Below are 57,671 nucleotides of genomic sequence, written 5' to 3'. Positions count from 1 at the left end.
GACTTCGTCGCCGCCTGGACGAAAGTGATGAATCTGGATCGCTTCGACCTGCTTTAAGAATCAAGCCCGGGAAAGGAAATCTCTCTTTCCCGGGTTTTTTCTTTAATAGCAATGTGATAAGGCCGCTTTACCACTGCGCTATATTCTAAAAATCATCCTGTTAAAGGGAATGACTTATGCTGATTAACCTACAAAATCACGTTAACGCAACCACACAGAATAAAAATAAAACGTGCCAAAAGCGTGATGCAACAACCAGAGTGCTGTGCTCAAACAGTCAGGCACATATCCAGGTAATGAACCTCAAAAAATGGGGCTTTCACTTCAGGCTATTGCGGCTATTACTGGCTTCTCGGAAAAAGAGATCATTCATTTTCGCTAAAATACCTGATGGCATTGTGTGAAAATATCTCTCTCGTTGTCGATTATTTACTGACTGACATTTCGAACGCTAACACAATAATAGCGTTTTACACCGTTGACACTTTACTCCTGTAAAGGATGATGTGCGCACTGTTATTCAAACAACAGCTTAGATAATGGGCAGCAGATATACCAAGAAAAAGCCTCTGCTTATACAATAAAAAAGGCGAGACACGCTTTCTGTCTCGCCTTTTTAATCACGGTTAATCAAAGAGTAAATGCCTTATTGATTAACTGCTTCGTGCCTCTTTCTGCACGGCATTGGGCTTACGATGCGCCAATGGATAAAGCATGCTGGTAATCACTAAACCGATAATCCACGAAATATTGGCGCCGGGAACCAACTTCGCATAAGGACCGGAGAAAAAGGCATTCTCTACAAAAGGCACCTGCACAATAATCCCGCAGAAATAAACTACCAATGCTTGCGTATTCACTAAGCCGTAGCGTCCACCATCAGCACGAAAAATAGACGGAATATGATAATGCTGCTTATTAACATAATAGAAGTCGATTAGGTTAATCACGCTCCACGGGATTAATACTGAAATCAACGCCAGAATAACGTTAATAAAGAGTGCCACGAAGTTATCTGAAGCACCCAACGCCACCAGCACACCGCCAATTAACAGCGAGGCAGAAAATATCATGCGCACGGATGCGCCGGGGGACCATTTGGGGCGAAAGGTTTGCACTGCAGTTATCAGCGAAAGCACCGCGCCATATAAATTCATGGAGTTGTGGCAGATGATATTAATCAGAAACAGCACCATTAAAACTGGCCCTAACCAGCCAGTAGCATGGCGTACAGACATCATGGCATCGCTGGTTGGCGCAATATTCACCGCCATCATGCCAAACACAAACGCCAGAATAGTCCCGCCGCACGCGCCTAAGTAGGTGGCGATGAAGGGCTTCGCAATGCCAACATTGGCTGGCAGGTAACGTGAGTAATCTGAGGTATAGGGTGAAAAGCTAATCTGCCAAACCGCACCGATACAGAAGGTGCCGAACCAGCCCGCCGCACTGATACTGCCGCGTTCCCAGAAATCAGCTGGCAAGGGTTGCAACATCATCAATATCAGACCGACAATCAGCGCCGCGCCCATTACCCAGGCACCAATTTTGTTTATCTTATGAATAAAATGGTATCCCACCATGCCGATAAAGGTTGCCAAAATGGCACCAATAATTGTCGCGAGAGTAACCGGAATCGTCGGAATGACGTTATTAATCACCTTGCCAGAGAGCGATATATTTGAGATGAAAAAACCCAAATATATCACTGTCGTGAAACATATCATTAACAGCGAGCCGTAACGTCCAAACTGCGCCCGGCTTTGTACCATCTGGGGAATGCCGACTTTCGGGCCCTGAGCGGATGTCAGCGCCAGAAACAAACCGCCGAACATATGACCCGCGATAATCGCCGTTAATGCTGCAATAACATTAAGATGAAACGTTTCTGTTGCAATAGCACCACTGACAATCGCCAGGGGCGCGATGTTAGTACAAAACCAAAGCGTAAACAGGCTACGGGGTTTACCATGACGTTCCGATTCAGGTACATAATCTACTGATTTATCCTCAATAAGATTATTTTGGAGTGATTGAGTATTCACCGTATCCTCGAACTATAAAAATAAATTAGCGCGTAAAATAACAAAAAACGCACTCAAAAAAACGCGCAGTTATTCTGACAGAATTATTTGTCTTTTTTATCCTGCAAAGCCTTGTGATATTTCCGCTTAAAAAAGCACTATTACGGCTTTTACTTTTCTGCCGCTTGCGCTTAATAACAGACGTAAAATCAGCTTTATATAGAAATAATCCTTAGAAGCAGGATTGTTTAATCGGTGAATAACTGACCGCATTATTACACCGATTGGCAAGAAGGAGATTCGCCTTATATCGCCGGCACAAAATCGTCTCAGTCAGGCTAAACGTAGCCCATCATCCTCAACAGCGACTGCGCACGGTTCATCGCCTCAGCGCGATGCGTGACCCCAGTTTCTGATACAAATTACGAATATGGGTTTTGATCGTTGTCGCCGCTACCGCCAGTTCTCCGGCAATCTGATCGTTGCTATAACCTGAATAAATCAGCCCCAATACCTGCCATTCACGCTGGGTTAAGGGGCTGGTGCGAATCAATTCAGGCACGTCAGGATGATTGAGCAAACGGCTGATAAAGCTTTCATCAAAATGGGCGAATTTGTGACGATGATATTTATTAATTTCCAGCAGGATCCGACGGGCACGATGACTATCAAGCTCATTGAGGGTGTTTAGCTGAATCAGCTGACGCAGCTGCTGCGCCATCATTTCCCCTTCAATGACAAAATGGCTGATAAAACCGGTGCTGCGCGCGAGCTGGAGCGCCTCAATCAGCGTGCGCTGCGCTTCAACTTTGCGATCGGTTTGCCAATAGATCTGGTTCATCAACAGCAGGTTGCGGTTCATGTCACTCATCAGCCGCAGCGCACGTGCATTGTCATTCAGCTCTTCAAGCACCACTTCGGCCTGGTTCATATCCCCCAGCAGAATCTGCGCACGCGCAATATTGCGCCACTGTCCTTGCAAGAAATGGTTGTTGGCAAAGGCGGGCTTTGGCGTTTGCCGCATCCAGCTAGCGGCGCTTTGTTCATCGCCTGTCATCTGCCAGTAGATCACGCGTACTTTGTCAGCGTTAGCGATCCAGTCGCTGTGCCAGCTGCCGTTGTTAAGCAAATTCTCAAGTCGGTTAAGGTAGCTGCGTGCATTATCCAGATTACCGCGCGCTAAAGAGCATTGAACCAACAGGCCAAGGCATTGGATTTGCTGCTGCGGCTGATAACCGGTTAACACCTTGATGCCTTCGCGCGCGGCGTGCTCCGCCTCATCAAGCCGTCCCCACGCCCAGAGCAATTGTGCACGAATGCGCAGCAAAAATTCATGTAACGGGAACTGAGCAAGATGCTGTTCGCTCACCAGTACAAAGGCCCTTTCTTGGGTTTCATAAGCCGCTTGCAAAAATCCTTGAGCAAAGAGGATCTCGCTTTGCTGGATTAGGCTCCACAGCGCGTAATGCCAGGCTTCATCGCGGCGCGCCATCTGTTCCGTTTGGCGCATCAGCTTAAGTGAATTCACCAGATCGCCTTTGCAGTGCATCACTTCACCGTGCACAGATGTCGCCACAATGCGACTGTAGTGGCGCGTAGCCGGCAGGGTTTCAAGCGCCACTCTCGCCAGGCGCTCGGCTTCATCCGTATCGCCATCATTGATTGCGACCTGCGCGCGCAGCGCGTTAAATTCGCCGCGCAGCGCTTCATCAATTTCGCAGCTGGAGGCGTGTTCGAAGCGTGCCAGCAAACTGTTTACTTCAGAAAAACGGTGCTGGCTCTGCATCAACCAGGCTTGCAGCAGCAGCAGCTTCGGGTTCTCAAGCGTCATCTCCCACGGCAGCGCCTTGAGTGAGGTTTCAAGTAGCGCCAGTTCGCTCTGATTGAACAACGTCCAGGCGTGTTCCAATAACACGTCGCGCAGCATGCTGGCATCGCCAGAAGCCAGCGCATGATGAATCGCTTCACCGGGAAAGCCTTGCGCCATCCAGCTTTCCGCCGCCGCACGATGAATCGCAGGCAGTTCGGCAGCCAGTTCCCATTCGCAACGCTGACGCAGAAAACTGCCGAACAGCGGATGATAGCTAAACCAACTGCCGGAATCGTCCATCCGTTGCAAAAACAGCCCCTGACGCTCAATCTCTTCCAGCCGCATCTGGCCATTCTCTTCGCGTGTCACACACGCGATAAGCACATCATTCATTGAACGCAGCAAGGCGCTTTTTAACAAGAAGTTACGTGTAGGCAGATCGACATTATCCAGCACCTCTTCAACCAGATAATCGGCGAGATGGCTGGCATTAATTCCTGAAAGACGGCGCGCCGAGTGCTGCGCTGAACTCGCACCCTGGCGTGCAGATAACGCAATAAGCTGTAAAGCTGTGGCCCAGCCCGCGACGTCATCGCACAAGCGACCGCTCTCTTCGGTTTCCAGCGGTGAGGGCAACCGACAATCAAAAAACTGTTTCGCTTCCTGATGGGTAAACGCCAACTGCTGGCTGCCCAATTCAATTAACTGCTCGCGCACGCGCAGATTGGCAATGCCAAGCTGTGGCAGATTACGTGACAGCAAAATTAACGTGAGATTTTCTGGCTGATGACGCAAGAAGAAACGCATCGCGTCATGGATCGCACTGTTCGTGATGAGATGGTAATCATCGACGATCAGCCACAGCGGCTGTTGCCACTCCGCCAGCTCAATAAACAGCTGCGAAAACAACGCATTGAGATTGACATACTGCCGCTTCTGAGCAAGGGCCTCGCTGCGTGGACAGCCGCCATTGCTTGCCTGCTGTAAGGCGGCAATCAAGTAATCGGCAAAGCGTTCTGCCTGATTATCGCCCTCGTCCAGTGAATACCAGCCGAGATGCGTTTTGCCGGCTGCCCATTGTGATACAAGTGTCGTTTTACCATAGCCTGCCGGGCTGGTGACTAACACCAGACGATAATTACCGGCTGCCGTGAGTTTTTGTAGTAGGCGTTCACGTATCACGGTGCTTTCGAGGCGCACGGGCCGACTCAGTTTTGAGGGTATTAACATTGGCGTATACAACTCCAGGAAGGATTAACGCATCATTTTTTTACGCTTCGTAATTAATCCTCACACGTTCAAACATTCGGGTACTGAATGCAAGCAGACCGATTAACTGATCTTTACAAAAGTGGGGTTAATCACACTCCTGCGCCGGTTTCAGATAAGCCTTAGCTTTCTCCACCCTGCTCATCCTCCCTGCGTAATTCTGAGGAGGAGGAGGATGGGTACAAGCTGGACGGGCAAACTGGTACGCATTCTGACCTACCGCTCTGACAGGACAACCTAGCCATGACACAGCATCAATTTGATCCCTCCAGCTTCACGAATGCCCTGACACGTCAGTGGCAACGCTTTGGTTTACGCGATGCCCGCGAAATGACGCGCTCGCAATGGTGGCAAGCCCTTAGCGGCGCGCTCGCAGAGAGTGTGGCGGAACAACCTGCCGTAACAGCGCCAACGTCTGCCCCGCAGCACCACGTAAATTACCTTTCGATGGAGTTTCTGATTGGGCGTTTGACCGGCAATAATCTGCTGAACCTCGGCTGGTATAACGGGGTGAATGACGTCCTTTCCACTTTTGATGTCACGCTCAGCGATATTCTGGAACGTGAAACCGATCCCGCCTTGGGTAACGGCGGCCTGGGCCGACTTGCCGCCTGTTTCCTTGACTCAATGGCAACCGTAGGCCAACCCGCTATCGGCTATGGGCTTAACTATCAATACGGCCTGTTTCGCCAACGCTTTGTTGACGGCGCACAGCATGAATCACCCGATGACTGGCAGCGCGATCGCTACCCTTGGTTCAACCACAACGCTGCGCTGAATGTTCAGGTCGGTTTGGGTGGCAAGATCATCAAAGAAAATGGCGAATCACGCTGGCAACCTGCGTATCAACTGTTAGGTGAAGCCTGGGATCTGCCGGTTGTTGGCTATCAAAACGGTGTCACCCAGCCGCTGCGTCTTTGGCAGGCAAAACATGCTCAACCTTTTGACCTCAGCCGTTTCAACGACGGCGATTTTCTGCGGGCCGAGCAGCAAGGCATTGATGCAGAGAAACTGACCAAGGTGCTTTACCCTAATGACAATCATCAGGCCGGCAAGAAATTGCGTCTGATGCAGCAATATTTTCAGTGCGCCTGTACGTTGGTAGACATTTTGCGCCGCCACCATCAGGCAGGACGCACCATTGAAACGCTACCCGACTATGAAGTGATTCAACTCAATGACACACATCCAACTTTAGCGATTCCTGAACTGCTGCGCCTGCTGCTTGATGAACATCAACTGAGCTGGGATCAAGCCTTGAAAATCACCCAGCGCACCTTCGCCTATACCAACCATACCTTAATGCCAGAAGCGCTAGAGTGCTGGGATGTACGCATGGTGCGCAGCCTGTTGCCGCGCCACATGATGATCATCAATACGCTCAATGCGCAGTTAAAACAGCAAGTTGACGCTCAATGGCCAGGCGATGAAGCAAAATGGGCCAAGCTGGCGCTGGTACATAACAACCAGTTGCGTATGGCGAATCTTTGCGTCACCGGCGGTTTTGCGGTGAATGGCGTAGCTGCGTTGCACTCTAAACTGGTGGTGCAGGATCTCTTCCCGGAATACCACCAGCTTTGGCCACAGAAGTTTCACAACGTCACCAATGGCATTACGCCGCGTCGTTGGATCAATCAGTGCAACCCTGCGCTCTCGGCGCTTATCGACAAAACGCTGCAGAAACCGTGGATCAACGATCTTGATGCGCTGAAAGCGCTGGAGAATTACGCCGACGATGCGGCGTTCCGCGCTGAATACCGCGCGATTAAGCAGCAAAATAAAGAAGAACTGGCGCGTTGGATAGCCGCACGTACCAGCATTCATGTCGATCCCAATGCCATGTTCGATGTCCAGATCAAACGCCTGCATGAATACAAGCGCCAGCATCTGACACTGCTGCATATTATTGCGCTGTGGCAAACCATCGTCAGCGATCCGCAGGCTAACCGGGTTCCTCGCGTGGTGTTGTTTGGTGCGAAAGCGGCACCGGGCTACTATCTGGCTAAAAATATCATCTATGCCATCAATAAAGTGGCGGAGACGGTTAACAACGATCCACGCGTTGGCGACCGCCTGAAAGTGGTATTTATCCCCGATTACAACGTTTCGGTGGCTGAGCGACTGATCCCTGCCGCCGATCTTTCCGAGCAAATTTCAACGGCCGGTAAAGAAGCGTCAGGCACCGGCAATATGAAGCTGGCCTTAAACGGCGCCTTGACTATCGGTACGCTGGACGGCGCAAACGTTGAGATTGCCGAACAGGTCGGCAGCGACAATATCTTTATCTTTGGTCACACCGTAGAACAAGTCAGTGCGCTGAAGGCAGCGGGCTATGCACCGCAGACGTGGCGCAAAAAAGACAAACAGCTTGATCAGGTGCTAAAAGCGCTGGAGAACGGCACCTTCAGCAACGGCGATACCGAAGCGTTTGAGTCGCTGTTGCACAGCATCGGCCCCAAAGGCGGCGATCCTTATCTGGTACTGGCTGATTTCCGTGCGTATCTGGAGGCACAAGCCCAGGCAGAAGCGCTCTGGAGCGATCAAGATGCCTGGACGCGTGCGGCGATTCTTAACACCGCACGCTGTGGCATGTTCAGTTCCGATCGCGCTATCCGCGATTATCAGCATCGTATCTGGCAAGCATCACGCTGAGGATCGCTATGAAACCGAAAAACCATCTTGATGGCTTTGCTGAGGCCGTTATTGCGAGCGAGTTCATTAATGCACATGGCCAGCCGCAGGCGATCCCACTAGTGACCCGCCAGCGTTTGCTGGCGATGATGCAACCGCCAACAGCGCTAGCGACCTCGCTTCCCCGGTCACGATTTTCCGCGACGGTGAGCCGCTGATTCTGCACCCGATCATCGATTCAGAGGCGCAGTGGCAATTAGTGAGCGAAGCAGGCGAGCACTGGTCTGGTCGTTGTCATGGGAATCAGCCGCTCCGTTTGCCCGCGCTGTCCATGGGATATCACGAATTTACCTTGATACAAAAAGATGAGACCCGCCGCTGCCGTATTATTGTGACACCGTCACGCTGTTATGAGCCGCCCGCGCTGGTGGCTGGCAAGTCGTTGTGGGGCGCTTGCGTTCAGCTCTACACGCTGCGCTCAGATGATAACTGGGGCATAGGCGACTTTGGTGATCTGCAACGGATGTTGCAAGACTTGGCCCCGCGCGGTGGGGCCTTTATCGGCCTCAACCCAATTCACGCTCTTTTTCCGGCAGATCCTGAAAGCGCCAGCCCTTATAGCCCTTCGTCGCGACGCTGGCTCAACATGCTCTATATCGACGTGGCAGCATTGCCCGATTTCCAACACTCACCGCAAGCGCAAGCGTGGTGGTTGTCAGCGGCTACGCAGCAGGCACTCACCGCAGCGCGTGAATGTCAGGACGTCGACTATACCGCTGTGACACAGTTGAAACTGGCTGCGTTGCGTTTGGCGTGGCAGCAATTCAAACTGCGCGCGCTTAACGACGATAACGTGAAAGCCTTTGCGGCATTCATCGACGAAGGCGGTGAAAGCCTGCGGCATCAAGCCTTGTTTGATGCGTTGCACGCCAAACAACGTGCAGAAAATCCTGCAAGCGGAGACTGGCCAACCTGGCCTGAGGCGTTACAGCATCCCGACAACCCCGCGGTACGCGCTTACGCGCAACAGCACGCCGACGAGGTGCGCTTTTATCTCTGGCTACAGTGGCTGGCGGCTCAGCAATTCGCGGCGTGCTGGCAGGTTTGTCAGCAGCAGGCGATGCCGATCGGGCTTTACCGTGATTTAGCGGTTGGCGTCGCGCAAGGCGGAGCAGAAACATGGAGCGAACGTGATCTCTACTGCCTTCAGGCGAGCGTTGGCGCACCACCTGACATTCTTGGGCCGCTGGGTCAGAATTGGGGGTTACCACCGATGGATCCGCAGATCATGCGGGCACGCGCCTTTGACCCTTGGATTGCGCTGTTGCGCGCTAATATGCGCGACTGCGGAGCGTTGCGTATCGATCATGTGATGGCGCTGCTGCGATTGTGGTGGATCCCCGTAGGACAAAGCGCTGCGCATGGCGCTTACGTCAATTACCCTATCGACGATTTGCTGGCTATCCTTGCGCTGGAAAGCCAACGCCATCAATGCATGGTGATTGGTGAAGATCTCGGCACGGTGCCCGAAGCCATCGTCGAAAAGCTGCGTGAGGGTGGCGTGTACTCCTACAAGGTGCTCTATTTTGAGCAGGCGAACGCACAAAGTTTTCGTGCGCCAGCAAACTGGCCACGCCAGGCAATGGCTGTCGCCACCACACACGATCTGCCCACACTGCGCGGTTGGTGGCAAAGCGACGATTTAACCTTAGGTAATCAACTGGGGCTTTATCCCGATAAACTGATCCTGGCGGGGCTTTATCAGCAACGGCTGGCCGCTAAGCAGGCGTTATTACACAGCCTGCATCGCACCGGTAGCCTGCCAAAACGCGCCGGGCGTCAGGCGCAGCGCACCTTAATGGGTAAATCCCTGAATCGTGCTATGCAGCGTTATCTGGCTGACAGCAACAGCGCCTTGCTGGGATTGCAGCCCGAAGACTGGCTGGATATGGCCGCACCGGTCAACGTTCCCGGCACGTGTAACGAATATCCTAACTGGCGGCGCAAGCTAAGCGCATCGCTGGAACAGATATTCAGTGATCCAGAGATCACCACGTTGCTGCGCGATCTCGATGGTCGCCGACGTCAAAAATAAAACACAAAAAAACCTCACTGCTTAGCGGTGAGGTTTTTTCAATGCAGTGAAATAGGTTTTAAAAGGGTGCGCCGAAGCGCACCAGATGGAGCAAATTCAGCCTTGTCGGGGTAACTTCACCCCTTGCCTTTTACACTGCTGATAAAAACTTTGCGCGCAGAGGTTGAACCTAAACGTTCCGCCTCATCCAGCAGCTTCAGCGCTTTATCAATGTTGCCGCTGTCGACGGCCTGTTTAATACTCTGATTAAAATAACCTTCAGTATCATTCATGATCGGTTCACGCTTAGCCGCAGGTGTTGGCGCGGGCGCAGCGGTATACGCCGCAGGCGCGACCGCTGGCGAGTTGCCGACCGTTACCGGTCCCGGACCCGATGAGCCAAACAGCGGCCCAACCAAAATGGATGAACCTGCACTGGTTTTCACTTTGAGCTTGAGCGTCCCTTCGCGGCTATGGTGAGCAATCGGATCGGGAATATCAGGCACCGCATTTCCCGTTCCTTTCGCGTAGGCTTTAGCGGGATCGATCATCGTAGTGGTTTGGGTTAGATCTTTTTCGGTAGTGAAAACCAGCAAATAGATTTTTTGCTGACCCAGCGCAGGCGTCAGCTTCATCACGCCTTCCAGTCGATCGGCGGACATGACGCCCGGCTGCTGATAGGTAAAGAAGCGGCTGGGAAACCACGCAGCGGGCCGCATGTTCTCATCCAGTACCAACACGTTAGGCGCAAAGACCTGATTCTTCTCTACTTCACTTGTCAACGTCAGGGTCAGTTCGCCGATATTGGCGGGCAGGCTGTATGCCACAACCGGGCCGGCCAACTCCGCGTCATTCAAGCGCTGGCCGCTGTTCGCAAGCGTTGTGATTTGCGTGCGTGAAGGATCGACAGGTTGCCAGGTCAGTGACTGGATACTTTGAGCAGAGAGCGTGGGTGCAGCAGAGAGATCCTGCGGCACCAGATTGATATCAGCGTGAGCCGTGAAGCTTTGTCCCGCCAGGAGCGCAGCGCTCAGGCAGAACGCGACCAGCGTTTTTGTCATTTTCATTATGGTTACCTCAAAAAGACTGTCAGGCAGCGGCGTTAGCCAGGCAATAGCGTGCCGCGACCAAATTGACATAGCAGAGGCGAAAAGCGGCGCTTATCGCTGCCTTTCGCCTCTTTTTAGCGTGAAATCTCTTACCACCAAATTTCCATCTGCGCGCCGAATGACCACTCATCGTTGTCGCCACGGCTACTGGTCAGCAAACCGTTACCGGTGCTGTCAGCCGAGGCAAATGAGGTCAGATCGCCTGCAGAGTCTTTGCTGTAGCCCCACTTCTCATCCCATTTTGCGTAGGTTGCAAACAGGCGCAGTGCAGGACGTGACCAAATGCTGTCACCCGCCTGCCACTGTTGAGCCAGCGTGACTTTGTATTGGCCGTTGCGTTCGCTGACTTCCTGCGACTTCACATTGTCGTAGCCCAGTTCCAGCAAGGTGCTCATGATTGGCGTCCATTTGTACATTGGGCGCACACCCACGGTGTACCACTCGGTTCCGCGATTGTTGTCGAGATCGGTGTTCTGATACATGGCGACGTACATCAGATCCCAGCGGTCAGCCAGGGTGATCGCCCCGTGATCGAGGATGCGATACATGTTGCCGTTGTTGTTGATGTTGCTGCCCTGCGGCAAGCCTTTGCCTTGAGAGGTCAGCGCATCCGTAGCGTACTGCAGCACGAATTTGTTGTAGCCCTTCATCATGCTTTGGGTATGTTCAGCCGTGAACATCCAACCATCTTTCGACGCACCGTCTTCCAGTCGATAACCGTCACGGGCGTTGGCACGACCGTAATCAACACCTAACTCAAGCACGCCATCTGGGTTGGTTTCCAGTCCGGCCAGACGCATATCAAACACGTCATTCGCGGTGCTGGTGGCATAATCACGAATCTGATCGTTAGAGAATGTATAGGAACCGCCCGCTTCGGATGAACGCGTAGCAGCAAACGAGAGCTTACCGAAGCCTAAATCAACATCTTCCAGGCCGGCACCGGGACCTGAAATATCCCAGTAGTAGAAGTCGATCATGTGAACGTCATGACGCTGATAGAAACGCTTACCGGCCCAGATGGTTGAACCCGGCAACGCTTCGATCAGGTTTTTACCCTTCACATTGGCTTCACGGAAGGCGGGAGACGTCGCTTCCCAGTCGTTTTGCTGAGAAACGGAATAGGCAACATTGGTATCGAAGTAGAAGCTTTTATCGCCCTCTTTCCATACTTCTTGCCCCAGTTTCAGTTCAGCATAGGTTTCACATTCGTTACCCAGACGATATTTACTTTGTGCACCGGTCGCCTGAAAACATTGTTGTTCACCACCGCTGCCCGTCCAGCCGATGCCGGAACGCGCGTAGCCGGTAAAATCTACCGCCATCGTTGGTGCAGAGAGCGTACCCACCGCGACGGCAACAGCGATGGGAAGTTTGCGCAGAGTTAACATTTTCTATCTCCTGAGGTCATTGCTTTTCTTGTTTTGGGGTTACACACCAAGCTCTTGATGCAGCCTGCGACAGGCGCTTCCATCTTCACGGAACAGGTGGCAGCGCTCTGGCGGCAGGCCGATACCTAATGTGGCGCCCTCTTCTACCAGCACGACGTCCTCCTGGCGGTAAACCAGGTTTTGACGAATGGCGGGAATTTGGATGTGGATTTGCGTTTCATGCCCCAGTTGCTCGACCACCTGAACTTCACCTTCAAGGGTGACGTCAGCGATATCGCTGGGAAGCAGATGTTCTGGACGTATGCCTAACGACATGTTGCTGCCAACCTGCACGCCTGCGCTGTCAACCGGCAGCCAGACCAACTGCTGATTGGGCAACCTGACCTGCACCTGATCAATCGCGGTGGCGGTGACTTTGACGGGCAAGAAATTCATTTTTGGCGAGCCGATAAAACCGGCCACAAAGCGGTTGGCGGGATAGTGATACAGCTCAAGGGGCTTGCCGATTTGCGCCACTACGCCGGCATCCAGTACCACGATCTTGTCAGCCAGCGTCATCGCTTCGGTCTGATCGTGGGTGACGTAAATCATGGTGCGTTTCAGGCGCTTATGCAGACGCGATATCTCAATGCGCATTTGCACGCGCAGCGCCGCATCGAGGTTGGAAAGAGGCTCATCTAGCAGAAACACGCGCGGTTCAGCCACCAGCGTTCGGCCAATGGCGACGCGCTGACGTTGCCCGCCGGAAAGCGCTTTAGGGCGGCGATCCAGCAGATGTGCCAATTGCAGCACTTCCGCCACCTGATTAACGCGCTGGTGAATCTCAGCTTTCTTCATACCCGCCAGCTTCAAGCCGAATGACATGTTCTCCTCCACTGAAAGGTGGGGATAAAGCGCATAAGATTGAAACACCATGCCAATGCCGCGCTCTGCTGGCGGCACCTCATTCATTCGTTTATTACCGATCAGCAGCTCACCGCTGGTGATGGTTTCCAGCCCTGCAATCATGCGCAGCAGCGTTGATTTTCCACAGCCAGAAGGACCGACAAAAACCACGAACTCTCCTTCGCGGATATCGAGATCAATATTCTTCGATACCACCGTCTCGCCCCAGGCTTTGGTGACATTGCGTAACGCGACGCTCGCCATGATGCTTTTCCTCTCAGCTTGCTTATCCTTGCCCACCCACTTGGCAGACAGACCCCGGCGACCACTATGGGCAAGGAAACAACCGGCAACATCCTCCATAACAGGTGTGAAGACTGGGGAGGAGTCGGGAGGAGGAGAAAGCGGGCACGTCACCGTTGTTCAAGTGAATGAAGCCATTTTTGTGATCGCAGCCGCAGACCGAAGGTGAGTTTTTTGTGCGCCTGACCGGTATAACGGGTTCGTTTTGCTAAGCCGATCACAGCTTGGTTGGCGAAGGCGTAGAGCGTAGGAGGATGAGAAGTCGAAGCAGATAAACACAATGTAGCGGGTAGAGCATTTACCGCTTCCGCTAAAAGGATAGAGTTATGATGATGAAAACCGGCACCCGAATCCTGGCACTTTCAGCCCTTACGGCCGCACTCTTCTCGGCTTCCGCCGCGGCAAAAATAGAAGAGGGAAAATTGGTTATCTGGATCAATGGCGACAAAGGTTATAACGGACTCGCCGAGGTCGGCAAAAAGTTTGAAAAAGAGACCGGTATTCAGGTGACGGTTGAACATCCTGACAAGATGGAAGAGAAGTATTCGCAGGTTGCCGCCACGGGTGATGGCCCAGACATCATTTTTGGGCGCACGACCGCTTTGGTGGCTATGCACAATCTGGCCTGCTGGCAGACGTTTCTCCCGATAGCGCTTTTCAGGAGAAGATTTTCCCCTTCACCTGGGATGCCGTTCGCTTTAACGGCAAACTGATTGGCTATCCGATCTCCGTAGAAGCGCTGTCGCTTATCTACAACAAAGACCTGTTGCCAACGCCGCCAAAAACCTGGGAAGAGATTGCGGGCATCGACAAGAAAATGCGTGAAAAAGGCAAAAGCGCCATCATGTTTAACCTGCAAGAGCCCTACTTTACCTGGCCGCTGCTGGCAGCAGGCGGCGCTTACGCCTACAAGCCCACCGATGGCGGTTATAACGTGAAAGATATCGGTGTTGATAATGCCGGTGCCAAAGCGGGTATGCAGTTCCTGGTTGATCAGGTGAAGGCAAAAACGTTGAATGCGGATACCGATTACTCTATTGCTGAAGCAGCCTTTAACAAGGGCGAAACCGCGATGACCATTAACGGTCCGTGGGCGTGGAGCAACATTGATAAAAGCGGCATCAATTATGGCGTGACGCTGCTGCCATCGTTAAAAGGCAAACCATCAAAAACATTCGTCGGCGTGCTGAGTGCCGGTATCAATGCTGCGAGTCCTAACAAAGAGTTGGCGAAAGAGTTTCTTGAAAACTATTTGCTGACCGATACGGGTCTCGAAACCGTCAATAAAGATAAGCCGCTGGGTGCAGTCGCGCTGAAGTCCTATCAGGAAAAACTGGAGAAAGATCCCCGCATCGCCGCCACCATGAACAACGCGCGCAGCGGTGACATCATGCCAAACATTCCCCAAATGGCCGCCTTCTGGTACGCCATGCGCACCGCCACACTTAATGCGTTCAGCGGCAGGCAAACCGTTGATGCAGCGCTAAAAGATGCCCAAGCGCGTCTGAACAAGTAATCCTCTCCTGGAGCCGGAATTGTCCGGCTCATTACCGCTGTTAAGGAAAACCGAATCATGTCAGGAAAACCGAAAGCGAGGCGGCACAGCGCAGTGCTGAAGGGCTTACTCGTCGGGATCTGCTGTCTGCTGGTCGGCTATCTGCTGATTTTAATGTATGCCCAAGGCGAATATCTGTTTGCGCTGCTTACGCTGATTGTCAGTGGACTCGGCATCTGGATTTTTTCCAATCGCCGCGCCTATGCATGGCGCTATGTTTATCCGGGCATTGCCGGGATGGCGCTGTTTGTGCTTTTTCCCTTGGCGTGTACCGTCGCTATCGCATTTACCAACTACAGCAGCACCAACCAGCTTACTTTTGAGCGCGCGCAGCAGGTGCTGTTGAGTCGTCAGTATCAGGCCGGTAACGCGGTAAATTTTTCACTGTTCCCTTCCGGGGATCGCTGGCTACTGGTGCTGACAGACGGCGAAAATGGTCAAACGTTTGTTTCTCCACCTTTCACTTTTGGTGAAAAGCAGCAGTTAAAAATGACCATCTCGACGCCGCCTACAGGTGAACGCGCAACGCTGCGTACCATTACCGGTAATCGACAAGCGTTGAGCCAAATCAGCGCTGAACTGCCCGATGGTCGGCAGCTCGTCATGAGTTCGCTGCGCCAATTCTCAGGCACGCGACCGCTTTATGTAGAAAGCAGTAACGGCGATTTAAAAAACCAGCAGAGCGGCACTGTTTATCGCCCTAACGCTGAGAGCGGCTTTTATCAGGTGTTGAATGCCGATGGCAGCTGGGGCAGTGAGAAATTGAGTCCCGGTTATACCATCAACACCGGCTGGCAAAATTTTCTGCGCGTCTTCACTGACGAAGGCATTCAAAAACCCTTCCTCGCCATATTCGCCTGGACGCTGATCTTCTCGTTGCTGACAGTGGTTCTCACCGTCGCGGTTGGCATGGTTCTGGCTTGCGTGGTGCAATGGGAGGCGTTGAAAGGCAAAGCTATCTATCGCGTCATGCTGATTTTGCCTTACGCCGTGCCGGCGTTTATCTCCATCTTGATTTTCAAAGGGTTATTCAACCAAAGCTTCGGTGAAATCAACGTGATGCTCGACGCCCTGTTTGGCTTCAAACCGGCCTGGTTCAGCGATCCTACGCTGGCACGCGCCATGCTGATTTTGGTGAATACCTGGCTCGGCTATCCCTACATGATGATTTTGTGTATGGGACTGTTAAAAGCGATCCCGGACGATCTGTATGAAGCCTCCGCGATGGACGGGGCTGGACCGATGCAAAACTTCTTTCTCATTACCTTACCGCTGCTGATTAAACCGCTGACGCCGCTGATCATCGCCAGCTTCGCGTTTAATTTTAATAACTTCGTGCTGGTGCAGTTGTTGACCAACGGCAGCCCCGATCGCCTCGGCACCACCACACCAGCGGGCTATACCGATTTGCTGGTGAACTACACCTGGCGTATCGCCTTTGAAGGCGGCGGCGGGCAGGACTTTGGTTTGGCTGCCGCTATCGCGACGCTGATCTTCCTGCTGGTGGGTGCGCTTGCGGTGATAAACCTGAAAGCAGCACGCTTAAAATTTGATTAAGGAGCAGTTATGGCAATGGTTCAACCTAAATCGCAGCTGCTGCGTCTGCTGCTAACGCATCTGCTGCTGCTGACCTTCATCGCCGCGATTCTGTTTCCGCTGATGATGGTGATTGCGATCTCGTTGCGTGCCGGTAATTTTGCGACAGGCAGCCTGATCCCGGATCAAATCTCGTGGGAACACTGGAAGCTGGCATTGGGCTTTAGCGTGGAGCACGCTGATGGACGCGTCACACCGCCGCCCTTTCCGGTGCTGCTCTGGCTTTGGAATTCAATAAAAATTGCTGCTATTAGCGCAATTGGCATTGTGGCTCTTTCGACCACCTGCGCTTACGCCTTTGCTCGAATGCGTTTTACCGGCCGCGCCAGCTTGTTAAAAGGGATGCTGATTTTTCAGATGTTCCCCGCCGTACTGTCACTGGTGGCTATTTATGCGCTGTTTGATCGCTTAGGACAGTATCTGCCCTTTATCGGTTTAAACACCCATGGCGGGGTGATCTTCGCCTACCTTGGCGGCATCGCTCTGCATGTCTGGACCATCAAAGGCTATTTTGAAACCATTGATGGATCGCTTGAAGAAGCGGCCGCCTTAGACGGTGCCACGCCGTGGCAGGCGTTCCGTTTGGTATTGCTGCCGCTTTCCGTGCCGATTTTAGCGGTGGTGTTTATTCTGGCGTTTATTGCCGCCGTGACTGAAGTGCCGGTTGCCTCGCTATTGCTGCGCGACGTCAACAGCTACACCCTGGCGGTGGGGATGCAACAATATCTCAACCCGCAAAACTATTTATGGGGCGACTTTGCCGCAGCTGCGGTGCTCTCCGCCATTCCGATCACACTGGTTTTCTTGCTGGCTCAACGCTGGCTGGTAAGCGGCCTCACTGCAGGCGGTGTGAAAGGCTAACGATCATCATTGTGTTATTGCCACTGCTTCCTCAATGCTCTCTGTGATTGAGGTTTTCGGCGGCCTTCGGGCCGCCTCTTTTCTTTTCAGCCATTCGGCTTTTATTCCCACAGACATCACGTCGCGCGCTCTGCTGCCAGCTGCGTCAGCCAGGATATCATCGCTTCGCTGCCAGGTTGATTCAGTGTTCGTTGCGGCCAGGCGAGCATATAAGGTTTGCTGAGCGGCAGGCTCATCTCGTCAATGATCACCAGATCCCCTCGCGACAGCTCAGCTGAAATTAATCGCCGCTGTCCTAATAAAACGCCCGCACCCGCGACTGCCGCATCAATGGCCAGCGACGTCAAATTAAAGCTGAAAGCGGGCTGCGGCGAAGGTTCAGGCACGCCTCTGGCCTGAAACCAGCTGCGCCAGTCAGGCAAGAATCGTCCTTCGTTTCCCCAGTCGAGGTGAATTAAAGGGGCATGCTTGAGTAATGCCGCCTGCGGATAGCGCGTTAATAACAGCGGGCTGGCGACAGGAATGACCTCATCAGTAAACAGCCATTGCCTGTCCAGTTGCGGATAGCGATCCTCGCCAAAGCAGATAACAAAATCAGCAGGCGTGGCGGTGAAATCCACAGGTGCATGGGTGCCATGCAGACAAAGGTCAACCGTTGGGCAATGTTCACGCCACTGAGATAACTGCGGCATGATCCACTTTGACGCCAAGGCAGGCAGCGCATAGAGCGTAAGTTTCGGCGTGGCGGCTGCATGTCGAATGTTCTGCTGTCCAAGGTGCAAAATATCAAAGGCTTCTGTGACGTAGCGCAGATATTCTTTACCGGTTTCAGTGAGCATGACGCCGCTTTGCGTCCGTACAAACAGCGTGCTGCCGAGTTGCTCCTCAAGCTGTCGAATTTGCTGGCTAACGGCTGCGGGCGTCAGCGCCAGTTGTGCCGCTGCTTTTGCCAAACTTCCTAGCTCGGCGGCCACTTTAAAGGCGTGAATAACACTAATTTTGGGTAAACGCGATGTGTGCATAGGCATTAAGTTATCCTTATCAAAGCGTTAAATTTTTATCGTTATTCGGCATTGGCTTAGCGGGCTACAGTAAGTTGAAACCTGCCAACCAAGAGAATTGCACCCATGCCTGGATCACTTGTACGTTTGGACCTGCATCCTTTGGATGACATCGAATGGCGTCGTTCCTGCCGCGAGCAGCTCAACACGCAAGGTGCGCTGGTACTGCGCAACTTTTTGCAGCCTGAGGTGCTGGCGGCAATCAAGGCGGAAGGCGATGCACAGCGCCATCTGGCTTACCATACTGCCAGCAAACATAACGTTTTTCTGATGAAACCCGATGCCGATTTTAGCGCCGACCATCCTCGAAATCGTGACGTGATCAGCACCAAAGGGTGTATCACTGATGATGTCATCGCGGCCGATTCACCGTTACGTCAGCTCTATAACAATGACACGTTTAAGGCTTTCCTCTGCGATGTGCTGGGTGAAGCTGCGCTTTTTCCTTACGCCGATCCTTTATCATCCATCAATCTTCATTACGCCCCGCACGGACAGGAGTTGGGATGGCACTTTGATAATTCATCGTTTGCCATCACGCTGCTGGTACAAAAACCCCGTGGAGGCGGCATTTTTCAATACGTGAAGGATCTTCGAAATGCCGACGCGGGTGAGATGAATTTTAACGGCGTTGCGGCGGTTCTGGATGAACGCCAGGCCGTTGATGACCTGGCGATTGAAGCGGGTGATTTGGTGCTGTTTCGTGGCCGTAATTCACTGCATCGCGTAACACCAACTGAAGGCGACATCACCCGCATGCTTGCCGTCCTGGCTTATAACACGCAACCTGACATTGCCCTGTCAGAAACCGCTCGTATGACCTTTTACGGGCGACTTTAAGCGGTGGGTGTGCCGGTTAAGGCACGCCAACCTCGACGGAAAATTTGCTGCGTACGAAACGCCACTAATGCCTGCCAGTCATCATCGGCAGGCCAAAATCCTTCAACCAGATCGCGCTTAATGTCACGGCCTTGCGGGCTGTATGGGTTTCCATACAGATGCAGCCAGTGATCCTCACGTACCCGCCGATGCATATCCTCGCCTGAATACGTACCGCATTCAATAACCAGTGGAAGCATTCGCGTTTGCGGCAGCGATGTCAGCAAATATTGTGACAGGTAGCCTGTCGCGGTAGCCGTAACGCCAGTGACACTGTCACTATCTTTGCCGGTGAGCAGCAGCGTCAGCCATTCTCCATAGATCTCTGCCCCCCAGCTGTGCGCAGCAACGCGCTGTTCGGCAATTGAAAGCAGCATCGGGTGCCCCCAGGCGCCCGCCCCGGTGTGAAGATCAAAGCTGAGGAGGGTTTTGGCTTCGCTAAGGTGCGTTGCAATAATCTTTTGCATCGTCAAACAGGACCAACTTGGCCGTTCGCCGCCATAAAAGAACCCGGTCGGTTCGCTGTATTGTCCCGCCTCTACCACCGGTTTCACGGCTGACCAGCCAACGGTTTCCAGCGCGGCTGCCAGTTGCCGGTCAGCACTGGCTCGCTCGCCGTGATAAATGCTGTGCCATTGCCCATATTGGGCATTTACAGGTGCGGGTTGACTGAAGTCGATAAAGTTTCGGTTCAAATCAATATTGTCTTCATTTACCCGCCGCAAATGCGCTGCACCCCACGGATTCAGCAGATGAATAAATACCAGCGCGGTATCAGCTTGCAGGGTCGTAACATCCAGTGCATCAAGCCAGCCGATTTGGCTGTCTGAACCGTAATAACCTTCAACACCGTGTGTACCAGAAATGATCAACATCACGCGGCTGGCCTGTGCACTGCCAATTAGCGCAACATCGGTATAGAGCGTTTCATTGTTGGGGCCAGAAAGTGGATGTGGATACGAAGTAAGCGTGCCACTTTTACGTTCTACCGCAGCGATAAAACGCGCCCGCTGCACACTGTATTGAGGTAATTCACGTTGTGCCATCGTCGTTAATCCAGTGGGTAGACATCAAAATTGAAGTATTTTTTTGCTAACTGATCGTAGGTTCCGTTTTTATGCAGCTCCGCCAACGCCTGATTGATCAATTGCTGATTTGCGGTGTCACCTTTGCGTAATGCAATGCCGACACCATCACCAAAGATCTTGTTATCAATGATGGTGGCTTTAATCGCGTAATCTTTACCTTCCGCTTTGCTCAAAAACCCTGCTCAGCCGATACCGCATTGGTCAGGCTTCCATCAAGACGTCCTGCAATCAGGTCGGGATAGACCTCCATCTGATTAGCATAAGAGACCACTTTTACGCCTTCAGGTGCCCACTTGGTTAACGCGTAGGTTTCCTGGATCGTACCTTGAGCGACACCAATGCTTTTGCCGCGTAAGGTGCTGATATCGACAGTGAGTTTGCTGGCTGAAGGTGCAAGTAATGCGCTTGGCGTGTTGTAGAGCATGTCGGTGAACAGGACCTGCTGGCGGCGTTTGTCCGTCATCGACATCGCCGAGAGAATGGCATCAAACTTTTTCGCCTGCAGTGCCGGGATGGTGCCGTCAAAGCCCATTTGAACCCATTCGCATTTCACCTTGGCCTGCTTACACAGGGCATTACCCAGATCGATATCGAAACCTTGCAATGAGCCATCGGATGCTTTTGATTCAAACGGCGGAAACGTGGGATCTACGCCAAAGCGTAAGGTTTGCTGTGCAGATGCCGCACAGCTGAACGCAGCAAGTGAAAGCATTAACAGGGCGGACAGGCTCTTGTTCATCATTAACTCCGGGCAGGTGAAGTTGGAAAAAGCACAACGAGTTAATAGCATGGTGCTGTGCGCTCCACCAGAGAATATGAGGCTTAAGGTCAGAGTAAATTATTATGAAAGAGAAGGAGTTAAGTAAATTTAACAGTGGGATGAAGCTGCGGTTGATGCTAAATGTCCTGTTTTGATTTTTGATTCTATGCTGAACATATTCATTACCTTGTCATTTCGGGGTAAACGACACAAAGGCGGAGATAAATATGAAGTTTGATCACTTACGTATTGCCAGGCCGGTCAGCGAATTAGAGAGAAGTTCTGGCATGTATTGCAGAGGGCTTGGCCTAAAAAAGTGGGCGAATTCAGCGATCATGACGGTTTCAGCGGATGCATGTTGGGCCGCGATGATTTGTCCTGGCATCTGGAATTTACGGTATGCCATAGCCACCCTATTCTTCCTTCACCTTCACAGGAGGATCTACTGGTGCTTTATATCCCCGATAAAATCGACTGGCACAACGCTTGCGCCAGAATGGACGATGCGGGCTTTTCCCGATTGGGATCGTTCAATCCTTACTGGAACAATAACGGCGTGACCTTTGTGGACGTTGATGGTTATCGCGTTGTGCTGCATAACGCAGCATGGGGTTCGACTTAAGCGGTTTTAAGGCATGATTAACACGGCTTAACGTGCTTAATAGTTTTTCTCACTTTTCTGCCCTACTGCTTATGTCAAAGGCATTGGCAGTCAGCCGAGGCGTCGGGCCGATTATCACTGAGCATCGGGCTATACGAAGCACAACGGCCCGGTCTGACAGGACGCCAACAACGTTAACTCTCTGCCGGCGTCTTCGGTGCGCCTGGGCGCGCTGAACAGTAATCCGGCATTCTGAGCGCAATACAGGTCGTCGTCAGGCGTTTTTACCCGCTGGTTTATGATCTTCAAGATAGAAAATAAGATAGATTCCCGGTGAGTTTTCGACTTCTAACGAGGTATAGGTGTAACGAGAAATACTGCCTTTATCATCAATGATGGCTTTATTACCGGCACCAATGCGGCTTACATCGTGGAAATCCCACATTTCACGAAATTCATCACTTTTCTCAATCAGCTCAGTGATTATCGACTCGAAGTTTTCCGTAAAGCGCTCTGCGACTTGATAGGCTCTGAAAGCCGCAATGGTGTGTCTGGCGGCCTTTTCCCATTCAAAAATCTTTTTACGGTACGCATCGCTAAGGAACATCAGTTTCAGTGAATTTCTCTCGGCAGGCGCAATTAAAGACCAGTCAAAAATCTGGGTTGCCGCTGCGCGGTTCCAGTAAAGGATATCCATGTTCGCACGCCGGACAAAGGCAGGGTGCGGATGAAGGGCATCCACCATAGCGATCACTTCAGGTGAAAGTTCAGCGTTATCCTCATTAGATGCCCCGCCACCGAAGACAATGGCATTGAGGTATTGCTGTTCAATCATCGTCAGTTGAAGCACTTTACCAATACGCTTGAGAGCCGCAGGCGAAATGCTGATATCTCTTCCCTGTTCAAGCCAGGTATACCAACTGACGCTCACTGCCGCCAGCTGTGCGACTTCCTCTCTTCGCAACCCGTCAACACGTCGATTCTGCGCGCTGAACCCGAAATCAGCCGGATTCAATTTCGCCCGGTGTCTGACGAGAAAATTTTTGATATCTGCGTTTCTTGACATGCTCACTCCTGGGTATGACCTGAAGTCATAGGATAACCCGCCCTCTTTTTCGCCAGGCATACAGCTTTTATGATGCCGCAAACTTTGCTGATAAGTCCCGTTTTCAACACGCTAAATTCGTTTTTTATCAATGCCGTTAGACAATCTACTGGAAAATAAAATGAGTACGAGCAGCACCAGCAGTATTAAAACCATGCTTACTGGCCTCCTGACACTGGTCACTGTGATGGGAATTGGGCGATTTTCTCTAACACCGCAAATCCCGGTGATGATGAATGATGGTTATCTGACACTTTCGAGTGCGGGGATCCTGGCTGCCATGAATTACATCGGTTATTTGGTGGGAGCGATTCATGTCAGTCGTATTAAGCACAGCCATGCGCAATATCTAAAGGCGGGTATCATGGCGACGGTGCTGGTTACGCTACTTTCTGGCACCACCGGTTCGTTTGCGATTCAGTGCTTGTTCCGCCTGATTGCCGGTGTCGGTGGCGCATGGGCGCTGATCATCGTGACCGCATGGACGCAAATGACGCTGGCTGGCAATAACGCACCTCGCCTCTCTGCCGCGGTATTCACCGGCCCCGGCGTGGGTATCATGTTATCCGGGATATTGGCCTGGTTGATGGCAACGTATCATTTTCACTCCTCCGCCTCTTGGTATGTCTATGGTGCGGTCGCGCTGATCGTGAGCTTACTTATTAGCCGGAATCTTCCCGCTGAATTTGGCGCCGCTAAATCGCAGGTCACGCATCATGAACCCATCAGCGCCAATTTGAAAAAGTTGGTGGTGATCTACGCTCTGGCCGGCTTTGGTTACATTTTGCCAGCAACGTTTTTGTCTCAGATGGCGCATAGCGCCTTTCCTGACGGCAATCAGGCGGCCTTTTTCTGGCCGCTGTTTGGCTTGTCTGCGGTTGCAGGCGTTGCGCTGATTATTCTTTTTTCAGCGCGATTTAATACGCAAGTCAGTTTAGCGACAGCGATGATTTTGCAGGGACTGGGCGTGGCCGCAGCGGTTGTCGTGCATAACGCGGCAGGCTTGCTGATTTCAACGATTTTGACCGGATTGGGATTTCTGTCGATTATGCAGCTGACGATGCGCTTTGCGCGTGAAATATCATCAGGATCCGTGGCAAAAACCGTCGGAATTTTAACCTCGGGCTACGCCACCGGGCAGCTGGTCGGGCCGTTGGTTTCATCAGCAAGCGTTGCGCTCTTTGGTTCTTTAAACGAGGCGATTGTACTTGCGGCGCTTTGCCTGATTGCGGGCGGATGTAGCGTGATGTTGCTGATCAGGAATCCTCAGCCGCTCGCAGCGCAGGGTCAGCGCTAAGGTTCTGTGTTAAAAAAGAAGCCGCTGTTCACATTCGCGAGCGGCGGCTTTGTTGTCTGTTCTGTCATCGGTTAAGGGTTCAGGCCATTTTCTGTGAAACGTGCAGCGCCGCAGCATCATTGGCTTTAGCGACGGCATGGGCCAGATTGCTGTCGAGGCTCAACGCCTGACACAACACGCCCATAAAGCAGTCTCCCGCACCGTGCGTGCTCACTAAAGTAATCTTTTTGGCTGGCAAACTGTGGCTGGCTTGCCCCGCCTCAATAAAGGCCACGCCATGTTCACCCGCAGTAACCACCACGCTGGAAAAACGCGTAGCGAGCGTTTCCGCTGCGAGCACTGCTGAAGCTAAATCATGCACGGTCACATTGCTCATATCTCGCGCTTCAATGGCATTCACCACCAGCAGATCAATGCAGCCCTCAAGCTCAGGTGTGAGTAAGCGTGCAGGTGCCGCGTTAATGCAAACCGGGATATTCCGCTGCTTTGCTGCACGTGCAGCGTGTAAGTTGACCGCTTCGGGCACCTCATTTTGCAGCACTAACATCGTTACATCTTGCCAAAACGCCTCGTTGTCGAAGGTTTCTGCTGCGATGTGCTGATTGGCATTCGACACGACGACCGCGCCGTAATCACCTTCGGCGTCGGTGATCGCCACGCTCATGCCTGAAGGAATATCGTTAATCACGGCGACAGCATCGGTGTTAACGCCCGCCTGCCGTAATACATTGAGCAAAAATTTTCCCTGCTCATCTGCACCGACCGCACCCGCAAAAGCGACGTCTGCTCCTGCTCTGGCGGCAGATACCGCCTGATTCCCACCTTTACCGCCAAACTTATAGCGGCAAGCGCTGCCCATTACGGTTTCGCCTTTTTCCGGGCGATGATGGGCATCCAGCATAATGTCGTAATGCAGGCTGCCGGTGACAACAATTTTACTCATGGTTAGAATTCCCGAAGGTCCTGAACCGCATGCTGTGTTTTCATCAGGTTTCTCTCCGCTCGCTTGAGATCTTTTTTAGCGATGGCCACAAACAGTGCATCCAGAATATTAAGCTGGGCAATGCGTGACGCGGCATTTTCACCTAACAGATGCGATCCCTGAGAGGTTGAATTGAGCACGACATGCGCGTGGCGCGCAATGGGCGACTCGGCGTAATTGGTTAAGGCAATCACTTTGGCACCATTACGCATGGCCAGTTTCACGGGATCATTTACCGCGCGCGTGGCACCCGAGTGACTAATGGCGATGACAACATCATCGTCAGATAACACGGCAGCGGACATCAACATAATATGGGCGTCATCGTAGGCCGTCGATTTAATGCCAATCTTAAGCATCTTATGCGATAAATCTCGGGCTACCGTGGCAGAACCGCCCACGGCATATAAATCGATGTGACGCGCTTTAAATATAATGTCCGCCGCACGGTTGAATTCAGAAATATCAAGAATCGACATGGTTTCTTCGATTGCCTGAATAGACGTTCTGAATACTTTTGCCAGCAATTGCTCCGAAGAATCATCAGGCTCAATTTCAGCATGCAATCCTGCCACTTCAGATTCGTTGTAATAAACCAGACTGCTTCTGAAGTTTCTAAAACCGGTGAAGTTAAGTTTTTTAGTAATCTTAACAATCATCGCTTCCGAGACATTATTTTCCTGCGCGATCTCTTTTAAAGATGTTTGCTCAGTAATGTCAGTTCGGGCAGTAATTGCCTCAACCACTCGTCGTTCTAAGGGCGTGAGTTGGGGCAAACGCATACGGATTTGAGCACCAATGGCTCGCGGATCTTGCTTCATTATTTGCCTCGGGTCGCTCGGTCAATCAACATCGCTATGATAATAATAAGGCCAGTCGCGAGCAATTGGTAAAAGGCCTGAATATTTAGCAGAGTCAATCCATTACGTAACGCACCCAAAATAATGACGCCGATGATGGTGCCAAACACACTGCCTTTGCCACCCATCAAAGATGCGCCACCAATGGCCGCAGCGGCAATCGCATCCAATTCCCATAAATTACCAATTGTCGGTTCGGCTGCGCCTAAACGTCCAATTAGAATCAGCGAGGCCAACGAAGCCAGCATGCCAGAGATGATATACACCGTGACTTTGGTGCGTTTAACCGGCACACCCGCAACACGCGCCGCTTCTTCATTGCCACCAATTGCCAGAATATATTCACCCAGCGGGGTTTTGTTCATCACGGTCCACAGCACCAGCGCAATCACCGCAACAATCACAATCGGCGTTGGCACACCCAACAGCGTACTGTTGATAATGCTACGAAATTCCATGGGAATGCCGAAAATCAGGCTGCCGCCGGTATAAATCAAGGCGATAGCACGGAACAGCGACAAGCCGCCTAATGTTACGATAAAAGGCTGCAAACCGGCGTAAGCGATCAGTGTGCCGCTAAAGATCCCGCAGATTGCACCAATTCCCAAGGTGGCCATAACGGCCAGCGGCACCGGCACGCCTGCTACCATCAAGGTTGCGCCTAATACGGCAGAAAGTGCCGCCGTTGGCCCGACGGATAAGTCGATTCCGCCCGAAATAATCACCAGCGTCATGCCCAATGCAATTAAGGCGTTGATCGAGGATTGTTGTAAAATATTAAGCAAGTTTGGCACCGTAAAAAATACCGGTGACAAAAATGAGAACGTAACAATAATAATTAATAATCCAATCAAGGTACCGGCATCGCGCACATTAAACTTAAACAGCGACGATGAGTGCGGAACAGCCCGATTATTTGTTTGTGTCATCATGTTCATGGCCTTTAAATAAATGCAGGTGAAAAACTCAGGCAGTTTGGTCTACATCTTTAATCGCAAAACGGGCAATGTTATCTTCCGTTATTGCATCACCCTGTAATTCTTTCGTGATTTTCCCTTCTCTCATCACCAGAACGCGGTCAGAAATACGGATGATTTCGGTCATTTCCGAGGAAACAACAACTATCGCCTTACCCGCTTTCGCCAGCTTCTCAATCAGGTTATAGATTTCGGACTTGGCACCAATATCAATTCCCCGGGTGGGTTCATCAAATAAAAAGACTTTTGCATCGGCGGCGACCCAACGTCCAATAATCACTTTTTGCTGGTTGCCGCCACTGAGCGTACCGATGGTTTTTTCAATATCCATAGGACGCAGTTTCAGATCACTCATGACCTCATGCGCCACACGGTTCAGTTTGCTTTTATTAATCAGGCCCGCCAGCGTGAAATTACCCATTGACGGTAACGCCATATTCATTTTTACGGCGCGCTCTTTGATGATGCCCTCTTTCTTACGATCTTCCGGTACTAATCCAATACCCGCTTTGATGGCGGCACTGACATTGTGATTGCGCACCGCATTGCCATTCACCAGCACGCTGCCGCTGCTGCGCTTATCAATGCCGGCGATCAGCTTCAACAGTTCTGTACGGCCTGCGCCCACTAAACCGGCAATGCCAAGCACTTCACCGGCTTTAACGCTGAAGTTGGCCGGCAAAACATCATGGCCGCGTGCCAGGTTCTCAACGCGCAATACTTCCTGATCGGTCACGTAAGAATTATGATCGAGCCTTTCAATCTTGCGGCCCACCATTTTGGCGACAATGCTCTCTTCATCTTCATCGCAAATATTCACCACGCCAACCTGCTTGCCATCACGCATGATGGTAGCGCGATCGCAGACTTTGAAAATCTCGTTCATCTTATGCGAGACGTAAATCAGCGACACGCCCATCGCTTTTAAATCGGCAATCAGCTCCGCCAGGCGATCAAACTCACGGGGTGTCAGGCTCGATGTCGGCTCATCCATCGCAATGATTTTGGCGTCTTCCAGCATAGCGCGGGCAATTTCTACGATCTGCTGCTGCGATACCTTGAGATTTTTGATTGGCTCGTTGGGATCGATGGTCGGATCCAACTGCTTCAAAATCAGTTTGGCGCGCGCCAACTGCGCTTTTTTATCAACCCATAAACCCTTCGCTTTGGTCAACGGGCGGCCAAGAAACATATTCTGGGCAACAGAGAGTTCTGGAACATGCTGTAACTCCTGATGAATCATGGCGATGCCAGCATGACGGGCGCTGAGCGGATTCTTCATTTGTACCGTTTGGCCGTTAACGCTGATCTCGCCACCGTCAGCCGCACGAACGCCAGAAAGGATATTCAGCAGTGTTGATTTCCCCGCGCCGTTTTCACCAATCAGTGCATGCACTTCACCGGGCTTCACAGAAAAATCCACATTTTGTAAAGCAGCAGCACTGCCATAGGTTTTGGTAATGCCGCGCATCATTAAGCGATACTGTTCCATACCCTCTCCGCCTGACTTATTGCTGGGCCAGAAGCTGGCGCAACGTGTTGTTATCTTTGGTCGAAAACGCCTCAACATTCTCTTTGGTGATCAGCGCCTGAGGCGTAGAGACAACGCGAGAGATTTTCTGACCGTTGATCAGACGAATCATGACGTCCATTGCCACTTCACCCGTTAATACCGGGAAGCTGTCGACGGTGCCGGTTAGCTCACCGCGTTTGATGGATGCATAGGCGTCTGAGATACCATCGGTACCAAATACCGCAACCTGCTCAGATTTGCTCAACGAACGCACGGCTTCTACTACGCCAAGCGCCATGGTGTCGTTGTTTGCGTAAAAACCAATCAGATCAGGATGCTGCTGCAAAATGGTGGACGCGGCGTTGTAAGCCTGCTCACGACTCCAGTTGGCGGGGACGCTGGCAACAATGTTGAATTTGCCATTAGCTTGTAGCGTTTCTTTGAAACCTCCGGTGCGCTGGCCAGCCGCATACACGCCCGGCTGCCCTTCAATCACCGCCACTTTGCCGCCTTGCGGATGGTGTTGAATAAACCACTTGGCCACGCGAACGCCGTTATCTTTTTGCACGTTACCGACGTAGTGCTGTGCATTTGGCATCACGGCATCGTTGACGTTTATCACCGGAATATTTTTACTTTTGGCCGTTTCCAGTGCGGGTTCGAGGTTGATGTCTGTTTGTGGCGAAACCAGCAATCCATTGAAGCCCTGAGAAATCAGCGTTTCCGCGATGGATAACTGTCCCATTTGATCGTCTTCATTCGCGGCCGCCTGATACGCCACGGTAAATCCCTGTTTTTTGGCTTCGTTCTGATAACCCTGACCCAGCGAGCGCCAATATTCATTGGTCAGCGTTTTTGATACGCCACCAATTTTCAATGCTTTATCTGCTTTCGGCAGCGCGCCATATTTGCTTTCAAGTTGCGACCAGTCTGTACGATCCGGTTCGGTGTCTGATTTTAAGGGTGCCAACTCAGCAGCATAAACTGTTGAGCAGAGCAGTGATGAGGCAAGTACAGAGAGTAATAATTTCTTCATTTTTCAGCCTTTTAGTCTCAGCATGTGGGGTACAACTTTTCTCTTTATGACGAGCAGAGCATGTTTATTTGGCGAACATAATGTCATTAACGATCTGTTGCGAGGCGACGGCATCCTGACGGCTAATAGCGTCTAGCAGCGCCGGGTTATCGTGCAGTTTTTCACACAGCTTCAGCAAATGAAGCACCGTGGTGATATTGGTTTCCGCTTCACGGATTGGATCCAGACCGCTGGCATCCGGGAAGGTGTCAAAGTAGTAAGCACCTTTATAACCATCGCGCTGCATCTGCCAGAGGAATTCCAGCGTGGCGCGTGGATTTACAGAACCCGCCATCAGGCCATCATCACGTTTGCCCCAGCCATCGTTGAGATCCAGGCCTAACAGTCGTGAACGACGGGCAACCATCGCAGCGGCATAAGCAGGGATTTCATTAGCGAACAGCACGTGGGCGAAATCCAGGGTAATACCGAGGTTCGGGCAGCCCGCTTCTTCCACTGCCAGCAAACAGGTGGTGGCATTCGGAAAGATACTGTAGGCGCGCGGCTCGTTGGGTTTGTATTCGATACTGACATCAACATCTGGCGCATATTCAGCGATTTCACGTACTGCGTTGACCGCGTCTTCCCAGATTTTTTGTAATCCGCCTGGAAGCAGTAGTCGAAACCATCTTGCCCCATCCACAAGGTCATTAGCGTTGAGCCAAATTCACGTCCCGCATCAATGCCACGCTTGGTCAGTTCAATCGCTTCACGACGAATTGCCGGGTTCGGGTTAGTGAATGCACCAATTTTGAACTGCGGCGCATCCCAACGCATCTGCATGCCATTCACTGCCAGGCCTGCATCTTCGATTGCCTGTCGCATGGTTTTGATATCAGTGGTCATATGTTGCGGATAATTCAGGTCGAGATGTGTTAATCCTTTGACCTTACCGGCGCGAGCAATCATCTGCAGGACTGATGGCTTTCCCTGTAGGTCTGGCCAGTAAAGGTTTGCTCCAGAGGCAAACGAGTTAAGGCGTGTAGCAAATTTCAGTTCCGACATAAGGATTAACCCTTCAAAATTAGATTGTGATGTACTTTCCAAGTTCACGACATACCGTGAAGTTATATAAAATCTACCTTTACCCAAATAATAAGCAAGCGTAATTATGTGCAGGTGTTGTTTTTGGGATGTGCTTCACAAAGCGTGCAAGAGCAGCGGAAGCCCCGTTATTTCTGGCACACGAAAAGCGCAGCGGTACATAACCGACCGTTTTTTAATCCAATGCAGTTAGCTGCGCGATTATTTTATGGAGGGTTTTCAGTCGATTTACTTCACAAACTTGCACCAAGTTGTTGAGCAGCGATCTCTTTTGAAAAATTATTCGCGGCCAAAAGGGGTGAAGCATGATAATGGCGGACGCTTGCGGCACGCCGGACTCATCCGTGCGTTCTGCAACACTTACTCTCTCAAGGAACTGGAGTGATATATGTCCACATTGCGTTTACTGTTATCGGAATCGAATGATCCCTGGTTCAACCTGGCCGTTGAAGAGTGCATATTCCGCCAGATGCCCGCGACGCAACGGGTTCTGTTTTTATGGCGAAATGCAGATACCGTGGTGATTGGTCGCGCGCAAAATCCGTGGAAAGAGTGCAACACCCGACGAATGGCGGAGGACAATATCAAGCTAGCGCGTCGCAGCAGCGGCGGGGGCGCGGTGTTTCACGATTTGGGTAACTGCTGTTTTACTTTTATGGCGGGCAAGCCGGAGTACGATAAAAGCGTTTCTACCGCCATCATTTTGCGTGCTTTGACAACGCTGGGTGTGCCTGCGGAAGCCTCTGGTCGTAACGATTTAGTGGTTAACACCCTGGATGGGATGCGTAAAATTTCAGGTTCTGCCTATCGTGAAACCCCCGATCGCGGTTTTCACCACGGCACAATTTTGATGAATGCCGATCTTTCGCGCCTGGCGGATTACCTTAATCCTGATATCAAAAAATTGCAGGCCAAAGGCATCACTTCTGTGCGCTCTCGCGTAGCGAACCTTGAGGAGTTGGCGCCCGGCATCAGTTATGAACAGATCTGTTCCTCCATCATTGATGCCTATTTTGAACATTTTGGTGAGCAATGCGCACCCGAATATATTTCACCCGATGCATTGCCTGACTTGCCTGGTTTTGAACAGCAGTTCGCCAAACAAAGCAGCTGGGAATGGAATTTTGGCAACGCCCCGAACTTTTCTCATTTGTTAGATACGCGTTTTAGCTGGGGCGGCGTGGAAATTCACTTTGATGTGGAACGTGGGATTGTCAGTCGGTGCCAGATATTTTCCGATAGCCTCAATCCTACGCCGCTTGAAACGCTGGCGGTGCGGCTACAAGGCGTGATGTATCGTCGAGACGCTTTATCCGAACAGATGCTGCAATTAAAAGCTGAGTTTCCTGAACAACACAATGAACTTGATCAGCTGGAAGCGTGGCTAATTGAAAGTGTGAGTTAAAGCCTTACTCTTCACTGTTAGTATCTTTTAAAACAATAGCATGCAGGTGTTTTGGAACGCTATGCTATGCGGTTTCTCAAAGGATGCTAAAAAATAGCTTCCCTTATAAAATAAAAAACCGGCCCTGAGGCCGGTTGTCTGTTTAACGCAGAATCCACTTTTGCAGGATTTAGATATAAAAAAGCCCTGTCCTATTGGACAGGGCCTGATACAAAAGATGACTTAAACAGAGACACCGTGCTGTGATGCCAGTGCTGACAAGCCACCCGCAAAACCTTGACCAACCGCTTTAAATTTCCACTCACCGTTGTGGCGATAGAGTTCGCCAAACACCATTGCCGTTTCAGTGCTGGCGTCTTCAGAGAGGTCATAACGCGCGATTTCGGCGTTGTTGTCTTCGTTAACAATGCGGATATAAGCATTGGAAACCATACCGAAGTTCTGCTTACGCGTTTCTGCATCATAAATAGTGACGGCAAAAACCGCTTTCTTCACTTCTGCAGGGACGTTGTTCAGTGCAATTTTAACCTGCTCATCATCGCCTTCGCCTTCACCGGTGCGGTTGTCGCCTTGGTGCGCAACTGAGCCATCTGGGCTGGTCGCGTTGTTGAAGAACACGAAGTGTTGATCGGACAGTACTTTACCGTCATCACCGACCAGAAATACTGATGCATCGAGGTCGAATGCCTGTCCGTCAGTCACACGAGCATCCCAGCCAAGACCCGCGATCGCTTTGGTCATGGTTGGGGCTTCTTTGGACAGGTTAACGTTACCGCCTTTCGAGAGATTCACTGCCATTGTGTTATTCCTCTTTGCTTTTCACTTAGGCCCGGAGTCACTCTCCGGGCAGGATTTAACTGCTTAAAACACCCTAATGTTAGGATGCGTTAATACCATATTGAGCACAGACAGAAGCCAGACCACCGGCATAACCCTGGCCTACCGCGCGGAACTTCCAGTCACCGTTGTGGCGGTAAAGCTCACCAAACAGCATTGCGGTTTCGGTGCTCGCATCTTCAGACAGGTCATAGCGTGCGGCTTCAACGTTGGTGTCGTTATTGACCAAACGGATGAAGGCGTTAGCAACCTGACCAAAAGATTGACGGCGCGTGGTGGCGTCATGGATGGTCACAACAAACACGACTTTGGTCACTTCAGCCGGGACTTTATTCAGTTCAATGATCAGTGATTCGTCATCGCCGTCACCTTCACCGGTACGGTTGTCGCCGGTGTGGGTCACTGAGCCGTCAGAAGAACGTAAGTTGTTATAGAAAATGAAGTCCTGATCGCCGCGGACTTTGCCCGCATCAGTTAACAGGAATGCGGAAGCATCAAGGTCGAAATCCTGACCATCAGTGGAACGGGTATCCCAGCCGAGGCCGATTTTCACGTTTTTCAGTGAAGGATCGACTTTTGCCAGAGAGACGTTTCCGCCTTTAGAGAGAGTCACTGCCATGTTGTTTTCCTCATCAATTCATTGTGCATACTGCGTATGCTTCTGTTAGAGGCGCGACTTACTCGCGCCCTTCTTCTTTCTCTTCTTCTTTTCCTGGGAAAAGCAGACTTGCAATGATACCCAACGCCAGTACGCCCATGACGACATACAGACTGGCGGTTGCGCCGATCGAATAGCCGTGATGGAAGAAGTGTTCCGTTGCATTCAAGCCCAGTTTCACTGCAATAAAGAACAGCAGAACAATAACGGCTTTTTCCAAATGCACCAGATACTGCTTCAGGCCTTCAAGCACGAAGTACAGGGTACGAAGCCCCAGAATGGCGAACATCATCGCACTGTAAACAATCAGTGGCTCACGGCTTACCGCGATCACCGCCGGTACCGAGTCGAAAGCAAACATAACATCTGAAAGTTCAACGACAGCCAGACACAACAGCATTGGTGTTGCATAGCGGGCTGCTTTGGCCACACGACCTATTTGAACATCTGCGTTCTCAGGTTTTGCCAGCTCTTCATCCACTTCCTTCTGGCTTATGACAAACGCATTGCCTTTGAGTTTCGGCCAGATAGGATAAAAACGTTTCACCATACGGTAGGCGAGGTGCTGAGAGTAATCTTCGATCTCATCATCGTTACCGCCACCTTTAAGCATCATTACTGCTGTCCAGCCTACAATGATGGCAAACACAACTTCCACCCACGGGCCTAACGCCAGCAGACCGGTACCGATGGCAACGAACACGCCACGGAAGACGATTGCACCGATGATGCCCCAATAAAGCACGCGATGGCGGTAGCGATCGGGGATAGCAAACCAAGAGAAGATAGCCATCATCACGAACAGGTTATCAACGGACAGCACCTTCTCAAGGGCGTAACCGGTAACAAACAGGCTAGCGACTTCGGGGCCGTGATGAATGTACAGGAAGCCCGCAAAGGCCAGCGCCATAAATATCCAGAAAACAGACCATGCGGCCGCGCTTTTCAATGAGATTGGCTTGTCATGACGGTGCATGAACAGGTCAATAAAAATGGCACCGACAGACAACAGCAGGAATACTGCTACCGTCTCAATCGGAAAGCCAATGTGGGTGGATTGCATGCATTTAACTCCAGGGATTGAAAATCAGTAACCGTTACAGACCAAATTCGCTGGTCTTGAAGCCCAGGGCTTCAATGATTTCGCGCGCGTTGGTTTTTTCGGTTTCATCAAAGTCGCCATCGCTTTTAGCCACAGCAATGCCCACGCGGACAGCAAGTTGCGCCTGCTCGGGCTTGTTTTTTAACGCAAGGATGTACTTCATGGTTTCGCCTTTGCCAATTTCGATATCGAAACTGAAAGAGGTAACCAGCTTGTTGAAAAAGTCGATGACTTCCGTGGTATCGAAGATGCTCAGCTCTGGCGACTCACGCAGGAAACCGATCATTTTCTGTTTTTCTTCCGGGCTGACGCCGTCGCTTGCTATCGCAATTCGGGCACATACGGCTACCGTACCTTCAAGGAAAGCGCGGTTCTTATAGCGGCCAACCTGCTTGGTCAGTTCGGCGCGGCCAGAGTTAAAACTCTCTTTCAGCTTGTTGAAAAAGCTCATTAAAATACCCTCTTAGTTACTTAGAGCCTGACTTCCAGCGGAATCCCCAGCCGAAAGCCTGATCCATATCCTGATGACCACCAAAATAGCGATTGATGCGTTCAACACGGATTGCACCAGATTCGTTGACCAGGCGCGCAATGGCGCACATGGTTTGGCGATTATTGCCTTCGGTCAGCAACGTCTCGATAGGTGGCTGGCCAGGCACATGCATCGTGACGATGCCATCTGTGTTTTCCCAGCTTGGTACACCTTCAAAAATAAAGGCGAACACCAACACCTCACGCACGTTTTTCCACTCAGCGCCGTTGATGTGGATCCATTCCCCGTCGCTGACCGCACCGGTGCGATCGTCACCCTGCAATTTTACATAGGGCGAACCGTCTAAATTGCCGAAGTTATTACCCAGCGCCTGAATAATGGTGCGCTGCCCATCGGCAAGTTCAACATAGGCGGCAAGATCGAGATCGATGCCTTTATTGTTATTGAACACGCCGCTGAAAAAGCCTTTTTGCTGGGCTCGCTGGAGCGTTTATTCCAGTTCAGGTTGATGCGGATCAGACCGTAATCATCTTTCTTTTTCAGGCTGATGGCGGGCTTTTCTTTAGTCAGGCTGACTTTGCTCAGATTCACCGCTGGTGCTGGTGCTGGCGCTGGCGCTGGCGTAGGAGCCTGAGCCGGTGATGCCTCATCAGCCACATCAATACCAAAGTGCTCAGCAAGCGGTTGCAGACCTCCGTTGAAGCCTTGCGAAACGAAGCGGAATTTCCATTCATTGTTACGGCGATAAAGCTCACCCAAAATCAATGCGGCTTCGCTACGTCCCGCAACATCGACGTCGCAGGTCAGCAAGACATTGCCGACTGATTCGACCTGAATCGTGAGACGCTGAAGTTGTGCGACAGTTTTACCTGCCTCACACGTCACCGTAAAAGCGACTTTTTGCACGTCCTGACGCAGCTGGGGCACGTTCACCGTGAACATGGTTTCGTTACCAGAAGAGGAGAGACGAATGGTTTTATCGTCATTCTCACGCTGGCCATAAAAAACCATATCCGCATCACCGCGTACTTTTCCGTTTTCGTGAAGTCGGAATGATGAAACATCGACCGGTATGCCGGAAGAGACACGAACCACCAGCGATTGATTAGGAACGGGGCATTGCCCCTGGCGTCAGGTTCATTAGCAACCTACCGCGGCTTTGATGTCGGGGATCATGTCGTTAATGGTGCTGCCACGGGAGATGTTTCCGTGTGCAGTGAAATTCCACTCTCCGCCGCTGCGGCGTAGAGACGCGATCACTACGGCTGTATGTGAGCCTTGCTCAGCCAGTTTGTAGCGGGCAAGTTCTTTACCTTGCTGATCGACCACGCGACAGAATGCATTATCAACATCTTTGAAGGTCTGACCGGTAAAGCTGTTAACGGTCAATACCAGATGTTCAACGTTAGACGGCAAGCGAGAGAGATCCGCGCTGATGACTTCGTCATCGCCATCGCCTTCACCGGTGCGGTTGTCACCACTGTGGCGGATGGAACCCTCTTTTGAATTCAGTTGGCGAAACCAGACGGTGTCCAGAACGTTACCGGCGCTGTCGAGAAGAATGCAGCTTGCGTCAAGATCGATGCTTGAGCTGTTTCCACCCAGAAGCCCACCCAGAAATCCCTTTTTCTTGGCAGGATCCCAGCCGAGGCCGAACTGAATTTGGGAAATTGCGCTGCTGGATTTAGCCAGCGAAATCGTCTGATTCTTACTTAAAGATACCATCATATCTCCTTACTGATTGGTGTTTTGCTGCAGTAAAAAAAGGCGATCATTTTGAAAGCCCGGCAATCATAACATGAGATTTTTCCCTACAACATAAAAATCATCGTATGATATTGTAAAGTTATTATTTACATGTTTTTAAAGACAAATAATAAAAACTACCGCTTTGAATTACAAAAAATACTTTCCCAAAACAGGGCCTGTTCAAATTATAGTCAATAATATCATGTTATGATTGAATTATTTTAAGCGGGTGCTTACACTGCATTTTCTCGTCCTCCGGCAAACTTTTCAGGGCTCAAAAAAATGGTCAAAACCAAATCCGTATGGTTTATGGAAGGCGTGTCTTCGCAAAAAGATATCTTGAATGCAGTGAGTGAAATGCGTGCGGCAGGTGGATATAACTTTGTCACGGTAGCTTCGCATCGATCTCACCGCCCGGAAATACTCTCTGAAGCTGACCATGCTTACATTGAGCCAGAGAATCCCGACGCGCTGATCCCGTTCATGAAAGCGGTGATCGAGAAACACAACGTTGTTGCCATTCATGCGGGCAAACGTGGCGCGCTGTATGAAGGGTTGCGACAGGAAATCGAAGCGTTGGGCGTGCGTTTAATCACCGGTGCTAGTCATCCAGCAACCTTTTTACTGGCCGATGATAAAGCCGCGTTCAGTGAGCAGATGCTTGCGCAAGGCCTTGCTGCTGTGCCTTCAGAGGTTGTCGCGTCATCTGAAGAAGTTTTGGCAGCCCTTTCCCGTTTGGAACACGCGGGTAAGCTTCCCTGTATTAAACCCGTAAGGGGTATATACGGCATGGGGTTCTGGATCCTTAAGAAAACCGCGCCAATTATGCAGATTTTAAATCACCCGGATTCACGCATCGTTCATCCTTCGGTCTTGATCAATACGTTGAAAATGGCCGAAGCCGCAGGTGAAAGCCTGCCGAAGCAAATCGTTATGCCTTTCCTCTCTTCACCCGAATGTTCAGTGGACATGCTGGTTGAGAAGGGAAACGTACTTTTGGCCGTATCACGCAGTAAAAGTGGATCGGTTCAGACGCTGGAAAACAGCGGCGCGGCTTTTGACCTTGCTTGCCAATGTGCGCAGACCATGAAAGCAGATGGACTTATCAATGTTCAGACGCGAACCAATGACAGCGGTGAACCTGTCTTGCTTGAGGCTAACCTGCGCCCTTCGGGGGAATTGGCTTCACGCTTCATTCTGGGGTGAATCTTCCCGGTATTTTTGCGTTACGTCAGCTCGATCTTATCAATGAGCACGACATTGCTGTTCACGCAGCCCGCTTCACCCGCGTTCAGGTTACACCGACCCATGCTGTTAAGCCGATTCCGGCCTGCACGGTCAACATCATTCATGAGATTTCGGCGAAAACTGAGAGCGTATAATAATGACTAATAATCCTCCCCAAACCGCTGGATTTGAAATGGCTGGCGGCACGCTGTCTGTTGTCACCCATGACACACTTCCGCTCACGTCACTCTTTGGCGTAGCGGAGCGTAAAAACCCTAAGCGGGCCTTTCTCTTTGTAAGCAAAGTGCTGGGTCGTCATATCCCGATTGCCCCTGCGACCATGCGCCAAACCTATTGCCAGTTAGCCGCACAGATTCCGCAGGATTTACCCGAGCCAGTGCTCTTTATTGGGATGGCTGAAACCGCGGTTGGCCTTGCCGCAGGCGTTTTCCAGGAAGCCAAAAAGCAACTGGCTCAACCGGTCTTTCTTACCAGCACGCGCCACCCAGTGTCAGGTGAACTGCTTTGTGAATTCAAAGAGAATCACAGCCACGCAACGGATCACCTGATCTATCAACCAGAAGATGCTGAACTGCGCAGCCGGGCGCTTAATGCCCGAACACTGGTGCTTGTTGATGACGAAGCGACAACCGGTAACACCTTCCTCAACCTTTTGCAGGCCTTGCGTGAAGCGGGCCTTGATGAAGTTGAACGGGTGGTGACGGTGACGATAACCGACTGGAGCAACGGTGACATTGCGAACCGTAGCCCTTTGCCCGTCGATGAAGTCGCCTTGGTTAAAGGTCGCTGGAGTTGGACCCCGCGCCCTGACGCGCCTGTTCCGGTCATGCCTTCTGTCAATGTCACCGCATCAGGTACTTCTCGCCTTTCTCCGTATCAGGATTGGGGCCGTCTCGGTATGGATGAAACCGAATGCCGTATTGGCACCCATATAGGGGCTGAACCAGCTGAAAAAGTGCTGGTATTGGGATCGGGTGAGTTTGTCTGGCAACCCTTTCTGCTGGCAGAGAGACTTGAGCAGCAGGGTTCAGATGTCCGCTTCAGTTCGCTAACGCGTTCTCCGATTGCAACGGGAATGGCTATCGAGTCCGTGATCGCCTTCAGTGATAATTATGGGCTTGGCATTCCTAATTACGTCTACAACGTGGCTCATCAAAAATTTGATCGCATTATTGTCTGCGTTGAAACCCCGGCTGAAACGGTTTGCCCTGCGCTGCTTAAGCAGCTCGCAAACGTTGCGCCACACGTTGAGGTGCTGACTTATGAATAAGCCTGTGAATCTGCCGGTTGTACTTTGCGATCTGGATGACACGCTGTTTCAAACGCTGCGTAAAATGAAAGATGAAACGCATCAGGAGCCGGTTCGCGTAGGGGCATTTGATCGACAAATGGAACCGCGAAGCTTCATGTCGCAAGAGCAAGCGATGCTGGTGGATTGGATGATGGCCACCGCTGAATTGATCCCGGTTACTGCTCGCGGAACAGAGGAGACAAGCCGCGTTGCGGTGCCGTTTACCTCCTGGAAAGTCATGACTCACGGTGCGGTGATCACCCGCCCGGATGGCAGCCTTGATCCTGAATGGGCTGCGCACGTGCTGAGCAATCTTGGGCCTTTACAGAAACGTTTGATCAATTACCGCCAGCAAATCAGCGATGCACTTGAGCAGAGTGGCATTGATGCCTGGTGTCGCATGAATCATGAATATGACGGCACGTCGGTCTATTTCGTGATGAAACATCGCGACAGCACCCGCATTGAAGAGCTTTACCGATTTAACCAGCAGATGATGGCAGTGCTGGATACCTCCGATTTCTATATTCACCAGAACGGCAACAATGTTGCCTGGCTTCCGCTTTGTATCCAAAAAGGATTAGCGGTGGACTGGCTGTTGAAAAAACTGCGTAGCGATCGTGGCGCTTTCCCAGTGATGGGGCTGGGAGACAGCTTGAGTGATTACACCTTCATGAAGCATTGTCACTGGTTCGGCATGCCATCGCGTAGCCAGTTTTCCGAAGCCATTCAACAAAAGCTGTTTTAGGAGAAGTGGGCATGACAATTCAAAAAGAAAGCCACTTTAGCGGCTCATACTCCTCTTCAGACATTGAATTTCTTTTGACGCCAGTTGAGATTGAAATGACACCGGTTGAGGAGAAGGAGCTACTGATCCAGTCTGGACAGAAACACTACTCCGATATGTTGAGCCAGGAACCTGCGCCGACAGAGCAGCATCTGGAACTTTTTCATAAAGCGCTTGATATCGAAGGGCCACGTTTGGCCCGCGAAGTTGTGATGCTGGCGAAAGGGCTTGCTACTGAATTGCGCGATAAAGCCATTGTGCTGGTCAGCCTGGTTCGCGCTGGCGTGCCACTTGGTGTGATGTTACATCGTGCGCTGCAGGATATGGGTGTTGAATCGCACCATTATGGCATCAGTATCATCCGCGACCGGGGTATCGACACTGAAGCACTCAATTACATTGAACGCCGACATGGTGCGGAAAACATCGTGTTTGTTGATGGCTGGACCGGTAAAGGCGCGATCACGGGTCAGCTGATTCAAAGCCTTGCAGGCCGTCCGGGTTACCCAGAAAGCCCAAGGCTGGTGGTTTTGGCTGATCCGGCCGGTTGTGCCTGGCTTGCTGCATCAGATGATGACTGGTTAATTCCGTTCGGCATTATGGGTGCGCCCGTATCGGGTTTGGTATCCCGTTCGATTTGGACTGAGCAGGGTTATCACGGCTGCGTTCACTGCGATCATTTAAAAGAATTTGAATGCAGTGTGATGCTGGTAGATGCGGTGGACGCATGGCGTCGCCGGATCAATGTTGCCGAAATCAAACCCGCCTCTCCCCTCTTCACACAACAGGCAGAACAGCGGAAACGGAGCCAGCAAGTGGTTGCAAATCTTGCCGCGCAATTTGAAATAAGCTCGATTAATCGCATTAAACCCGGCATCGCTGAAGCAACGCGCGCCGTTCTCAGACGTGTCCCCGATTATGTCTTGGTGAGACATAAATCTGATCCTGATGTTTCTCTGCTGGTCTATCTTGCTGAGAAAAAAGGTATTGAAATCATGGAAGTCGGCGACGCGCTCGATCAATACAGGGCTGTGACTATTATCAAAAAGGTGGCCTGAGATGAAAACAGCTCTTTCACCCTACATGCTGGGTGCCACGCTTTATATGCCAGCGACTCGCACAGATCTGGCTGATATCATCCTCAACGATAAAATTCCTGAGCTGCGCTCGCTGGTCGTCTGTCTTGAAGATGCCGTGAGCGATTCAGAAGTTGAGTATGCGTTACAGAATTTACACCAGCTTTTGGCTGAATTAGCCTGCACCGCGTCAGAACCACAAGAACAGAGGCGTCCGCTGGTTTTTATTCGCCCACGTAATGAAACAATGGCCGCAAAGCTGATCAGCGATCACTCGCTTGAAGGCATCGACGGGTTTGTTTTACCGAAGTTTACCTTGGCTAATTTATCCTGCTGGTGGGACATCATGTCCGGTACTGATCTGCATATGATGCCTACCTTAGAAACACAGGATGTGTTTGATGTGAATGCCATGACAGCGCTGGCAAACGAACTCACAAAGCACGCTTGTCGTGCCCGCATCATTGCATTACGAATTGGCGGTAACGATCTTATGAGTGTTATCTCATTGCGCCATCCGCGAAATATGACACTTTACGATGGCCCGATGGGATATGTAGTAAAAATGCTGGTTGCCGTCTTTGCGTCACGTGGATTTGCTTTGACCGCCCCCGTATGTGAGCAAATAGACAATGTTGAGTTACTGCAACGTGAGCTCACACTTGATATTGCGCATGGGCTGGTGGGTAAAACTGCCATCCATCCTACCCATTTAGATGTTATTCACCGCGCGCTTGAGGTTCAACCTGACGAGTATGAAGACGCGTTACGTATCCTCAACTCTACCCAGGCGGTGTTTAAGTCTCAGGGAGCGATGTGCGAACCTGCCACCCATCGCAGCTGGGCTGTCAATGTGCTGGAGCGGTCAAAATATTGCGGCATCGCTAAGCAGTTTAATAATGTCCTTTACGCCTCACGCCAGTAAACCGTGAGCGTCTTTTGAGAAATGGTGTGAAATGTCCCTGAGCGCAAAACAATACAGACAATTTAAGCTGATTGTCTTATTGCATACCGGAAAGCCAGTAGGTAAGGAGACGCTTATCAAGGAACTGGATTGTTCCGAACCCACTTTTAACCGCGATTTGCGGAATTTACGGGATGAATATAAAGCTGAAGTACGCTTCCTGAAGAGCACCAACAAATATCAACTCACCACACCGGGCGACATTACCCCAAAAGTGGTGCGTTATACGCGTGAAGCGCTGGCTGTTTATGAGAAATCGGCCCCTATTGGTAGCACCTCTTCTGTCATTTTGGACAAAGAGGCCAAGAAGTCCGTTTCATTATCTTTGCGTTTGTCCGTGATACGCAAAATAGAATCTTATGGCAATAAAGAAGGCATGAATCGTAGCCAAGTGGTGGAGTGGCTGGTAGATAATTACCTTGCCCGCTGCCTCGGTGCAGCGAAAACCAAGAAATAAGCGGATCCATACAACACAACAAACGGCTTTAGGGCCGTTTATTTTTTTATAAATGGTTTTTCTCGCTCTTTATTACTGTCGCTAAATATAAATCACTCACTGTGGCTCATTCTAAATTCGCCTCACTCAGCGATGAGCACGACGTCTTTCATGCCATTTAATATGAAGGCATCTAATTTATAACACGCATATACCCTAATTATTCGAGTTGCATAAAGGCGGCAAGCGGGTAAGTCCCACGCAGCTTACCGTGGTCAGTGAAAGGAGTGAACAAGTGAAGCTTGAAGGATGACGGGTCTTTATCATTAATGATCAAGATAGAGATAATGCATCCAGCTGGTCATGCGCAGCAAAACCTTTCGCATCACGGAAACATGACTAAAGTGATCAGAATAAACAGCTACTTGTGCAAATATTCCATCGGGGAGCGCGTCTACATCATGGTTTGGATCTAATTCAATCACCGTCAGGACCCCGTCAGAGCCGGGCACGATATTCAACGATTGCAGCACGCCCTGAGCTTGATAAGTACCGCCCGGCACCACCGGTAAAACGCTAATAAGCTTGCCGGAAAAACCTGACCCGGTAATGCATTAAAAACAACTTCAGCTTCATCGCCTGTCTTTAAACGCAGCAGCGAATTTTGCCTGAACTGCGCAATGATCAGCCGTTTTTGCTCCGGTATAAAAATCATTACCGGACGCAGAGGAAGCGCTGCCGCATAGGTTCCGGGCCGAATCAATACCTGTGTGACATAGCCGTCACTTGGGGCGCGAACCACTGTTTGTTCCAAATTATATTGCGCTTCGGTCAGCTGGGCCCGCAGGCTGACAATTTGCGATTGCTCGCCATTGACCACGCTCTCCAGCTGACTTTTAATCTGCCCCTGCTCCGCTACTGAGCCTTTTACTAAGGCATCCTGCGCTAAGAAATCCTGACGGGCATTATCAATATCTCTTTCAGAAAAAGGGTTTACCTTGGCCTTACTCCCCGCCACATAGCGCTGGTAATCTTTGAATAAGCGGTCTCTTTCAGCCGAAACGTGTGTAGTATTCGCGATGGCTTCTTCTAGCTGGCCTTTTAACGCCTGTATGTTATGAACAGCTGTCATCAGATCGGCCTTGAGCCTGTCGACTCTGGCCTGAAAACGGGTTCGATCTAAACTAAACAGCATTTCGCCTTTGCTGATTCGCACGTTTTGTTTATCAGTGACTTGCGTAACGATCCCTGTCACCTGAGGCGTGACAGGTATAGCAATTACCGCCTTTTGCGCCAACGCGGTGTAAGGATGGTTATAATTCATCAACAAGATCAGTGCGCTAACCAGAAAAACACCCCTAATGCGGCAGTGGGTATTGTCCATTTATTTACCGGGATTTTGAATATTTTGAAGACAGCCCAGGCGAAAGCAACATAGGTGAGGATAATGAGTAAATCCATAGGGTTACTCCCGCGGACGTGCCTTGATACCGCTTAATTTGTGCTCCAGTTCCGCCACCCGCTGCTGCAGTTGTTCCAGTGACGCCTCTTGTTTTTGCATTCCCCAGCCACGATCCGCCCGATAAAGAGTGGCCCAAATCCACAAAAAGGGCCAAATGACATGCAAGGTAAACAAGCTAACCCAGCCCGCAACGTGAATAGCATCGGCATGGGGATGATTACGCGATTTAGCAATCAGATAGGGAATATCATGAAGAATGATAATTCCATAAAAGATGATCAGAAAAACAACCACCAGAACGCCTAGCGCAAAGTAGTTAAGAAACATACCCGCCTCGAATAAAATACTTAGTTACTTAAATGTAGACGTTATTTATTTACAAAATACGCCTAACGAGAAATGCCCGCTCCATACAGCCCCGACAAATTAAATTATTTTCAGTTATGCAATGAAGCTACGCCCGACTCTTTAACTTCATGTAAATAAAATTAAACCCCGCACCGATTAAACGAGACAAACCTCTTAATTAAGCATAACGTTCATTCATGCAAATGCGTTTTTATGGTTAAAAATGACATGAAGAGACATAAGGAAAATTTACGTTTACTGTCCGACTTATCCTTTAATTTTTCAGCCCAATTTTGATATTTATCATAAACCTGTTATCAGCAATCGTCTGGCTTCCGGCAGAGATTAACTATAATGACAGGGTTAAAATAGATGCAGAAGAAAGCCGCACCTCATCTAAAGTAAATTCAACTATTGCAACTCATTAATTTATTTGCGTTTCATTTAGTCATCTTTGCGGAATATTTATTTATCGCTGTAATCATGTCTCTAAAAAAGCAGCCTTAAGGAGGCGTGTCTTGAAGGCAAATAGTGATGGCATTGCCAAAATTGATAAAATAAAACGCTGGTCACCGGTCTGGATTATCCCCGGCGTGACCTTATTGATTGGCGGATGGATTTTATATTATCACTACAGCCGTCAAGGGCCGGAAGTCACGCTGATCACAGCGAATGCTGAAGGAATAGAAGAGGAAAAACCACGATCAAGAGTCGCAGCATCAACATCGGTTTGGTTGAAAGCGCAGTATTGAGTGAGGATCTTCATCACGTTGAAATCAAAGCGCGTCTGCAAACCGGTATGGAAAGATTGTTGCACGGCAATAGCGTATTTTGGGTGGTAAAACCGCAAGTGGGACGCGGCGGCGTGACAGGTCTCGGGACGTTATTATCCGGCGCCTATATTGAATTACAGCCGGGTTCCAGCGGCGCACAGCCAACGCAATACACCTTATTAGATTCCCCTCCGCTGGCACCCGCTAACGCCAAAGGCATTCATATCACCCTCGACAGCAAAAAAGCGGGACAGCTCAATCCAGGCGATCCGGTGTTATTTCGCGGCTATCGCGTAGGCGCAGTTGAAACCAGTGCCTTTGATACCGATAAGCGCCTTATGAATTATCAGTTATTTATCTATTCACCTTATGACGCGCTGGTGACAACTAACGCCCGCTTTTGGAAAGACAGCGGTGTGGCCGTAGAAATGTCTGCTTCTGGGATGCGCGTAGAAATGGGATCGCTGACCACCCTGCTCAGCGGTGGCGTAAGCTTTGACGTGCCGGAGGGCTGGCAACCCGGTGCAGCGGCAGAGAATAAAGCGGAATTCCATCTGTTTGACGATCAGCGCAGCATTCAGGACTCCCTTTATACCGAACACATCGATTTCCTGATGTTCTTTACCGATTCAGTGCGCGGTCTGCAAGCGGGCGCACCGGTGGAGTTTCGCGGCATTCGCCTTGGTACCGTGGCTCAGGTACCCTTCTTTTTGCCGGGCGTGACGCAAGATCTTCACACCAATTATCAGGTTCCGGTGCTGATCAGCATCGAACCGGATCGTTTTATCAAAGGTATGGGCAAGAATTTCAATCTTGAACAACGACTTCATGAGGGCAAAAAACGCGGCCTGCGTGCCACGCTAAAAACAGGTAATTTGATCTCCGGCGCGCTTTATATCGATTTAGACTTCTATGAAAATGCGACGCCTTATAAAGGCCCTGTTGAAGTAGCCGGATATGAGATCATTCCCACCACCAATAGCGGGCTGAATCAGATTCAACAAAAACTGGTTGCCACGTTAGATAAAATTAACGGCTTGCAACTCAACCCGGTGCTGGCTGAGGCAACAGGTACCTTGAAAGAGAGCCAGCGCACACTGCGCGAGCTGCAAACATCACTGAAGCATGTCAATCAGTTCACTGCTAGCCCGGCCATGAAAACCTTGCCTGAAGAGATGCAGCAAACGCTGCGTGAATTGGGACGTAGCATGAAAGGATTGCAACAAGGTTCCCCTGCCTATGACAAGTTAGTCGGCGATATGCAGCGCCTGGATCAGGTACTGCGGGAATTACAACCGGTACTGAAAAAGCTCAACAGCAAAAGTAATGCGCTGGTGTTTGAAGCTGAACGCGATCAAGATCCGCAGCCAAAAAGAGCCAAATAACAGGCGACGCGTCAACGCTATGAATCACGCCGCCTTTTATGATTGAAAGGCGGCGTGAAAGACTGTGTACGTTAATAACGCGATAAAACATTCACCTTTACCACATCAGTGGTGAAGCATTTCATCAACAACCTGTTTATTCATTAACTGGTAAGGATAATAAGTAGGCCAGCTTTCCATCTCTTTCAGCAGGGCCTCTTGAGAGCTGTTGCCAATGAAAATATGGTAGTGCGCGGACTTGCGTGGAGCGATGGTGTGATCGCTGAACTGCACATACTTAGGCGCTTTACTGTTGGGCTCTTTACACTCAAATAAATAGCGAACGCCTTTATTGCCCGATGCATAAGTGAGGATTTTGTAACCGGCACTGTCATATTTACATGAACTGACCTTATCGCCTTGATGAAACTCTATTACGCCGTTTTCAATACCAATGGTATCAATATCTGTCGCGTATCCTTTACGGTAATACTCTTTTATCTCTTCAAATGTTTTACGTGTATCTTTTTCCGCTTTTTTCTGAAGACAGGATCCAGCTCGCCACTCTGCAATAAAGGATAAACAGACTGCCAAATGCCATCCCAGTCTGTCAGGCTTCTCTCTTTCACGCTTTCGTTACTAAAAATCCCTTCAGACGCTTTTTGCTCAGCTTCAGTCAACGGTTTACCGTGTGAATGATGCGCATGAGCGAAAACCTGACTGCTTAAAACAAGCGTACCCAGAGCCAATACAAGTTTACCCAAGCTATGTGCCAAAACGTAATCCTCAGTGAGCAACATGAAATGTAATGTTATATTATTACATTTTACGCATCAACTGAAGTTTCGTTGCTGACTCAGCAAAATCGCAACGTGTTGAGCTAAGTAATAAGCCCATTCAAAAACAAGGATATCGGGGAAAGTGCTGACATTAATAAAGCAGCAAGTCAGCGCACAAAGCTGCGGCTAAACTTGCAGCGCGTGAGGCGATAAAAACGGGAGAGTTTTACACCCCTTTTTTATCCACTCGATGGCGTAATCAAGAATCTGTTGTTGAGCGCGGTTTTGCGAGAAACTCCGTTTTTTTCGATCATCTTCAAGATGCTGTCAGAAGCAACCAGCTCTTTTCTTTCAATGAGTTCCAAAACGGCTTCTCCAATAACGCCAGTAAGAAGTGCGTTTGTAGACATTATCTTTTCCTGGTTAAGGATGAAAAAGGGTAAAAAGTTTAGCACCTAAACTTAGCAACTCGTGTGACCTCTGACCACGTAGAACTGTCCGAATCGTGATAATGAGCGTGGAGGCTTAATGAATGCAGGATTGTGCTGCAAACCCGGCGTAAACATAAACCGGGCTTCTGGCGACTTCAGCGGGTAAAGAGGGGCGGAATTTCAATAAGCTGCTTATCCGTGGCACCGGCATCAATAATCTTGAATATCGCGTCTAACATGGCCGGTACATCTTGCCGAACCATTTCGATGTCATACCCTAATAGCGCGACGAAAGGATCCCAGTCAAAGCAGCCCATCGCCAGCTGTTTTTCACCGGTATAGCCTGACATCAGCATCCATCGCATTACCCCTTCCAGCGAAATAGTGGAGTTAACAAACAAGCCTGCAATAGGACGTTCGCCCTGCCCGACATACTCTTTAAGTGCCTGTTCTGATTTTTCTGGCGCATAGCCGCAGGCCAGAAGTCTCGATTCAGCCACCTCTAAACCCCATTCTTTGTGGGCATCCGTAAATCCGCGCAAACGTTCAAGGGTGTTGTGATCGGTCCGCCTGCCCCCACAAACACCAGCGACTGCGCCGAACCGAGACGCCTCTCACAGCTTTTAAAAATACGATGCGTCAGCTCTTTTGCGCCGCCATAGTTATCTGAAATCACTGAGGGCGCGTGTTTGCCGGGAAGATCCAGATTAAGCGTTGGCACGCCAGCCTGGGCACAAATATCGGTGATTTTGTCGGGATCGGTTGCGCCGGTCGAGATCATCCAATCCACCTGATAAGAGAGCATGGCGCTTGCGGCTTCGACTTCCAGCGCAGGTTCTCGTTGGGTGCAAGTGATGATGGGAAAAAGCCCGCGTTCGCGCGCCATGGACTCGAAGCGCTCAACAATCGATCCGAAATAGCGGTTGTCGTATTTAGGCACAATCATGCCGATAATTTTCGACTTTTTACTGCGTAACAGGCTGGCGGGTTTGTTTAGTGCATAGCCCTGCTCTTCGGCAATTCGGGTAATTTTTTCCGCCAGCTTTGCGCTGATACGGCGTTTCTTCCAGCTGCCGTTGAGCACAGAACTGACCGCGCTGGCAGATGCGCCGGTCAATTCAGCCAGGTCGTAGATCGTCGTTTTCTTGACTTGTTTGCGTTGAATCACAAATCCCAATCTCTGTTTTTTAGTTAGCTTGACACTAATTTTCAATAGTGACAATCATGCTCCATCGATTGAGCAAATGTAATGTCGATGTGAATTAAATGTGATTTAAATGGCAAATAAACGTTATGGAAAAAGTCATAGCGGGAGAAGCCTGTCGCAGTTAACAGACCCCTGATGTCCCGTAGCCGCTTTCTCCTTCGCGTTTTTCAGTCGCGAATGTCATGCCGACACGCACTGAAATGCTTTCCCGTCTAATCGAGGAGAAGAGAAATGCGTTATCGCACTATTCTGGTGGCTTCGGCTGCCGCGTTGGTTTGTGTTGCTGGTGCTGCCCAGGCAGCGGAGTCGGCGACAGTGGCTTTTCTGATGCCCGATCAGGCATCTACACGTTATGAACAGCATGATTACCCCGGATTCAAAGCGGAAATGGCGAAACTCTGCGCCGATTGCAAAGTGATTTATCAAAACGCCAACGCCAGTGCCTCTTTGCAGCAACAGCAATTCAACTCGGTGATTGCGCAAGGTGCGAAAGTCATTGTACTGGATCCGGTTGATTCCTCGGCGGCAGCAGGTCTTTTAGAAATCGCCCATTCGCAGGACGTTAAAGTTGTCGCTTACGATCGTCCCATCCCGGGTAAAGCGGCTGATTTCTATATTTCTTTCGACAACGAAGGCATTGGTTACGCCATTTCTAAATCACTGGTCGATCACCTGAAAGCATCGGGGGTCAAAGCCGGTGCAGGCGTTCTGCAGATCAACGGTTCACCCACGGATGCCGCCGCAGGATTGATCCGTGACGGTGTGCATCGCGGGCTGAAAGAGTCTGGCTACAAAACGCTGGCTGAGTTTGATACGCCTGAATGGGCACCACCGAAAGCACAGGAGTGGGCTTCCGGCCAGATCACCCGTTTCAGCGATCAAATCAAAGGCGTGGTTGCGGCTAATGATGGTACAGGCGGCGGTGCGATAGCCGCATTCAAAGCCGCTGGCGTCACGCCGATCCCGCCCGTCACCGGCAATGATGCCACTATTGCCGCGCTGCAACTGATCATCGCAGGCGATCAATACAACACCATTTCCAAACCCTCAGAAGTGGTAGCGGCCGCAGCGGCTAACGTCGCGGTGGCCTTGATTCAAGGCAAAACACCCAAAGCGGGCACCACCTTGTACAACACACCTTCGCAACTCTTCGTGCCCGCAGTGATTACGGCCAAAAACATCAAAGCCGAAATCTTCGACAAGAAGATCCAAACGCCAGCGCAAGTCTGTACCGGTGAATATGCCGCAGACTGCAAAAAGCTGGGTATTCAGTAAGTCAGCAAGTCGTCCGTAGCGGACGCTTACGGACCTCTTTTTCATCGAATCAGGGTCACGCCATGTTGAATGAAAATGACACTCTGCCCGATAAGGGGCAGCCAATACTGAAGCTCAGTAAAGTCTCGAAAAACTTTGGCGCGGTTTCTGCACTGACAGATATTGATCTGGCGATCTTCGCAGGCGAAGTGGTGGCGCTGGTGGGTGATAACGGCGCGGGGAAATCGACGCTGGTGAAAATCCTTGCGGGTGTGCACCAGCCCACTTCCGGTACGGTGGAATTTGAAGGCAAGCCGGTGAATCTCGACAGTCCCGGCAAAGCGTTGGAATACGGTATCGCCACCGTGTTTCAGGATCTGGCACTGTGTGAAAACCTTGATGTGGTTGCCAATCTGTTTTTAGGCCATGAGATTTCCGCCTGGCAGTTAGACGAAGTCTCGATGGAAGTACGCGCCTGGACACTGTTAAACGAGTTGGCGGCTCGGATCCCTTCAGTGCGCCAACCTGTGGCGTCATTATCAGGCGGTCAACGTCAAACGGTCGCCATTGCCCGATCGCTGCTGTTAAACCCGAAAATCGTCATGCTTGATGAACCCACCGCGGCACTTGGCGTAGCCCAGACGGCTGAAGTGCTGAACCTGATAGAACGCGTGCGGGCCCGCGGGCTAGGCGTCATTATTATCAGCCACAACATGGAAGATGTGCGGGCAGTTGCAGACAGAATCGTTGTGCTTCGTCTGGGTCGTAATACCGGCATTTTCACTCCCGATGCGTCAAACCAGGAATTGGTCGCGGCCATCACCGGTGCCACGGAAAATGCCGTGTCACGCCGGGTCGAGAGAAGATCGCATCAAAGCCAGCCTGGAGATCTGTAAATCCATGAACACCATTAGCAAAAAAGGCGCGCCGCTCTCGATCGTAGCGATGAACGCGTGCATCACGATGAAAGCCTGTCCGGTGTTTTCCACTCCTTCGTTGATCGAATAAAAACCGGTGATTTGGGCATGTTGCCGGTGGTGCTCGGCCTGATTTTAATCTCTACCGTGTTCAGCATTCTTAATCCGGTTTACCTGGCTCCCAACAACCTGGTCAACTTGCTGTTCGACTGCGCAACCATTGGTTTTATTTCGCTGGGTATTGTCTGCGTACTGATGCTGGGAGAAATCGATCTTTCTGTTGGATCGATGAGCGGGCTCTCTTCCGCCATCATCGGAGTATTGTGGGTTAATCTTGGCTGGCCGATAGCCGGTGCGATTGCCGTAGCGCTGGTGATGGGTGCAGTGGTTGGGATGATCTATGCGCAACTTTATAACCGCCTTGGTATGCCGAGTTTTGTCGCGACGCTTGCCGGGCTGCTGGCCTTGCTGGGAATGCAACTCTACATCCTTGGCCCCTCAGGCAGTATCAACCTGCCCTATATCTCCCCGCTGGTGCGTTTTGGCCAGGTGATGGTAATGCCTGACTGGTTCGCCTATCTGGTGGCAGTGCTGCCTGGCGTAGCCATGGCGATTCAGGGCCTGAGAACCCGTAACCGTCGTGAGAAGGTTGATCTCTCATCTGAACCCATGGGTGCGCTGTTCATTCGCGCCATCCTGTTAACAGTGGTTTTCGAATTCGCGGTTTTCTACCTTAACCTCGGTCGCGGCGTCCCGTGGATTTTTGGCCTGTTTGTGGTCTTCACCGTGCTGCTTAACTATGCGCTGAAACGAACCAAATGGGGACGCTCGATGTTTGCCATTGGCGGCAATCGTGAGGCCGCTCGTCGTTCAGGAATTAATGTGCGTGCCATCTACATCAGCGCATTTATGCTCTGTTCAACCCTGGCGACGCTGGGCGGGATCCTTGCAGCCTCCCGATTAGCTTCCGCCAGTCAGCAAGCGGGCACAGGCGACGTCAACCTTAATGCAATTGCTGCCGCTGTCATTGGTGGCACCAGCCTGTTTGGTGGGCGGGGAAATGCCTATTCCGCGCTGCTGGGCATTATCGTTATTCAGTCCATCTCCAACGGCCTGACACTGCTTAATCTGCCCTCATCACTGCGCTACATGATCACCGGCGGCGTGCTGGCCATTGCTGTCATTGTCGATTCTCTCGCCCGGCGCTCTCGTGTTAATCACGGTCGCGCTTAAATAACGCATTCCTACAGGAGAAATAACCATGCTTAATTCACTTGAAAATAAAGTTGTCGCCATCACCGGGGCGGCTTCAGGAATCGGTCTGGAATGTGCCCGAACTTTTTAGCCGCTGGCGCGAAAGTAGTACTGATTGACAGGGCGCGTGAGCGGCTGGAACAACTTACAAATGAACTGGGTGAAAACGCGTTTCCGTTGGTGATTGATCTGCTTAAGCCGCAAGAAATATCAGGCATGTTGCAGGGCATTTTGGATGCGGCTGGCGGCCTGGATATTTTTTACGCCAATGCCGGAGCCTATGTGGGGGGCCGATTGAGGAAGGCAACCCCGATGAATGGGACCGCATGTTGAACCTGAATATCAACGCGGCCTTCCGTACCGTTCATGCAGTACTGCCGCACATGATTGCGCAAAAATCGGGTGATATTCTCTTTACCAGCTCGATTGCAGGCGTTGTACCCGTGATCTGGGAACCGATTTATACGGCGTCGAAATTTGCCGTGCAGGCTTTTGTTCACACCACGCGTCGGCAGGTAGCGAAACATGGCATCCGCGTTGGCGCCGTTTTGCCGGGCCCGGTTGTCACCGCGCTAATCGATAACTGGCCAAAAGAAAAGTTAGAAGATGCACTGGCGAACGGCAGCCTGATGCAGCCGAAAGAGGTGGCAGATGCGGTACTCTTTATGGTGACTCGACCACGTAATGTCACAGTACGCGACTTGGTTATCCTGCCAAACAGCGTTGATCTTTAACCCTGTTATTCAGGAAAAGGAGAGCGTATGGGCAGCAAATTACAGGATAGCGCAGCGGATAATCGCGTCATGATTGGAGTCGATGTCGGCACCACCAGCGCGCGTGCTGGCGTGTTTGACCACTCCGGCGAAATGTTGGCAACCGCAAAACGCGAGATTACCCTTTTTCGCGCGCCCGGACATATCGTTGAGCAGTCGAGTCGCGAGATTTGGCAGGCTGTTTGTGCCGCAGTGAAAGAGGCGATCCAGCGCGCGGCCATTGATCCTCAGCGGGTTGCCGGTATCGGTTTTGACGCCACCTGCTCGCTGGTGGTGTTGGATGCCGTCGCAAAACCGCTGGCAACCAGCGACAGCAACAATGACGATCGTAATGTCATTGTCTGGATGGATCATCGGGCCACCGCTCAAGCGGAGCGTATCAATACGCTGCAACATCCGGTATTGCGCTATGTCGGGGGTAAAATCTCGCCAGAAATGGAGACGCCAAAGCTTCTTTGGTTGAAAGAGCATCGCCGCGAAACCTATGACAAAACCTGGCAATTTTTCGATCTGGCCGACTTTCTCACTTGGCGCAGCAGCGGCGATCTGGCGCGTTCCACCTGCACCGTGACCTGTAAATGGACCTATATCGCCCACGAAAAGCGCTGGGATGCAGACTATTTTCGCCAGATCGGGCTTGAAGAGCTGGCCGATGAGCAGTTTTCCCGCATTGGTCAGCAGATTGTCGAACCGGGCACTTGTTGTGGTAAAGGGCTGACACAAGAAGCGGCGGATGAAATGGGATTACCGGTCGGCACGCCTGTCGCTGCCGGGATGATTGATGCCCATGCCGGCGGTATCGGTACGGCAGGCGCCAAAGGCAGCGCCAGCCATAATCTTGCCTACGTATTTGGTACTTCATCCTGCACCATGACCACCACCGAAGCGCCGGTATTTATTCCTGGCGTGTGGGGACCTTATTTTTCTGCAATGGTGCCAGGAAAGTGGTTAAACGAAGGCGGGCAGAGTGCCGCTGGAGCAGCAATTGATCAATTGTTAGCGTTTCATCCGGCAGCTCGCGAAGCAGCAAATAGGGCGAATCAGCGTGCTGTTTCGTTACCGGTTTTCCTGGCCGACTTAGCGCTGGAAAAGTACGAGAACGCCTCGGCAGCGGTAGAACATACCCAAGGCATTCACGTTATTCCTGAATTCCTTGGCAACCGCGCACCCTTCGCCGATCCTCACGCGCGTGCATTGATTGCGGGTTTAGGGATGGAAAACGATCTGGACAACCTGTTGTCACTCTACATTGCGGGCATTTGCGGCATTGGTTACGGGTTGCGACAGATCATTGATGTTCAGGATCAAGCCGGGGCAACCATCGAAAATATTGTCATCAGCGGTGGCGCAGGCCAGCATCCCTTCATTCGACAACTGCTCGCAGATGCCACCGGACACAAAGTGATTGCCACTAAAGGCAGTGAACCAGTGCTACTGGGTGCTGCTATTCTCGCGGCTTTTGCGGGCGGCATGGTTTCATCAGTCAGTGAAGGCATGTCACGTTTTACACACGTCGCCAGTGAATACATACCAGAAACGCATTATCGCGAGCGCCACCAACTTCGCTATGCTACCTTTCAACGCCTTCAGGAAAATGCACGGCAGTTGGAAGGTTAGCGGTGTGTATCTCTACGCGTTATTAGCCAATCATTCATGCCGTCTTGCTGGAGTTTAGCGCCAGCCTCAGCGTGGCATCAACAAGCCTGTTTGCCCCGCTTCAGTACCTACTACAGTGAGACACACATGTTATTACGCCCCATGACAGCGGATGAGTTTGCGGTCTACCAGCTTCTGTTTATTGATGAATATGCCAATGACCTCGCCGCCAGCCGGAACTATTCACCCGAGGAAGCCTTACAGCGTGCAACCGAATCCATTGATTTTTCACTGCCTAAAGGCGTAGAGACCGCAATTAACCAGCTTTGGTGCCTGGCGTTATCAGCAAGCGACGACCCGCCAGTAGGTTACTTATGGCTGACAATGAAGGGTCAATCCGCCTGGATTTGTGATTTCTTCATCTACCCTGAAGGGCGCGGAAAAGGCTATGGCCGTGCTGCATTAGAAAATCTGAGCCACCAATTAGCGCTGGAAGGTATCGCGGAGATCGGTTTACGTGTTGCACCGACCAATGCAGCGGCCAAACATCTTTATGAGAAACTGGGATTTTCAATAACAGGCATTAATATGTCGAAGCGATTGGCGTGCTAAGCTATTTTTCACCCGACTCAGCATCATCACTCCGCTAAACCATAGCGCTTATTTAGGCCAGGACACCGATGATAATTGTCCAGATCTCCGATATTCATGCAGCGCCCAACAACGACAACTTGTCACGATTGGCGCGTATTTTGATGTGGTTGGATTGTATTGATGTAAAGGTCTTGGTTATCACCGGTGATTTAATTGATGACGACTGGACGGAGGGTTATGAGCAAATTGCAGCCCTGCTTAAAAATAAAAATTACGCCATACTCATCTTGCCCGGTAATTCTGATCACCCTGCGCTCATGCGCGCTGTTATTAAATCACCCTATTGGCACGATGATGTCGAACCCCTGCATTTTGCCGCGGATTTTGATGCGGTACGCCTCATCGGGCTTGATACCACCCTTCCCGACTCCGCCGTAGGTAGCTTAACCGAGCATCTCCCATGGTTAGAAAAAAGCTTATCAGCCGAAGGTCCTGCGACATCAATAGTGTTTATGCACCATCATATTTTCCCCAGTGGCATTCCAACGCTGGATCAGATTATGTGCCGCGATGCAGCAAAGCTTGAGGCCTGTTTACGCACTCATCCTCGAAAACCTGTCGCCCTATCATCAGGACATGTTCATCGTCCTGTCGCCGGCATTTTTTCAGGTATACCTGCTTATATTTGTGGCTCGGTTTGCCCAGCAAATCCAGTATGGTTTGGCTCCGAAAAAGTTCCTCCCGTTACCGACTCTTCCTCTTTTATGCTGCATTGTTTTACCGATGGCACGTTAGTCAGCCATTTTATTAATTTTTAAGTCTCCCGTTTCGCTACCGGCTATTTTTTAATCTCAAGTGGCACGTTGGTTATAAGTTATATCCGAAGCAATGTGTGCAGGTGTGAACACTTATATTACTATTCAGCGATTACCCAAACTGAAGGAAGTTGTTAAACATGAAAGGTCTGATATCAGCGTTGCTCGCCTGTTCCGTTGTGCTGCTGTCTGGTTGCTCGCCGGATAAAGATAATAAAGTTAAAGTGGCGATTAATACGGGGCCCGATCAGGCAATCTGGGAAGAAGTACAAAAAGTTGCCAAAGATAAATACCAGCTGGATGTCGAGGTGACTTCGTTTAACGACTATGTGCTGCCCAACGAAGCGCTGAATAACAAAGACGTTGATGCGAACGCCTTCCAGAGTCTGCCTTATTTAGAAGATCAATCTAAAGAGCGTGGTTATAAGTTTGCTGTCGTGGGTAAAACCTTTGTGTTCCCGATTGCAGCTTACTCGCACAAAATCAAAAACATCAGTGAACTGACAAACGGTGCGACCATTACCATTTCCAATGAGGCCACCACGCTGGGCCGCAGTCTGCTGCTATTACAGGCGCAGGGTTTAATTAAACTCAAAGACGGTGTGGGTTATTTGCCAACTTCACTGGATATTATTGAAAATCCAAAAAACCTGAAGTTGGTTGAAGTGGATACACCGCAGTTGACCCGCACGCTCGACGATCCAAACGTTTCCTTGTCGATTATTAATACCAACTTTTCGGCGCAGGCAGGCTTGTCCGCCACTCGCGATGGATTATTTATGGAAGGCCCAGATTCACCTTATGTGAATGCGCTGGTGTCACGTGAAGACAATAAAGAGAGTGACAAAATTCAGAAATTGAAAGCCGCGTTGCAATCTCCAGAAGTGTTAAAGAAAGCAGAAGAAGTCTACAAAGGCGATGCTATCAAAGGCTGGTAATGTTGTATTACGGGTGAACCTTAGCCCGTGATGAATGGCCGCAGCAGAGATGCTCGCGGCCATTTTTTATGCACCAGACAATGATTCACACAGAAGCGAGCCATGCAACGAACAATTTTTAAACAACCCTCAGCCTATTATTCTGCGAATAAGCTTGGTTATTCTTTCCCATGATGTTTTTCACGTCTAATCGCAGGCGTTAGCTCTTTTTTAAGGACATTTATAGACAAAACGGATGAGGCTTCTGTTAATGTAGGCGACTAAAGAACACAGATTCTGGAACAGAGCATGCTGTCAACAATCATCTATCGCAGTCATCTCAGTGATGACGTTGCCATTAAATCTCTCGAAGCGTTAGCCGTTAAAGCCA

39 protein-coding genes and 14 pseudogenes (2 of these 53 cut by a window edge) are annotated in these 57,671 nt (G+C 50.8%); 27 read left to right on the top strand and 26 right to left on the bottom strand.

Annotation, left to right across the window (positions count from 1 at the left end; translation table 11 throughout):
• On the top strand, nucleotides 1-57 hold the end of the coding sequence (gene katG / locus KQP84_RS24670) for a catalase/peroxidase HPI (protein ID WP_215848687.1). It extends 2,124 nt beyond the left edge of the window; the window shows 57 of its 2,181 coding nt (coding positions 2,125-2,181); its start codon lies off the left edge, out of view; it ends in the stop codon at nucleotides 55-57.
• Between the two features lie 596 nt (nucleotides 58-653).
• On the opposite strand, the gene KQP84_RS24665 is transcribed toward katG, so the two are convergent.
• Together KQP84_RS24665 and malT are read right to left on the bottom strand one after the other, a co-directional pair.
• Complete coding sequence (locus KQP84_RS24665; protein WP_215848686.1) at nucleotides 654-2,045, bottom strand: purine-cytosine permease family protein; 1,392 nt, start codon at nucleotides 2,043-2,045, stop codon at nucleotides 654-656.
• A 317-nt stretch (nucleotides 2,046-2,362) separates the two neighbouring features.
• A pseudogene (gene malT, locus KQP84_RS24660) lies at nucleotides 2,363-5,064 on the bottom strand (HTH-type transcriptional regulator MalT).
• Between the two features lie 282 nt (nucleotides 5,065-5,346).
• On the opposite strand from malT, the gene malP reads away from it, so the two are divergent.
• Nucleotides 5,347-7,755, top strand: coding sequence for a maltodextrin phosphorylase (gene malP / locus KQP84_RS24655; protein ID WP_215848685.1), 2,409 nt, complete (start codon nucleotides 5,347-5,349; stop codon nucleotides 7,753-7,755).
• Nucleotides 7,756-7,763: 8 nt separating this feature from the next.
• Nucleotides 7,764-9,829 (top strand): annotated as a pseudogene (malQ, locus tag KQP84_RS24650) (4-alpha-glucanotransferase).
• Between the two features lie 116 nt (nucleotides 9,830-9,945).
• Here the strand turns inward: malQ and malM are convergent.
• The 3 genes from malM to malK form a co-directional block, all read right to left on the bottom strand.
• Nucleotides 9,946-10,875 carry a maltose operon protein MalM gene (malM, locus tag KQP84_RS24645; protein ID WP_215848684.1) on the bottom strand — a complete coding sequence of 310 codons (930 nt, stop codon included), beginning with the start codon at nucleotides 10,873-10,875 and terminating at the stop codon, nucleotides 9,946-9,948.
• A gap of 131 nt (nucleotides 10,876-11,006) precedes the next feature.
• Nucleotides 11,007-12,308, bottom strand: coding sequence for a maltoporin (locus tag KQP84_RS24640; RefSeq protein ID WP_215848683.1), 1,302 nt, complete (start codon nucleotides 12,306-12,308; stop codon nucleotides 11,007-11,009).
• A 39-nt stretch (nucleotides 12,309-12,347) separates the two neighbouring features.
• Nucleotides 12,348-13,457 carry a maltose/maltodextrin ABC transporter ATP-binding protein MalK gene (gene malK / locus KQP84_RS24635; protein ID WP_215848682.1) on the bottom strand — a complete coding sequence of 370 codons (1,110 nt, stop codon included), beginning with the start codon at nucleotides 13,455-13,457 and terminating at the stop codon, nucleotides 12,348-12,350.
• Between the two features lie 365 nt (nucleotides 13,458-13,822).
• Here malK and malE point away from each other — a divergent pair.
• The 3 genes and pseudogenes from malE to malG all read left to right on the top strand — a co-directional run bounded on the left by malE (nucleotide 13,823) and on the right by malG (nucleotide 17,508).
• Nucleotides 13,823-15,012, top strand: a pseudogene (gene malE / locus KQP84_RS24630) (maltose/maltodextrin ABC transporter substrate-binding protein MalE).
• A gap of 57 nt (nucleotides 15,013-15,069) precedes the next feature.
• Nucleotides 15,070-16,608 carry a maltose ABC transporter permease MalF gene (gene malF / locus KQP84_RS24625; protein WP_215848681.1) on the top strand — a complete coding sequence of 513 codons (1,539 nt, stop codon included), beginning with the start codon at nucleotides 15,070-15,072 and terminating at the stop codon, nucleotides 16,606-16,608.
• Nucleotides 16,609-16,617: 9 nt separating this feature from the next.
• A complete protein-coding gene (gene malG, locus KQP84_RS24620) occupies nucleotides 16,618-17,508 on the top strand; it encodes a maltose ABC transporter permease MalG (RefSeq protein WP_215848680.1) in 891 nt (296 codons plus the stop codon).
• A gap of 116 nt (nucleotides 17,509-17,624) precedes the next feature.
• Here the strand turns inward: malG and KQP84_RS24615 are convergent, their stop codons facing one another.
• Nucleotides 17,625-18,536 carry a LysR substrate-binding domain-containing protein gene (locus KQP84_RS24615; protein ID WP_215848679.1) on the bottom strand — a complete coding sequence of 304 codons (912 nt, stop codon included), beginning with the start codon at nucleotides 18,534-18,536 and terminating at the stop codon, nucleotides 17,625-17,627.
• Nucleotides 18,537-18,635: 99 nt separating this feature from the next.
• Here KQP84_RS24615 and KQP84_RS24610 point away from each other — a divergent pair, with 99 nt between their 5' ends.
• Nucleotides 18,636-19,409 (top strand): 2OG-Fe(II) oxygenase, encoded by a 774-nt coding sequence (locus tag KQP84_RS24610; protein ID WP_215848678.1) that lies wholly within the window; start codon nucleotides 18,636-18,638, stop codon nucleotides 19,407-19,409.
• On the opposite strand, the gene KQP84_RS24605 is transcribed toward KQP84_RS24610, so the two are convergent.
• Nucleotides 19,406-20,494 (bottom strand): DUF2817 domain-containing protein, encoded by a 1,089-nt coding sequence (locus KQP84_RS24605; protein WP_215848677.1) that lies wholly within the window; start codon nucleotides 20,492-20,494, stop codon nucleotides 19,406-19,408. The genes KQP84_RS24610 and KQP84_RS24605 overlap by 4 nt on opposite strands.
• A gap of 5 nt (nucleotides 20,495-20,499) precedes the next feature.
• A pseudogene (locus KQP84_RS24600) lies at nucleotides 20,500-21,275 on the bottom strand (transporter substrate-binding domain-containing protein).
• 248 nt (nucleotides 21,276-21,523) lie between these two features.
• Between KQP84_RS24600 and KQP84_RS24595 the strand changes: the two are divergent.
• Nucleotides 21,524-21,918 (top strand): annotated as a pseudogene (locus KQP84_RS24595) (VOC family protein).
• A 253-nt stretch (nucleotides 21,919-22,171) separates the two neighbouring features.
• On the opposite strand, the gene KQP84_RS24590 reads toward KQP84_RS24595, so the two are convergent.
• Complete coding sequence (locus tag KQP84_RS24590) at nucleotides 22,172-23,023, bottom strand: helix-turn-helix transcriptional regulator (protein WP_243079151.1); 852 nt, start codon at nucleotides 23,021-23,023, stop codon at nucleotides 22,172-22,174.
• A gap of 100 nt (nucleotides 23,024-23,123) precedes the next feature.
• Here KQP84_RS24590 and KQP84_RS24585 point away from each other — a divergent pair, with 100 nt between their 5' ends.
• Nucleotides 23,124-24,299 (top strand): YbfB/YjiJ family MFS transporter, encoded by a 1,176-nt coding sequence (locus KQP84_RS24585; protein ID WP_215848676.1) that lies wholly within the window; start codon nucleotides 23,124-23,126, stop codon nucleotides 24,297-24,299.
• Between the two features lie 79 nt (nucleotides 24,300-24,378).
• Here KQP84_RS24585 and KQP84_RS24580 read toward each other — a convergent pair whose 3' ends face one another.
• The 6 genes and pseudogenes from KQP84_RS24580 to KQP84_RS24555 form a co-directional block, all read right to left on the bottom strand.
• Nucleotides 24,379-25,242, bottom strand: coding sequence for a PfkB family carbohydrate kinase (locus tag KQP84_RS24580; protein WP_215848675.1), 864 nt, complete (start codon nucleotides 25,240-25,242; stop codon nucleotides 24,379-24,381).
• Nucleotides 25,243-25,244: 2 nt separating this feature from the next.
• Nucleotides 25,245-26,102 carry a MurR/RpiR family transcriptional regulator gene (locus KQP84_RS24575; protein ID WP_215848674.1) on the bottom strand — a complete coding sequence of 286 codons (858 nt, stop codon included), beginning with the start codon at nucleotides 26,100-26,102 and terminating at the stop codon, nucleotides 25,245-25,247.
• A complete protein-coding gene (locus KQP84_RS24570) occupies nucleotides 26,102-27,073 on the bottom strand; it encodes an ABC transporter permease (protein ID WP_215848673.1) in 972 nt (323 codons plus the stop codon). Before KQP84_RS24570 ends, KQP84_RS24575 begins: the two co-directional genes overlap by 1 nt.
• Nucleotides 27,074-27,107: 34 nt before the next feature.
• Complete coding sequence (locus KQP84_RS24565) at nucleotides 27,108-28,610, bottom strand: sugar ABC transporter ATP-binding protein (protein WP_215848672.1); 1,503 nt, start codon at nucleotides 28,608-28,610, stop codon at nucleotides 27,108-27,110.
• A gap of 16 nt (nucleotides 28,611-28,626) precedes the next feature.
• A complete protein-coding gene (locus KQP84_RS24560) occupies nucleotides 28,627-29,667 on the bottom strand; it encodes a sugar ABC transporter substrate-binding protein (RefSeq protein ID WP_215848671.1) in 1,041 nt (346 codons plus the stop codon).
• A gap of 64 nt (nucleotides 29,668-29,731) precedes the next feature.
• Nucleotides 29,732-30,711, bottom strand: a pseudogene (locus tag KQP84_RS24555) (TIM barrel protein).
• Nucleotides 30,712-31,138: 427 nt separating this feature from the next.
• Between KQP84_RS24555 and lplA the strand changes: the two are divergent.
• The gene (gene lplA / locus KQP84_RS24550) at nucleotides 31,139-32,155 is read left to right on the top strand and encodes a lipoate--protein ligase (RefSeq protein ID WP_215848670.1); all 1,017 of its coding nucleotides are present in this window, start codon (nucleotides 31,139-31,141) and stop codon (nucleotides 32,153-32,155) included.
• A 222-nt stretch (nucleotides 32,156-32,377) separates the two neighbouring features.
• Here lplA and KQP84_RS24545 read toward each other — a convergent pair whose 3' ends face one another.
• The 6 genes and pseudogenes from KQP84_RS24545 to KQP84_RS24520 all read right to left on the bottom strand — a co-directional run bounded on the left by KQP84_RS24545 (nucleotide 32,378) and on the right by KQP84_RS24520 (nucleotide 36,970).
• Complete coding sequence (locus tag KQP84_RS24545) at nucleotides 32,378-32,953, bottom strand: TerD family protein (RefSeq protein ID WP_215848669.1); 576 nt, start codon at nucleotides 32,951-32,953, stop codon at nucleotides 32,378-32,380.
• A gap of 79 nt (nucleotides 32,954-33,032) precedes the next feature.
• On the bottom strand, nucleotides 33,033-33,611 hold the full coding sequence (locus KQP84_RS24540; protein ID WP_215848668.1) for a TerD family protein: 579 nt from the start codon (nucleotides 33,609-33,611) through the stop codon (nucleotides 33,033-33,035).
• 58 nt (nucleotides 33,612-33,669) lie between these two features.
• On the bottom strand, nucleotides 33,670-34,713 hold the full coding sequence (locus KQP84_RS24535) for a TerC/Alx family metal homeostasis membrane protein (RefSeq protein WP_215848667.1): 1,044 nt from the start codon (nucleotides 34,711-34,713) through the stop codon (nucleotides 33,670-33,672).
• Between the two features lie 34 nt (nucleotides 34,714-34,747).
• The gene (locus KQP84_RS24530) at nucleotides 34,748-35,203 is read right to left on the bottom strand and encodes a tellurite resistance TerB family protein (protein WP_243079159.1); all 456 of its coding nucleotides are present in this window, start codon (nucleotides 35,201-35,203) and stop codon (nucleotides 34,748-34,750) included.
• Nucleotides 35,204-35,219: 16 nt separating this feature from the next.
• Nucleotides 35,220-36,386: pseudogene (locus KQP84_RS24525) on the bottom strand (TerD family protein).
• A complete protein-coding gene (locus KQP84_RS24520) occupies nucleotides 36,386-36,970 on the bottom strand; it encodes a TerD family protein (RefSeq protein WP_215848719.1) in 585 nt (194 codons plus the stop codon). Before KQP84_RS24520 ends, KQP84_RS24525 begins: the two are co-directional and overlap by 1 nt.
• Before the next feature lie 306 nt (nucleotides 36,971-37,276).
• Between KQP84_RS24520 and KQP84_RS24515 the strand changes: the two genes are divergently transcribed.
• From KQP84_RS24515 to KQP84_RS24490, 7 genes and pseudogenes are all read left to right on the top strand, one after another.
• Nucleotides 37,277-38,200: an ATP-grasp domain-containing protein gene (locus KQP84_RS24515; RefSeq protein WP_215848666.1), complete on the top strand. Its 924-nt coding sequence runs from the start codon at nucleotides 37,277-37,279 to the stop codon at nucleotides 38,198-38,200.
• Between the two features lie 175 nt (nucleotides 38,201-38,375).
• Complete coding sequence (locus KQP84_RS24510) at nucleotides 38,376-39,512, top strand: phosphoribosyltransferase domain-containing protein (RefSeq protein ID WP_370661516.1); 1,137 nt, start codon at nucleotides 38,376-38,378, stop codon at nucleotides 39,510-39,512.
• 4 nt (nucleotides 39,513-39,516) lie between these two features.
• Entirely contained in the window at nucleotides 39,517-40,281 is a 765-nt protein-coding gene (locus tag KQP84_RS24505) for an HAD family hydrolase (RefSeq protein WP_243079427.1), read from the top strand.
• Nucleotides 40,282-40,292: 11 nt separating this feature from the next.
• Nucleotides 40,293-41,043 (top strand): annotated as a pseudogene (locus tag KQP84_RS24500) (cysteine protease StiP domain-containing protein); the annotation flags it as partial.
• Nucleotides 41,044-41,123: 80 nt separating this feature from the next.
• Nucleotides 41,124-41,378 (top strand): annotated as a pseudogene (locus KQP84_RS26360) (RNA-binding protein); the annotation flags it as partial.
• Between the two features lies 1 nt (nucleotide 41,379).
• Nucleotides 41,380-42,321: an HpcH/HpaI aldolase/citrate lyase family protein gene (locus KQP84_RS24495; protein ID WP_215848662.1), complete on the top strand. Its 942-nt coding sequence runs from the start codon at nucleotides 41,380-41,382 to the stop codon at nucleotides 42,319-42,321.
• Nucleotides 42,322-42,352: 31 nt separating this feature from the next.
• A complete protein-coding gene (locus tag KQP84_RS24490) occupies nucleotides 42,353-42,817 on the top strand; it encodes a tellurium resistance protein TerW (protein WP_215848661.1) in 465 nt (154 codons plus the stop codon).
• A gap of 305 nt (nucleotides 42,818-43,122) precedes the next feature.
• Here KQP84_RS24490 and KQP84_RS24485 read toward each other — a convergent pair.
• Nucleotides 43,123-44,257, bottom strand: a pseudogene (locus tag KQP84_RS24485) (HlyD family secretion protein).
• A gap of 4 nt (nucleotides 44,258-44,261) precedes the next feature.
• Nucleotides 44,262-44,585 carry a DUF3302 domain-containing protein gene (locus tag KQP84_RS24480; RefSeq protein ID WP_215848660.1) on the bottom strand — a complete coding sequence of 108 codons (324 nt, stop codon included), beginning with the start codon at nucleotides 44,583-44,585 and terminating at the stop codon, nucleotides 44,262-44,264.
• 539 nt (nucleotides 44,586-45,124) lie between these two features.
• Here KQP84_RS24480 and pqiB point away from each other — a divergent pair.
• Nucleotides 45,125-46,764 (top strand): annotated as a pseudogene (gene pqiB / locus KQP84_RS24475) (intermembrane transport protein PqiB).
• Nucleotides 46,765-46,869: 105 nt separating this feature from the next.
• Here the strand turns inward: pqiB and zinT are convergent.
• The 3 genes and pseudogenes from zinT to KQP84_RS24460 form a co-directional block, all read right to left on the bottom strand.
• Nucleotides 46,870-47,519 (bottom strand): annotated as a pseudogene (gene zinT / locus KQP84_RS24470) (metal-binding protein ZinT).
• Nucleotides 47,520-47,761: 242 nt separating this feature from the next.
• Nucleotides 47,762-47,932 carry a hypothetical protein gene (locus KQP84_RS24465; RefSeq protein ID WP_215848659.1) on the bottom strand — a complete coding sequence of 57 codons (171 nt, stop codon included), beginning with the start codon at nucleotides 47,930-47,932 and terminating at the stop codon, nucleotides 47,762-47,764.
• A 176-nt stretch (nucleotides 47,933-48,108) separates the two neighbouring features.
• Nucleotides 48,109-49,121 (bottom strand): annotated as a pseudogene (locus tag KQP84_RS24460) (LacI family DNA-binding transcriptional regulator).
• A 270-nt stretch (nucleotides 49,122-49,391) separates the two neighbouring features.
• Here KQP84_RS24460 and KQP84_RS24455 point away from each other — a divergent pair.
• The 9 genes and pseudogenes from KQP84_RS24455 to KQP84_RS24415 form a co-directional block, all read left to right on the top strand.
• Entirely contained in the window at nucleotides 49,392-50,435 is a 1,044-nt protein-coding gene (locus tag KQP84_RS24455; RefSeq protein WP_215848658.1) for an ABC transporter substrate-binding protein, read from the top strand.
• A 62-nt stretch (nucleotides 50,436-50,497) separates the two neighbouring features.
• Nucleotides 50,498-51,310 carry an ATP-binding cassette domain-containing protein gene (locus KQP84_RS24450; RefSeq protein WP_215848657.1) on the top strand — a complete coding sequence of 271 codons (813 nt, stop codon included), beginning with the start codon at nucleotides 50,498-50,500 and terminating at the stop codon, nucleotides 51,308-51,310.
• A 57-nt stretch (nucleotides 51,311-51,367) separates the two neighbouring features.
• Nucleotides 51,368-52,564, top strand: coding sequence for a sugar ABC transporter permease (locus tag KQP84_RS24445; RefSeq protein ID WP_215848656.1), 1,197 nt, complete (start codon nucleotides 51,368-51,370; stop codon nucleotides 52,562-52,564).
• 28 nt (nucleotides 52,565-52,592) lie between these two features.
• A pseudogene (locus tag KQP84_RS24440) lies at nucleotides 52,593-53,319 on the top strand (SDR family oxidoreductase).
• 27 nt (nucleotides 53,320-53,346) lie between these two features.
• On the top strand, nucleotides 53,347-54,975 hold the full coding sequence (locus tag KQP84_RS24435; RefSeq protein ID WP_215848655.1) for an FGGY-family carbohydrate kinase: 1,629 nt from the start codon (nucleotides 53,347-53,349) through the stop codon (nucleotides 54,973-54,975).
• Nucleotides 54,976-55,101: 126 nt separating this feature from the next.
• Nucleotides 55,102-55,566, top strand: a complete 465-nt coding sequence (locus KQP84_RS24430) for a GNAT family N-acetyltransferase (RefSeq protein WP_215848654.1) — start codon at nucleotides 55,102-55,104, stop codon at nucleotides 55,564-55,566.
• A gap of 68 nt (nucleotides 55,567-55,634) precedes the next feature.
• On the top strand, nucleotides 55,635-56,366 hold the full coding sequence (locus KQP84_RS24425; RefSeq protein WP_215848653.1) for a metallophosphoesterase: 732 nt from the start codon (nucleotides 55,635-55,637) through the stop codon (nucleotides 56,364-56,366).
• Nucleotides 56,367-56,503: 137 nt separating this feature from the next.
• Complete coding sequence (locus KQP84_RS24420; RefSeq protein ID WP_215848652.1) at nucleotides 56,504-57,301, top strand: MetQ/NlpA family ABC transporter substrate-binding protein; 798 nt, start codon at nucleotides 56,504-56,506, stop codon at nucleotides 57,299-57,301.
• Nucleotides 57,302-57,589: 288 nt separating this feature from the next.
• Nucleotides 57,590-57,671, top strand: the 5' portion of a protein-coding gene (locus KQP84_RS24415; protein ID WP_215848651.1) for a diguanylate phosphodiesterase. It continues 1,130 nt past the right edge of the window; only the first 82 of its 1,212 coding nucleotides appear in the window; the start codon lies at nucleotides 57,590-57,592; its stop codon lies off the right edge, out of view.

Origin of the sequence: Candidatus Pantoea bituminis, assembly GCF_018842675.1 — a bacterium.
GTDB classification, from domain to species: Bacteria; Pseudomonadota; Gammaproteobacteria; order Enterobacterales; family Enterobacteriaceae; genus Pantoea; species Pantoea phytostimulans.
This window is presented reverse-complemented; position numbering and strand designations above follow the sequence as displayed.

What these genes read in the sequence shown, in the direction of transcription:
- KQP84_RS24465 (WP_215848659.1), bottom strand. Translation starts at nt 47,932, where the DNA reads ATGTCTACAAACGCACTTCTTACTGGCGTTATTGGAGAAGCCGTTTTG.
- KQP84_RS24640 (WP_215848683.1), bottom strand. Translation starts at nt 12,308, where the DNA reads ATGTTAACTCTGCGCAAACTTCCCATCGCTGTTGCCGTCGCGGTGGGT.
- KQP84_RS24480 (WP_215848660.1), bottom strand. Translation starts at nt 44,585, where the DNA reads ATGTTTCTTAACTACTTTGCGCTAGGCGTTCTGGTGGTTGTTTTTCTG.
- KQP84_RS24435 (WP_215848655.1), top strand. Translation starts at nt 53,347, where the DNA reads ATGGGCAGCAAATTACAGGATAGCGCAGCGGATAATCGCGTCATGATT.
- KQP84_RS24530 (WP_243079159.1), bottom strand. Translation starts at nt 35,203, where the DNA reads ATGAGCTTTTTCAACAAGCTGAAAGAGAGTTTTAACTCTGGCCGCGCC.
- KQP84_RS24540 (WP_215848668.1), bottom strand. Translation starts at nt 33,611, where the DNA reads ATGGCAGTGACTCTCTCTAAAGGCGGAAACGTCTCTCTGGCAAAAGTC.
- KQP84_RS24585 (WP_215848676.1), top strand. Translation starts at nt 23,124, where the DNA reads ATGAGTACGAGCAGCACCAGCAGTATTAAAACCATGCTTACTGGCCTC.
- KQP84_RS24545 (WP_215848669.1), bottom strand. Translation starts at nt 32,953, where the DNA reads ATGGCAGTGAATCTCTCGAAAGGCGGTAACGTTAACCTGTCCAAAGAA.
- KQP84_RS24610 (WP_215848678.1), top strand. Translation starts at nt 18,636, where the DNA reads ATGCCTGGATCACTTGTACGTTTGGACCTGCATCCTTTGGATGACATC.
- malG (WP_215848680.1), top strand. Translation starts at nt 16,618, where the DNA reads ATGGCAATGGTTCAACCTAAATCGCAGCTGCTGCGTCTGCTGCTAACG.
- malM (WP_215848684.1), bottom strand. Translation starts at nt 10,875, where the DNA reads ATGAAAATGACAAAAACGCTGGTCGCGTTCTGCCTGAGCGCTGCGCTC.
- KQP84_RS24565 (WP_215848672.1), bottom strand. Translation starts at nt 28,610, where the DNA reads ATGGAACAGTATCGCTTAATGATGCGCGGCATTACCAAAACCTATGGC.
- KQP84_RS24615 (WP_215848679.1), bottom strand. Translation starts at nt 18,536, where the DNA reads ATGCCTATGCACACATCGCGTTTACCCAAAATTAGTGTTATTCACGCC.
- lplA (WP_215848670.1), top strand. Translation starts at nt 31,139, where the DNA reads ATGTCCACATTGCGTTTACTGTTATCGGAATCGAATGATCCCTGGTTC.
- malK (WP_215848682.1), bottom strand. Translation starts at nt 13,457, where the DNA reads ATGGCGAGCGTCGCGTTACGCAATGTCACCAAAGCCTGGGGCGAGACG.
- KQP84_RS24420 (WP_215848652.1), top strand. Translation starts at nt 56,504, where the DNA reads ATGAAAGGTCTGATATCAGCGTTGCTCGCCTGTTCCGTTGTGCTGCTG.
- KQP84_RS24450 (WP_215848657.1), top strand. Translation starts at nt 50,498, where the DNA reads ATGTTGAATGAAAATGACACTCTGCCCGATAAGGGGCAGCCAATACTG.
- KQP84_RS24430 (WP_215848654.1), top strand. Translation starts at nt 55,102, where the DNA reads ATGTTATTACGCCCCATGACAGCGGATGAGTTTGCGGTCTACCAGCTT.
- KQP84_RS24520 (WP_215848719.1), bottom strand. Translation starts at nt 36,970, where the DNA reads ATGGTATCTTTAAGTAAGAATCAGACGATTTCGCTGGCTAAATCCAGC.
- malP (WP_215848685.1), top strand. Translation starts at nt 5,347, where the DNA reads ATGACACAGCATCAATTTGATCCCTCCAGCTTCACGAATGCCCTGACA.
- KQP84_RS24425 (WP_215848653.1), top strand. Translation starts at nt 55,635, where the DNA reads ATGATAATTGTCCAGATCTCCGATATTCATGCAGCGCCCAACAACGAC.
- KQP84_RS24455 (WP_215848658.1), top strand. Translation starts at nt 49,392, where the DNA reads ATGCGTTATCGCACTATTCTGGTGGCTTCGGCTGCCGCGTTGGTTTGT.
- KQP84_RS24490 (WP_215848661.1), top strand. Translation starts at nt 42,353, where the DNA reads ATGTCCCTGAGCGCAAAACAATACAGACAATTTAAGCTGATTGTCTTA.
- KQP84_RS24570 (WP_215848673.1), bottom strand. Translation starts at nt 27,073, where the DNA reads ATGATGACACAAACAAATAATCGGGCTGTTCCGCACTCATCGTCGCTG.
- KQP84_RS24580 (WP_215848675.1), bottom strand. Translation starts at nt 25,242, where the DNA reads ATGAGTAAAATTGTTGTCACCGGCAGCCTGCATTACGACATTATGCTG.
- KQP84_RS24590 (WP_243079151.1), bottom strand. Translation starts at nt 23,023, where the DNA reads ATGCCTGGCGAAAAAGAGGGCGGGTTATCCTATGACTTCAGGTCATAC.
- KQP84_RS24605 (WP_215848677.1), bottom strand. Translation starts at nt 20,494, where the DNA reads ATGGCACAACGTGAATTACCTCAATACAGTGTGCAGCGGGCGCGTTTT.
- KQP84_RS24575 (WP_215848674.1), bottom strand. Translation starts at nt 26,102, where the DNA reads ATGAAGCAAGATCCGCGAGCCATTGGTGCTCAAATCCGTATGCGTTTG.
- malF (WP_215848681.1), top strand. Translation starts at nt 15,070, where the DNA reads ATGTCAGGAAAACCGAAAGCGAGGCGGCACAGCGCAGTGCTGAAGGGC.
- KQP84_RS24495 (WP_215848662.1), top strand. Translation starts at nt 41,380, where the DNA reads ATGAAAACAGCTCTTTCACCCTACATGCTGGGTGCCACGCTTTATATG.
- KQP84_RS24535 (WP_215848667.1), bottom strand. Translation starts at nt 34,713, where the DNA reads ATGCAATCCACCCACATTGGCTTTCCGATTGAGACGGTAGCAGTATTC.
- KQP84_RS24560 (WP_215848671.1), bottom strand. Translation starts at nt 29,667, where the DNA reads ATGAAGAAATTATTACTCTCTGTACTTGCCTCATCACTGCTCTGCTCA.
- KQP84_RS24515 (WP_215848666.1), top strand. Translation starts at nt 37,277, where the DNA reads ATGGTCAAAACCAAATCCGTATGGTTTATGGAAGGCGTGTCTTCGCAA.